The 46,660-nt window shown below is 67.5% G+C and carries 41 protein-coding genes (1 of these 41 only partly in view); 25 read left to right on the top strand and 16 right to left on the bottom strand.

The genetic code is table 11. The features are described 5' to 3' along the window. The 3 genes from AC5P8Z_RS14450 to AC5P8Z_RS14440 all read left to right on the top strand — a co-directional run. The coding region (locus AC5P8Z_RS14450) for a YadA-like family protein (RefSeq protein WP_495229358.1) at window positions 1-4,231 on the top strand (4,231 nt) is incomplete at its 5' end. 61 nt (window positions 4,232-4,292) lie between these two features. After that, complete coding sequence (locus tag AC5P8Z_RS14445; RefSeq protein WP_495229357.1) at window positions 4,293-5,138, top strand: outer membrane protein assembly factor BamE; 846 nt, start codon at window positions 4,293-4,295, stop codon at window positions 5,136-5,138. Window positions 5,139-5,286: 148 nt separating this feature from the next. Further along, a complete protein-coding gene (locus tag AC5P8Z_RS14440) occupies window positions 5,287-5,550 on the top strand; it encodes a DUF6959 family protein (RefSeq protein WP_223224455.1) in 264 nt (87 codons plus the stop codon). A 107-nt stretch (window positions 5,551-5,657) separates the two neighbouring features. Here the strand turns inward: AC5P8Z_RS14440 and AC5P8Z_RS14435 are convergent, their stop codons facing one another. Then, entirely contained in the window at window positions 5,658-6,587 is a 930-nt protein-coding gene (locus AC5P8Z_RS14435; protein ID WP_495229356.1) for a class I SAM-dependent methyltransferase, read from the bottom strand. A gap of 87 nt (window positions 6,588-6,674) precedes the next feature. Between AC5P8Z_RS14435 and AC5P8Z_RS14430 the strand changes: the two genes are divergently transcribed. Next, window positions 6,675-7,055, top strand: a complete 381-nt coding sequence (locus AC5P8Z_RS14430; protein ID WP_295568844.1) for a MerR family transcriptional regulator — start codon at window positions 6,675-6,677, stop codon at window positions 7,053-7,055. Between the two features lie 15 nt (window positions 7,056-7,070). On the opposite strand, the gene AC5P8Z_RS14425 is transcribed toward AC5P8Z_RS14430, so the two are convergent. The 3 genes from AC5P8Z_RS14425 to AC5P8Z_RS14415 all read right to left on the bottom strand — a co-directional run bounded on the left by AC5P8Z_RS14425 (window position 7,071) and on the right by AC5P8Z_RS14415 (window position 11,802). Continuing rightward, window positions 7,071-7,787, bottom strand: a complete 717-nt coding sequence (locus tag AC5P8Z_RS14425; protein ID WP_286068652.1) for an MgtC/SapB family protein — start codon at window positions 7,785-7,787, stop codon at window positions 7,071-7,073. 98 nt (window positions 7,788-7,885) lie between these two features. After that, the gene (locus AC5P8Z_RS14420; protein WP_295568845.1) at window positions 7,886-9,658 is read right to left on the bottom strand and encodes a chloride channel protein; all 1,773 of its coding nucleotides are present in this window, start codon (window positions 9,656-9,658) and stop codon (window positions 7,886-7,888) included. 62 nt (window positions 9,659-9,720) lie between these two features. Continuing rightward, complete coding sequence (locus AC5P8Z_RS14415) at window positions 9,721-11,802, bottom strand: TonB-dependent receptor family protein (RefSeq protein WP_495229355.1); 2,082 nt, start codon at window positions 11,800-11,802, stop codon at window positions 9,721-9,723. Between the two features lie 131 nt (window positions 11,803-11,933). On the opposite strand from AC5P8Z_RS14415, the gene AC5P8Z_RS14410 reads away from it, so the two are divergent. Beyond that, window positions 11,934-12,854, top strand: a complete 921-nt coding sequence (locus AC5P8Z_RS14410) for a M14 family metallopeptidase (RefSeq protein ID WP_286068649.1) — start codon at window positions 11,934-11,936, stop codon at window positions 12,852-12,854. A gap of 38 nt (window positions 12,855-12,892) precedes the next feature. Here the strand turns inward: AC5P8Z_RS14410 and AC5P8Z_RS14405 are convergent, their stop codons facing one another. Then, the gene (locus AC5P8Z_RS14405) at window positions 12,893-13,744 is read right to left on the bottom strand and encodes a LysR family transcriptional regulator (protein ID WP_495229354.1); all 852 of its coding nucleotides are present in this window, start codon (window positions 13,742-13,744) and stop codon (window positions 12,893-12,895) included. Between the two features lie 160 nt (window positions 13,745-13,904). Here AC5P8Z_RS14405 and AC5P8Z_RS14400 point away from each other — a divergent pair, with 160 nt between their 5' ends. The 4 genes from AC5P8Z_RS14400 (at window position 13,905) to betT (ending at window position 17,221) form a co-directional block, all read left to right on the top strand. Then, entirely contained in the window at window positions 13,905-14,258 is a 354-nt protein-coding gene (locus AC5P8Z_RS14400) for an SMR family transporter (protein WP_495229353.1), read from the top strand. Then, on the top strand, window positions 14,258-14,581 hold the full coding sequence (locus tag AC5P8Z_RS14395) for a DMT family transporter (RefSeq protein ID WP_110712584.1): 324 nt from the start codon (window positions 14,258-14,260) through the stop codon (window positions 14,579-14,581). The genes AC5P8Z_RS14400 and AC5P8Z_RS14395 overlap by 1 nt, the downstream gene beginning before the upstream one ends. A 96-nt stretch (window positions 14,582-14,677) precedes the next feature. Next, window positions 14,678-15,058, top strand: coding sequence for a VOC family protein (locus AC5P8Z_RS14390; RefSeq protein WP_312717820.1), 381 nt, complete (start codon window positions 14,678-14,680; stop codon window positions 15,056-15,058). Between the two features lie 183 nt (window positions 15,059-15,241). Then, window positions 15,242-17,221: a choline BCCT transporter BetT gene (betT, locus tag AC5P8Z_RS14385; RefSeq protein WP_286068643.1), complete on the top strand. Its 1,980-nt coding sequence runs from the start codon at window positions 15,242-15,244 to the stop codon at window positions 17,219-17,221. 73 nt (window positions 17,222-17,294) lie between these two features. On the opposite strand, the gene AC5P8Z_RS14380 is transcribed toward betT, so the two are convergent. After that, window positions 17,295-18,272, bottom strand: coding sequence for a zinc-binding dehydrogenase (locus AC5P8Z_RS14380; RefSeq protein ID WP_495229352.1), 978 nt, complete (start codon window positions 18,270-18,272; stop codon window positions 17,295-17,297). A gap of 433 nt (window positions 18,273-18,705) precedes the next feature. On the opposite strand from AC5P8Z_RS14380, the gene AC5P8Z_RS14375 reads away from it, so the two are divergent. The 4 genes from AC5P8Z_RS14375 to AC5P8Z_RS14360 all read left to right on the top strand — a co-directional run bounded on the left by AC5P8Z_RS14375 (window position 18,706) and on the right by AC5P8Z_RS14360 (window position 23,009). Continuing rightward, on the top strand, window positions 18,706-21,069 hold the full coding sequence (locus AC5P8Z_RS14375; RefSeq protein WP_495229351.1) for a ribonucleoside-diphosphate reductase subunit alpha: 2,364 nt from the start codon (window positions 18,706-18,708) through the stop codon (window positions 21,067-21,069). Window positions 21,070-21,177: 108 nt separating this feature from the next. Beyond that, window positions 21,178-22,218, top strand: coding sequence for a ribonucleotide-diphosphate reductase subunit beta (locus tag AC5P8Z_RS14370; RefSeq protein WP_495229350.1), 1,041 nt, complete (start codon window positions 21,178-21,180; stop codon window positions 22,216-22,218). Between the two features lie 10 nt (window positions 22,219-22,228). After that, entirely contained in the window at window positions 22,229-22,711 is a 483-nt protein-coding gene (locus AC5P8Z_RS14365; RefSeq protein WP_286068639.1) for a flavodoxin, read from the top strand. Then, window positions 22,683-23,009 carry a thioredoxin family protein gene (locus tag AC5P8Z_RS14360; protein ID WP_286068638.1) on the top strand — a complete coding sequence of 109 codons (327 nt, stop codon included), beginning with the start codon at window positions 22,683-22,685 and terminating at the stop codon, window positions 23,007-23,009. The genes AC5P8Z_RS14365 and AC5P8Z_RS14360 overlap by 29 nt, the downstream gene beginning before the upstream one ends. A 127-nt stretch (window positions 23,010-23,136) precedes the next feature. Here the strand turns inward: AC5P8Z_RS14360 and AC5P8Z_RS14355 are convergent, their stop codons facing one another. Continuing rightward, a complete protein-coding gene (locus AC5P8Z_RS14355) occupies window positions 23,137-24,468 on the bottom strand; it encodes an Nramp family divalent metal transporter (protein ID WP_286068636.1) in 1,332 nt (443 codons plus the stop codon). 117 nt (window positions 24,469-24,585) lie between these two features. Here AC5P8Z_RS14355 and mntR point away from each other — a divergent pair, with 117 nt between their 5' ends. Then, window positions 24,586-25,050: a manganese-binding transcriptional regulator MntR gene (mntR, locus tag AC5P8Z_RS14350; protein WP_286068635.1), complete on the top strand. Its 465-nt coding sequence runs from the start codon at window positions 24,586-24,588 to the stop codon at window positions 25,048-25,050. A gap of 127 nt (window positions 25,051-25,177) precedes the next feature. On the opposite strand, the gene AC5P8Z_RS14345 is transcribed toward mntR, so the two are convergent. The 3 genes from AC5P8Z_RS14345 to fabR form a co-directional block, all read right to left on the bottom strand. Next, window positions 25,178-25,726, bottom strand: coding sequence for a thioredoxin-like domain-containing protein (locus tag AC5P8Z_RS14345; RefSeq protein ID WP_286068634.1), 549 nt, complete (start codon window positions 25,724-25,726; stop codon window positions 25,178-25,180). Further along, complete coding sequence (locus AC5P8Z_RS14340; protein WP_495229349.1) at window positions 25,716-27,869, bottom strand: TonB-dependent receptor plug domain-containing protein; 2,154 nt, start codon at window positions 27,867-27,869, stop codon at window positions 25,716-25,718. Before AC5P8Z_RS14340 ends, AC5P8Z_RS14345 begins: the two co-directional genes overlap by 11 nt. 275 nt (window positions 27,870-28,144) lie before the next feature. After that, window positions 28,145-28,801, bottom strand: a complete 657-nt coding sequence (fabR, locus tag AC5P8Z_RS14335; RefSeq protein WP_005409961.1) for an HTH-type transcriptional repressor FabR — start codon at window positions 28,799-28,801, stop codon at window positions 28,145-28,147. A 92-nt stretch (window positions 28,802-28,893) separates the two neighbouring features. On the opposite strand from fabR, the gene AC5P8Z_RS14330 reads away from it, so the two are divergent. Both AC5P8Z_RS14330 and AC5P8Z_RS14325 read left to right on the top strand, forming a co-directional pair. Next, a complete protein-coding gene (locus tag AC5P8Z_RS14330) occupies window positions 28,894-29,964 on the top strand; it encodes a ferredoxin reductase (RefSeq protein ID WP_495229348.1) in 1,071 nt (356 codons plus the stop codon). An 11-nt stretch (window positions 29,965-29,975) separates the two neighbouring features. After that, complete coding sequence (locus tag AC5P8Z_RS14325; RefSeq protein ID WP_286068630.1) at window positions 29,976-31,124, top strand: fatty acid desaturase family protein; 1,149 nt, start codon at window positions 29,976-29,978, stop codon at window positions 31,122-31,124. A 5-nt stretch (window positions 31,125-31,129) separates the two neighbouring features. Here AC5P8Z_RS14325 and AC5P8Z_RS14320 read toward each other — a convergent pair whose 3' ends face one another. The 5 genes from AC5P8Z_RS14320 to AC5P8Z_RS14300 all read right to left on the bottom strand — a co-directional run bounded on the left by AC5P8Z_RS14320 (window position 31,130) and on the right by AC5P8Z_RS14300 (window position 35,635). Further along, the gene (locus AC5P8Z_RS14320) at window positions 31,130-31,465 is read right to left on the bottom strand and encodes a tetratricopeptide repeat protein (RefSeq protein WP_286068629.1); all 336 of its coding nucleotides are present in this window, start codon (window positions 31,463-31,465) and stop codon (window positions 31,130-31,132) included. After that, window positions 31,462-32,040, bottom strand: coding sequence for a flavin reductase family protein (locus AC5P8Z_RS14315; protein WP_495229347.1), 579 nt, complete (start codon window positions 32,038-32,040; stop codon window positions 31,462-31,464). Before AC5P8Z_RS14315 ends, AC5P8Z_RS14320 begins: the two co-directional genes overlap by 4 nt. Then, window positions 32,037-32,666, bottom strand: a complete 630-nt coding sequence (locus AC5P8Z_RS14310) for a superoxide dismutase (protein WP_495229346.1) — start codon at window positions 32,664-32,666, stop codon at window positions 32,037-32,039. Before AC5P8Z_RS14310 ends, AC5P8Z_RS14315 begins: the two co-directional genes overlap by 4 nt. 364 nt (window positions 32,667-33,030) lie before the next feature. Continuing rightward, the gene (locus tag AC5P8Z_RS14305; protein ID WP_495229345.1) at window positions 33,031-34,554 is read right to left on the bottom strand and encodes a thioredoxin family protein; all 1,524 of its coding nucleotides are present in this window, start codon (window positions 34,552-34,554) and stop codon (window positions 33,031-33,033) included. 106 nt (window positions 34,555-34,660) lie between these two features. After that, window positions 34,661-35,635, bottom strand: a complete 975-nt coding sequence (locus AC5P8Z_RS14300; protein ID WP_495229344.1) for a LysR family transcriptional regulator — start codon at window positions 35,633-35,635, stop codon at window positions 34,661-34,663. Window positions 35,636-35,673: 38 nt separating this feature from the next. Between AC5P8Z_RS14300 and AC5P8Z_RS14295 the strand changes: the two genes are divergently transcribed. Continuing rightward, entirely contained in the window at window positions 35,674-36,435 is a 762-nt protein-coding gene (locus AC5P8Z_RS14295; RefSeq protein WP_495229343.1) for an SDR family NAD(P)-dependent oxidoreductase, read from the top strand. Window positions 36,436-36,447: 12 nt separating this feature from the next. Here AC5P8Z_RS14295 and AC5P8Z_RS14290 read toward each other — a convergent pair whose 3' ends face one another. After that, complete coding sequence (locus tag AC5P8Z_RS14290; protein WP_495229342.1) at window positions 36,448-36,897, bottom strand: GNAT family N-acetyltransferase; 450 nt, start codon at window positions 36,895-36,897, stop codon at window positions 36,448-36,450. A 66-nt stretch (window positions 36,898-36,963) separates the two neighbouring features. Between AC5P8Z_RS14290 and AC5P8Z_RS14285 the strand changes: the two genes are divergently transcribed. The 8 genes from AC5P8Z_RS14285 to AC5P8Z_RS14250 form a co-directional block, all read left to right on the top strand. After that, the gene (locus AC5P8Z_RS14285) at window positions 36,964-37,899 is read left to right on the top strand and encodes a TIGR03571 family LLM class oxidoreductase (RefSeq protein WP_495229341.1); all 936 of its coding nucleotides are present in this window, start codon (window positions 36,964-36,966) and stop codon (window positions 37,897-37,899) included. A 104-nt stretch (window positions 37,900-38,003) separates the two neighbouring features. After that, on the top strand, window positions 38,004-38,315 hold the full coding sequence (locus tag AC5P8Z_RS14280) for a DUF3817 domain-containing protein (RefSeq protein ID WP_032129991.1): 312 nt from the start codon (window positions 38,004-38,006) through the stop codon (window positions 38,313-38,315). Between the two features lie 153 nt (window positions 38,316-38,468). After that, window positions 38,469-39,665, top strand: coding sequence for an MFS transporter (locus AC5P8Z_RS14275; protein WP_495229340.1), 1,197 nt, complete (start codon window positions 38,469-38,471; stop codon window positions 39,663-39,665). Continuing rightward, entirely contained in the window at window positions 39,662-40,855 is a 1,194-nt protein-coding gene (locus tag AC5P8Z_RS14270; protein ID WP_495229339.1) for an isochorismate synthase, read from the top strand. The genes AC5P8Z_RS14275 and AC5P8Z_RS14270 overlap by 4 nt, the downstream gene beginning before the upstream one ends. Further along, window positions 40,852-42,504: a (2,3-dihydroxybenzoyl)adenylate synthase gene (locus tag AC5P8Z_RS14265; protein ID WP_295568867.1), complete on the top strand. Its 1,653-nt coding sequence runs from the start codon at window positions 40,852-40,854 to the stop codon at window positions 42,502-42,504. The genes AC5P8Z_RS14270 and AC5P8Z_RS14265 overlap by 4 nt, the downstream gene beginning before the upstream one ends. Next, the gene (locus tag AC5P8Z_RS14260; RefSeq protein WP_295568868.1) at window positions 42,504-43,136 is read left to right on the top strand and encodes an isochorismatase family protein; all 633 of its coding nucleotides are present in this window, start codon (window positions 42,504-42,506) and stop codon (window positions 43,134-43,136) included. Before AC5P8Z_RS14265 ends, AC5P8Z_RS14260 begins: the two co-directional genes overlap by 1 nt. Next, window positions 43,136-43,393: a phosphopantetheine-binding protein gene (locus tag AC5P8Z_RS14255; RefSeq protein ID WP_286068615.1), complete on the top strand. Its 258-nt coding sequence runs from the start codon at window positions 43,136-43,138 to the stop codon at window positions 43,391-43,393. Before AC5P8Z_RS14260 ends, AC5P8Z_RS14255 begins: the two co-directional genes overlap by 1 nt. Beyond that, a protein-coding gene (locus AC5P8Z_RS14250) for an amino acid adenylation domain-containing protein (RefSeq protein ID WP_495229338.1) crosses the window boundary here: on the top strand, window positions 43,390-46,660 show its 5' portion. 617 nt of this gene lie beyond the right edge of the window; 3,271 of the gene's 3,888 nt are visible here — the first part of the coding sequence; the start codon lies at window positions 43,390-43,392; its stop codon lies off the right edge, out of view. Before AC5P8Z_RS14255 ends, AC5P8Z_RS14250 begins: the two co-directional genes overlap by 4 nt.

Below are 46,660 nucleotides of genomic sequence, written 5' to 3'. Positions count from 1 at the left end.
CGCAGTCGGCGGAACCGTCAACGGCGCAGTGGGTGCGGTCGGTGGCACGGTCAACAACACCGTCGCTGCGGTGGGCGGCACCGTCGGGACCATCGGTGGTGCAGCTGGTGGTGTGCTCAACGGCGCGACGGGCGCAGTCGGGGGAACTCTCAATGGCGCAGTGGGTGCCGTCGGTGGCACGGGCAACAACACCGTCGCCACGGTGGGTGGCACTGTCGGGACTGTCGGTAGTGTGGTTGGTGGTGCGCTCAACGGTGCGACGGGCGCAGTCAGCGGCGTGAGCGGAGCCGTCGGCACGGTCGGTGGCGCAGTCGGCGGAACGCTCAACGGTGCAGTTGGCGCCGTGGGTGGCACGGTCGGCAACGTAGGGACCGCCGTGGGCGGTACGCTCAACACTGCTGTCGGTGCGGTTGGCGGAACACTCAACGGTGCAGTTGGCGCCGCGGGTGGCGCGGTCGGTGCAGTGGGCGGCACCGTTGGCGGCGCGCTCAATGGCACGGTCGGCAACGTAGGGACCGCCGTGGGCGGTACCCTCAACAACACCGTCGGCACTGTCGGCACGGCGGTGGGCGGCCTGCTCAATGGCGGTACGGGTACCGGCACCGGCCTGGGCAGCCTGCTCGGCAACACCCTTGGCAATGTCGGCAGCGCCGTGGGCAACCTGCTCAACGGCAACCTCAATGGCACCCTTGGCAACCTGGGCACTGCGGTGGGTGGACTGGTCGGCGGCACGCTGGGCGGCCTCGGCCTGACCAAACCGTCGGCCATTCCGCCGACCAGCCCGAAGGCGCCGGCGGCGGCTGATCCGAATGCGGGCCTGATCATCGGCACTGGCGGCCTGGTCGGCAATGTCGGCCAGCTGATCGGGCCGACCACCACCAGCCTGTTTGGTGGCGATGGCTACCTGAGCAACGGCAACCTCAAGCTCAGCAACGCCAATGTGATGCAGACCTATTCGACGGTCAACGTGCTGGGCCTTCCGGTGGTCAATCTGTCGCCGGTCGGCAGCACCCTCAATGGCCTCGGCGGCGCCGCCACCGGCGGCAGCTCGCACCTGACACTGATTGGTGGCGTCACCTCCGACAGCTACATCTACAACATCAACAACGGCAACCCGGGTGGCCTGCTGGGCCTGCTGCTGCCGAAGGATTCGCCCGCCTGGGCGGCCAAGTGCCTGGACATCGCCCTGGCCGACATCTCGTGCTGGGCGGTCAACGCCGCACAGGACTACCAGGTGCTGATGGGTGACGGCGCGTTCGCCAACGGTTCGAAGGAAGTGGTGATCGGCGCCAATGCGCGTCACGAGCTGCCGAAGGTTGACGCCAACGTCGCCTTCCCGGGTGATGGGGTCAACGACCCGAGCAACCCGACCGGTGTGCCGACCGCCGACTACGCTGCGCGCATGGGCCACTCGGTGATCGTCGGTGACAGTGCCGTGGGTACCGCCAACGGCCAGACCCTGCTGGGTGCTGAAGCCACCTCCAACCAGGCCAATTCGGTGGCCCTGGGTTACCGTTCGGCGGCACTGCGTGGCGCACAGGCCAGCTACACCGCGTACGGCCTCACTGCACCGCAGGTCTCGGCCGGTGAAGTCTCGGTGGGCACCGCCGGTGGCGGCGAGCGCCAGATCACCAACGTCGCGGCCGGCAGCGTCAACACCGATGCGGTCAACGTGGCGCAGTTGAAGGGCGCGATCAGCCTGATCAACGGCGTGGCCGATGCTGCGGTGACCTACGACCTGGATGCCGGCGGCAATCCGGATTATCGCCGCGTCACCCTCGGCGCCGGCACAGGCACCACCACCATCGGCAACCTCGCTGCCGGTGCGGTTACCGCAGGCAGCCTGGAAGCGGTCAACGGTGGGCAGCTTGCGGCGACCAACACGGCCATCGCCAGCTTCTTCGGCGGCCGCGCGGCCTTCGATCCGGCCAGCGGCGCCTTCACCGCACCGCTGTTCGAGATCAGCGCGATCTCCACCACCGGTGCCATTGCCAAGGGCCTGTACGAGAACGCCACCGATGCGTTCGCTGCGGTTGATGGCTCGCTGGTCAATCTCAACACGCAGATCACCGACATCCGCAATGGTGGAACCAAGTACCTGCGGGTGAACTCGACCGGTACCGAAGCGTTGGCGACCGGTACCGATTCGATCGCGGTCGGTACCAATGCCCGCGCCACTGCCGCCAACAGCATCGCAGTGGGTGCCGGCAGCCTTGCCGATCGTGCCAACAGTGTGTCCATCGGTGCGGCCGGTGCCGAGCGCCAGGTCACCAACCTGGCCGCCGGCACCGCGGCCACCGATGCGGTCAACGTTGGCCAGCTGCAGGCATCGGAGCAGGGCGCGCTGCGCTATGACCTCAACGGCGATGGCAGCGTCAACTACGCCAGCGCCACGCTGGGCCAGAGCGGCACCGCCACCACCCTGCGCAACCTCGGCCCCGGCCAGGTCAGTGCCACCAGCAGCGAAGCGATCAACGGTGCCCAGCTGTTCGCGGCCAACCAGGCCGTGGCCACCCACCTGGGCGGTGGCGCGGCGGTCGACGCCAGCGGTGTGCTGACGGCGCCGACCTATTCGATCAACAACATCGCCGCCAACGGTACGATCACCAAGGGCAGCTACAACGACGTCGGCACTGCCTTCGACGCGGTCAGCAATTCGCTGGCCAACGTCGCCGACCAGGCCGGTGAGATCGACAAGCTGGCCGTGAAGTACGACGTCGATGGCAGTGGGAACGTGATCAACAGTGTCTCGCTGAAGGGTACCGGCACCGGTGCGGTGAAGGTGACCAACGTCGCCGCCGGCAGCATCCTGGCCGGCAGCAGCGATGCCATCACCGGCGACCAGCTGTTCAGCACGAACAGCACCCTCGCCAACTACTTCGGTGGCAGCACCGCCTACAACGGCACCACCAACCTGTGGACCGCACCGACGTTCAGCATCTCCAGCATCGCCACCGATGGCACCTTCACCAGTGGCGACTACAACAATGTCACCGCTGCATTCACTGCGGTGGACGGCTCGCTGAAGGTCCTCAACCAGCGCATCTCCAACGGCGGTGGCAGTGCCTACCTGGCGGTGAACTCGACCGCGGCGGCGGCGACTGCCGCTGGCGCCGAAGCGGTGGCGGTCGGCCCGCAGGCCAGCGCGGCCGGTGCCAACAGCGTGGCGGTCGGCAACGGCGCCAGCAGCAGTGCCGGCAACAGCGTGGCGCTGGGTGCCGGTTCGGTGGCCAGCGTCGGTGCGCAGGCAGGCTACACCGGCGCCTATGGGCAGACCGGTGCCAGCAACTCGGCAGGTGAGGTGTCGGTGGGCAGCACCGGCAGCGAGCGCAAGATCACCCATGTTGCTGATGGCTCCGACGACCACGATGCGACCAATGTCGGGCAGCTGAAGAACGGCGTGAACTACGCCATCGACCAGTCCAAGTCCTACACCGACCAGAAGATCCAGAACATCACCAATGTGGCCGGCAGCTTCCGCGCCAACAACACCAACAACCTGGCCGATCCGTCGGCAAGTGGTGCCAACTCGGCCGCCGGTGGCGCGGGTTCCGCCGCGGCGGGTGCCAACTCGACCGCGCTGGGCAATGGGTCGCAGGCACAGGCCGACAACTCGGTGGCGCTGGGTGCGGGCTCGGTGGCGAACCGTGCCAATACGGTGTCGGTGGGTGCCAGCGGTGCAGAGCGCCAGGTGGTCAACGTGGCCGATGGCACGCAAGCGACCGATGCGGTCAATGTACGGCAGCTGCAGGCGTCGCAGCAGGGCACCATCCGCTACGACACCACCACCAACGGTGCCACCAACTTCAACAGCGTCACCCTTGGCAGCACCACCAGTGGCCCGACCACGGTGCGCAACGTCGCCGCCGGCACCGCCGGTACCGACGCGGTCAACGTGGACCAGTTGAAGTCGGGCATGGCGCAGACCCTGGATTGGTCGAAGGCCTACACCGACGAGCGCATGGGTGGCTTCGAGCGCGACCTGCGCAAGACCGACAACCGTGCCTCGGCCGGTATCGCTTCGGCGATGGCCACTGCCGCGCTGCCGCAGCCCAGCGAAGCCGGCCGCAGCATGGCCTCGATCGCTGCGGGCAGCTACAACGGTGAATCCGGCGTCGCACTCGGTATCTCCGGCGTCTCCGAGGGAGGCCGCTGGATCTACAAGTTCAGCGGCTCCACCAACAGCCGTGGCGAGGCCGGCGTAGCCGTCGGTGCTGGTATCCAGTGGTGATCCCCGCCGCCGGGCCGAAGGTGCGGCCCGGCATCGCGGAAACGTCTACAGGGGGAACGACATGAAACAGCATCGCATCGCCTGCGCCGGCCAGTTGGCCGCCACGCTGGGCCTGGTTCTGGGGATGGGCCTGCTGGCCGCCTGCCGCAGTCATGCGCCGGCCGCCGAAGGACCCGCCGAAGCCACCGCCGTGCGCTTCCCGGAGGCCTCGAAGGCTTCGCTGAAGGAAGGCATCTATCCCGACGTCGCCGACCTGCGCCGCTTCGCGCCCGGGATGAGCAAGCGCCAGCTGTACACGCTGCTGGGCACGCCGCATTTCAACGAGGGCATGTGGGGCGTGCGCGAGTGGAACTACCTGTTCAACTTCCGCACCGCGCAGGGCGCGGAGTACTTCACCTGCCAGTTCCAGGTGCGTTTCGACAGCAAAGGGATCGCGCAGGCGGGCTATTGGAAGCCGGAATCGTGCGCGGCCGTGCTGGAGCCGCCGCGGCCGCCAGCTCCGCCGCCGCCGCCGCCGCCGGCACCGCTGCCGGAACAACCGCTGCGACTGTCTGCCGATGCACTGTTCGGCTTTGACAGTGCCGTGCTCAGCGCGGAAGGCCAGCATGCGGTGCAGGGAGTGTTGGCGCAGGTGCGCGAGGCCGCGCAGGTGCAGTCGATCCGGGTGACCGGGTACACCGATCGCATCGGCAGCGCCAGTTACAACCAGGCGTTGTCGCAGCGTCGCGCCGAGGCCGTGCGGAATGCCCTGGTGCAGGGCGGGGTGCCCGCCACCGCCATCAGTGCCGAGGGGCGTGGCGCGTCCGAGCCGATCGTGCAGTGCGAGCAACGCAACCGCCGCGAGCTGATCGCCTGCCTGGCACCGAACCGGCGCGTGCAGATCGCCGGGATGGCCCAGTCGCGCTGATGTTCCTGCGCCGGGGAAGCGCCCCGGTAATCCGAGTCCCCCCTGACCGTCGGCAGGACGTGGTTACGTCTCCCCCGTCGACCATGCCTGCCGACGGCTCAGGTTTTCCATGGTGCACGCGATGAATGCCCAATTCCTGCCTCTTTCCATGAAGACGGAAGCCACACTGAGTGTGTACGGCCAGCTCGGCAACCACGCCGTGGTGCGCATTCCCGGGCGGCGCCTGCCGGGGTTGATCCTGCAGGCCGATACCGTGGCCGGGTTCCTGGCGCAGTTGCAGGAGGCCCAGGCCTGCCTGCGGAGCGGTCGCGCGCAGCGCACCGATGCCGAGCTGGATATGCTGATCGATGTGCTGCAGCAGTGGTATGCGCTGATCGAATCGCGCCTGGCCGATGCCGGCGAGGCGTTGTAGCGCCCGACACATTCTCATCCATGCCATGCGTGGATGGCCATCTGGTGCGCGGGAATCCTGTAGATCCACGCCATGCGGGCATGGTTCCGCTCATGCGCGTGCGCGGATCAACCAGCAGGCAGCATCCACGCGTACCTGATCGCCTTCGATGAACGGCGTGAATGCCGACAGCGCCCTGGACAGCAGCTGATCGGCGCGCTCGGCAGGTATCGAGCGCAGCGCCACGCCGACGGGGCCCAGCTGGCCCACATAGGTGGGCAGCGCCCGATGAACGGCGTGAATGCCGACAGCGCCCTGGACAGCAGCTGATCGGCGCGCTCGGCAGGTATCGAGCGCAGCGCCACGCCGACGGGGCCCAGCTGGCCCACATAGGTGGGCAGCGCCTCGCGAGGAAGCGTGCAGGGCAGGTCCACCGCCATCACCTCCACCTCCTTCCAGCCCGCCGCCTGCAGCCGGCGGCGCACACGCTCGCCGTCGGCGAAGGCGAACTGCCCCGGCGCGCCGGGTATCCGGGCTGGCAGATCCAACGCAGGCCCGATCGCGCGCTCGGCGGTGGTCATGAACGGGTTTTCCTCGGCACTGCGCCAGGCGATGAAACGCAGCCCGGCACCGGGCGTGGCGGCGCGGTGCAGGTTGCTGAAGGCGGCTTGGCTGTCCTCGAAGAACATCACCCCCAGCCGTGACTGGATCCAGTCGAAGTGCGCAGAAGGCAGAGGGTGCCGTTGCGCGTCGGCGACGAAGAAGTCGGCATCGAGCCCTGCTGACTCAGCGCGCCCGCGGGCCATTGCCAGCATCGGTGCGGAAATGTCCACGCCCGTGCAATGCGCGGAAGGGCGTGCCGCCGCCGCTGCAAGGAGGCTCGCGCCCGTGCCGCACCCGATGTCGAGCAGTTGCGTAACGGTTTCTGGCAACTCGGCGACCAGCAGGTCGGCCATCGGCTGGAACAGGCCATCGAGGATGGCCTGTTGGGCGACCCAGATCTGGCCGCCGTGGCCATTCCAGAGGGTGTTCTGATCAACGGGGGATGTGCTCGCCATAGCCTTGCCTTGTCAGGAAGTGGCCCATAGGTTGCTGCTTGAAGACGACTTGAGGTCAAGCCCACGCGTGAACTGGATATCGGCGAGGTGGTGAAGCGCAGCGGGGTGCCGGCCTCGACCCTGCGCTACTACGAACAGCTGGGGCTGCTGCAGGCGCTTGGGCGCCGTGGCCTGCGCCGCCAGTACGACGAGCAGGTGCTGGAACGGTTGGCGCTGATAGGGCTTGGCCAGGCGGCGGGGTTGTCGTTGCAACAGATCGGGCTGTCGTTGCCCAGGCAGAGCTGTATCACCCTGGATCGCGAGGCGCTGCTGGCGCAGGCCGAGGTGCTGCAGCGGCAGATCACCCAGCTGCAGCGGGTACGGCGGAATCTGCAGCGGGCTGCGGCATGCCCGCAGGCAGAGGATGCCCGGAAGTGCGCTTCATTCCGCAAACTGATGCGGGCACAGCAGCGCATGGCGGGTGGGTGAGTTGCCGGAACCGCCTCAATCGCGGGTACTGACTTCCCAGGTGGCGTGCAGCACGCCCGGCACGTGCTCCATCCGCGCCAGCACCACATCCAGCTCGTCGGCACTCACGGCGGTGCTGACCAGCACCGCGATCACATCGGTGGGTGCATCGGCATGCTCGACCACCTGCACATCACCCACCGGATACTGCGCTGCTTCCAGCGCATCGACCAACCGCTCGCGAACCCGCGGCACGGCTTCGGCATCCACGCTCAGGCGCACTTCGTAGGTCGCCTCGGTGGCGGTCTCATTGATCGGAATGCGGTTGATCGCATTCACCAGCGGCCGCAGCAGGGTATTGCCGGCGATGATCAGCACCGCCAGCAGCACGCCTTCGGCCAGCATGTCCGCGCCGGTGCAGCTGCCGACCGCCGCCGAGCACCATAGGGTGGCGGCGGTGTTCAGGCCGCGCACGTTCATGCCTTCCTTCATGATCACGCCGGCGCCGAGGAAGCCGACGCCGGAGACCACGTAGGAGATCACCCGAACCGCTTCGGCGCTGCCAGCAATGCGCATGCCCAGGTCCACGAAGGCAGCGGCGCCCACCGCCACCAGCACGTTGGTGCGCAGGCCGGCGGTGCGCTGCCGGTACTGGCGCTCGGCGCCGATCAGCGTGCCCAGTACGAAAGCGGCCAGCAGGCTGACCACGGTGTCGGCGAAGGGGCCGGCCTGGAAGGTTTCAATGAAGCGCATGGCCGGAGTCTATCGCGTCGAAGTGACAGTAGATCCACGCCATGCGTGGATTTCGCGGGTGCGAGAGACGACTTGATCCCCTCCGTCCCTTTTCCGGATCAGTCGGTGTCCTCGACCCGCTCGCCCATCAGCTCGCGCTGGCGTTTGTCCAGTTCTTCGGCGTAGCGCTTGCGCACGAAGGCTTCGGAGACGACGCCCAGCACCTGGCCGTCGGCGCTGACCACCGCCAGTTCGTCGGCCTGGGTCTGGTCGAAACGCTGCATCACGCTGACTACGTCGGAGGATGGTGCCAGCGAGACGTCGCGGTTCTCGGCCAGGTCGCCGATCAGGGTTTCCGGCTTCACGCCATCGCCGTAGACCCGTGGAATCTGCACGATGCCGGCGTAGTGGCCCTCGCTGTCGATCAGGATCACCCGGCTGCCCGAGCCCAGCGGGAAGCGTTGGCGGAAGGTGGCGGCATCGAGATCGGCCGGAGTAGTGGCCACGCCCTTGCGCATCAGCCGGCCGGCGTTGAGGTTCTGCACCCAGCCCACGTCGCGGGCGCTCTTGATGGTCTCGCCACGCAGGTGCATGCGCCAGGTCGAGAACGAATAGCCGAACCACTGCCGCACCAGCGTGCTGGAGACCAGCACCGCGCTCATCACCACGCTTGTCAGCAGGAAGTCGTGGGTGCCTTCCAGCACCAGCATGGCCATGGTCATCGGTGCGCCGACCACGGCAGCGGCCAGTGCGGCCATGCCGGCCAGTGCGGCAGACGTGGCGTCGACCACCGGAACGCCGGTGGCCATGCCCAGCAGCCCGGCGAACAGCGCGCCGACCAGGGTGCCCATGAACAGCGAGGCGAAGAACAGGCCGCCGCGGAAACCGAAGCCCAGCGAAATGCCCGAGGCCAGGCACTTCAGCGTGAGCAGGCCGCCGATCCAGATCAGCGGCAGGTGGGTAGTCAGGTCCAGATGCAGCGCGCCGTGACCGGACGACAGCACCTGCGGGCTGGCCAGTGCCAGGGGAATCAGCAGCAGTCCACCCACCACGGGCCGTCCCCACGCGGGCAGGGGACTGCGCTTGACGGTGCCTTCGATCGAGGCGATCAGCCGCATGATGGCAATGCCGACCATCGCGCAGCAGCAGCCGAGCAGGCCGTAGATGGCGTAGTCGGCGGCGCGCACGTCGATGGTCGAGGCGGCAGGCAGCAGATAGGCCTCGATGCCGGCCTGGTCGGCCACGAAGGCGCCTGCCAGCGCAGCGACCGCCACCGGGGCAAGTGCAGCCGGGGTGTAGGCACCGATGACGATTTCGAACGCATAGAAGGCACCGGCCAGCGGTGCACCGAACGCGGCGGCAATGGCACCGGCAGCACCAGCGCCGACCAGGATGCGCACGTCGTTGCGACGCAGGCGCATCACCCGGCCCAGCTGCGAGCCGCTGCCGGCGCCCATCTGTGTGTATGAGGCCTCCAGCCCGACCGACGCTCCGCAGCCGTTGGACAGCAGGGTCTGGGTCAGCACGATCAGGTTGTCGCGCATCGACATGCGGCCGCCGTGCAGCGCATTGGCTTCCACCGCATCGAGCAGTGGCCGTTTCAGCCGCGTCGCCGCAAGGCTGACCAGGCCGACCAGCAGCCCGCCCAGTGGCAGCACCAGCAGCGCGGTCCATGTCAGCGAGGGCAGGGAGCTCAGCCGCATGCCGTCGTCCAGGCCGTACAACGTGCCCTGCAGCCAGCGCGCGATGCCTGACTGCAGCAGGGTCAGGTAGCCGGCGATCAGGCCAACCAGCAGCGCCAGCGCGATGAACCACAGGTCGCTGCCACGCAGGCGCAGGCGCAGGCCCTGGAAGGCCAGATGCAGGCGCGATGGCGAAACGGGCGAAGACATGGTGGCGGCATGATACGCCGCCACCGTGAGCGCCACCGTCACCGCATCGGGCGGCTACCGGCTCAGAAGCGGTAGCGGCCCTGCAGGTAGAAGGTGCGCGGCGCGGCCACCATGCGGCCAGCGTTGCCATCGACGTTGCGGGTGTACCAGCGCTTGTCGGCCAGGTTGTTCACGCCCAGCGCGATCTCGCTGTCACCCAGCCCCGGCACCTGCCAGGCCACCTGGGCATTCCACAGGCGTACGCCCGGCACGCGGCCCACGCGCGCATCGGCGCTCTCGGCCCAGGTGTTGGCGGCGTCGGAGAACTGGCCGCTCTGGTGGGTGCTGGAGACGTTGAAGGTCCAGCCGGCCAGCGCGTAGCGGGCGCCGATGCTGTCGGTGTCGCGCGAGTAGAACGGCACGTCCAGGCCGCGGTTGTCACCGGACTGCTGGATCGCCTTGGTCCAGGTGTAGTTGGCGTACAGCTCCAGCCCGGCCAGCGCGCTGTCCTCGGCGAAGTGGTACTCAAGTGCGCTCTCCACACCCTTGTGGTCGGTGGCACCAATGTTCTGGAAGGTGGGCGGGGTGATGCCCGGCACCTGCAGGATCTGGTTGTCGAAGCGCATCTTGAACACGGTCACTTCCGCGCGCAGTGCCCCATCCTGCCAGCGTGCGCCCAGCTCGGTGGTCTTCGCCACTTCCGGGTTCAGCGGGTTGCTGGCGCTCTGCGAATTGAGCTGGATGTTCTGCACCGGCCCGAACGAGGTGGTGTAGTTGCCGAACACGGTCAGCTTCGGGGTCAGCAGGTAGGCAACGTTGATCGAGGGCAGCGCCTTGTCGTTGCGGCTGCTGAAGGTGGCCGTGCCACCGGCCTGGCGGCGGTCCATGTCGATCCATTCCATGCGCACGCCCGGAGTGATGCGCCACTGGCCGATGGCGATGCGGTCGTCGATGTAGAAGGAGTGCGCATCGGTGACGTTGTCGAAGCGGGTGATGGCACTGGCCGCGCCGGTCCGGCGGGCGACGGTGTAGCTGCGGTCGTTGCCGCGCTCGCGCAGGAAGCGGTAGCCGGCGGTGATGTCATGCACCGTGCTGCCCCAGTGCAGGCGCTGGGTATAGCGCGGCTCGATGCCAAGCACGCGGTAGTCGCGCGGCTGCACGGTCAACTGGGTATTGGCGGCGTTGATCAGCGAGCTGGCACGGGTGCTCTCGTTGTAATAGGCCAGCACCTCGAACTCACTGTTGGCCGACAGGGTGTTGGTGTAGCCCAGGTCGATGCCGGTGCGATGGCCCTTCCAGAAATCGGTCGGCCGGGTGTTCTGGAACGGATCGGCCTCGTACGGGGCACGGGTCAGGCCGCCCGGCGTCAGCGAGCGCACGTCGTAGTAGGACAGCTTGGCGCGCAGCTCCTGCTGCTCGTCGATGGCGTAGGCGAACTTCAGTGCGAGATCGTTGAAGCGGTCATCGCTGCCCTGGCGCCAGCCGCGGCCATCCTGGCCGGAGTAGAGCAGGGCGGCGCCCAGACCGTTGTCGCCGGTACCGCCGAGGAAGGCGTTGTACTGGGTGCTGTCACCGCCGCCATGGTCGTAGGCGGTGTAGCGCACGCCAGCTTCGCCGTGCAGGCCGGCCCCGGTGGGAATGGCGCGGGTGCTGAAGTTGATGATGCCGCCCACGTTCTGCGGCCCGTAGCGCACCGCACCGCCGCCGCGCACCACGTCGATCGATTCGATGTTGGACAGACTGGTCGGCGCGAACGACAGCTGCGGCTGGCCATACGGCGCGACCGCCAGCGGGACGCCATCGAGCAGTACCGTCGAGCGCGGCGAGTAGCGACCGGTGAGGCCGCGCACGCCGATGTTCAGCGACACCGAACTGCCTGCGGTGCCGGAGTTGTCGGTGACCTGCACACCCGGAACACGGCGCATGGCATCGCCGATGCTGGCCGCGCCGCTGGCCTCGATGCGCTGGCGGTCGACCACCGTGCGTGCGCCGGCGAAGCTCTTGACGCTGTCATGCAGGCCGGTACCCAGCCAGCTGCCGGAGACCTGGATGCTGCCCAGCGTGGTAGCGCTGTCCTGGGCGAAGGCGGTGGCGGCCGGGAGCAGGCACAGGGTGAGGGCGGCGGCCAGCGGCAGGCGGGCCGGGTGCAGGGCGCGGGAGGGCATCGGTGCGGGCTGTGGAAGGTGGTAAATGAGAATTATTGCTGATTCCATTCGCCAATGGAATGCGCCGGCGGTTCACGCTGTTCCCCCGGTGGTAGAGTGGGCGATTGCTTCCTGACTCGCTGAGATCCGCCATGTCCCAAGCCGCCTTCTACCCCGTCGGAACCCCTGGCCAGCCGTGGGGGGCGGCGGAACGGGAGGTGTGGCGTGGCCGCCAGCAGCGCCTGCGTCACTACGACGAAGAGGTGCTGCCGCGCATCGAGGCGCTGGCCTCGCGCTTCGACAAGGTGGCCTATGGCCAGCTCGACTACGCCGGCGAGACCTACACCCTGTTCGCCCTGCGCAGCCGCGACTGGAACCCGGCGTTGCCGGCCGCGCTGGTCACCGGCGGTGTGCACGGCTACGAAACCAGCGGCGTGATGGGCGCGCTGGAGTTCCTTGAGAAGCACGCCGCCGACTACGCCGGCAAGGCCAACCTGCTGGTGGCGCCGTGCGTGAACCCGTGGGGCTTCGAGCGCATCAACCGCTGGAATTTCGATGCGATCGATCCGAACCGCAATTTCCGCGTCGATGGCCCGGCACGCGAATCGACCGCTGTCATCGAGCTGATCGCGCCGTACAAAGGCCAGTTCGTGCTGCATATCGACCTGCACGAAACCACCGACAGCGACGAGAGCGAGTTCCGCCCGGCGCTGGCCGCGCGTGACGGCAAGCCGTTCGAACCGGGGCTGATTCCCGATGGCTTCTACCTGGTGGACGACAGCGAGAACCCGCAGCCGGCCTTCCAGCAGGCAGTGATCGCTGCCGTGGAGAAGGTGACTCACATTGCGCCGGCCGACGACAAGGGCGAGATCATCGGTTCGCCGGTGGTGGCCCACGGCGTGATCGAGTACCCGCTGGTGAAGCTGGGCCTGTGTGCCGGCATCACCGGTGCGACCTACACCACCACCACCGAGGTCTACCCGGACAGCCCGCGCGCGACACCGCAGCAGTGCAACGACGCCCAGGTGGCAGCGGTGTGCGCGTCGCTGGATTACGCGCTGGCCCATCGTTGATCGGATAACCGGCTGCCCATCCACGCATGGTGGGCGTGTCACCCCAACGCGTCGGCCCACCACAGCGCCGCCGGCCCCGGCGGCGCATCGCGGCGCCACAGCAGGTCGCTGTGGATGCGACGTGGCCACCCTGGCAGGGTCAGTTCCACCAGCTGCCCGCGGTCGTAGCGCTGTACCAGCCCACGTGGCAGCTCGGCCCAGCCGATGCCGTCCTCGGCCATCTCCATCACCATCAGGTAATCGGTGGCGGTCCACGCCAGCCCGGTAGCCGCCCGCGCAGGGTCGACCTCCGCGCTCAACCGCACCTGCCGGTGCCGCGCTAGCTGGGAAGCGGCGCGACGGCCGGCGTCGGCCAGCGGATGGTCGCGCGCCACATACACCGACAGCTCGCTGTGATGGGCCAACGGCCGTGCCACAAGTGCATCCGGATAGCTTTCCTGGCGCGGGAGCAAACCCAGCGCGGCACGGCCGCTGCCGACCAGCTCCAGCACGTCCTCGCCTTCGGCATCCAGCCATTCCAGTTCGATCTCCGGGAATGCTTCGGCAAAGCGCTGCAACGCACGCTGGTCCGGATCGAGCTGATACACGTCGGAGAACACCACGGTCAGCCGCGCTTCGACCGGGGCGGCCAGCCGTACGCTCAGCTGCTGCAGGCGGGTATCGGCGGCGAGGATTTCCTGGGCATGACCGAGGACCTGGCGTCCGGCTTCGGTCAGCTGCGGGTAGCGGCCGCTGCGGTCGAAGAGGCTGACGCCGAGGTCGGCCTCCAGATGGGCGATGGCGGTGCTGACCGTCGATTGGGTCTTGCGCAGGCGTCGGGCCGCCGCCGAGAACGAGCCCAGCGCCGCGGCTTCCACGAAGGCCTGCAGGGATTCAGGGGAATAGGGCATCTATCCATCGCTCCTATCGATGGTTTCTATTTTGAATCGACCGTAAAAGGCGATGATACTGGCCGCCGTCGCCCCTGTCTGGGGGGTGTTCCGGCTCATCCGCGCCTGGCGTGGATCTACTGAGGGCGGGGCGCTGTCCCCATCCCGCAAGGAGTTTCACATGTCCCGTACTGTTCCCGCCCGTGGCACGCTGGTCGCCTGGGCCTGCCTGACCGTGGCGATCGTCGCCGAAGTGGTCGGCACCTCGTTCATGGCCCATGCCGCCCGCGATGGTGGCTGGACGGGTTACCTGATCATGGCCGGCGCGCTGGCGCTGTCCTACTTCTTCCTGGCGCAGTCGGTGCGCCGCATCGCGGTCGGTGTCGCCTATGCGGTATGGGAAGGCCTTGGCCTGACCCTGCTGACCGTGGTCGGTCTCAGCGTGTTCGGCGAGAGCCTGTCGCTGCAGCAGCTGGCCGGCCTGGTGCTGGCGGTGGTCGGCATCGTCTGCGTCACGCTCGGGGAGGCGCACTGATGAATACCCTCGCCCTGTTTTTCGTGATCTGCTCGGCTCTCATCGACGTTGCCGCCAACATGATGGTGGCCAAGTCGGAAGGCTTCCGCCGCTGGCGCTGGGGTGTCGGCGCGATTGTCATGGTCTGGATCGCCTTTGCCCTGTTGGGCCAGGCGGTGCGCTACATGGACCTGGCCACCGCCTATGCGATGTGGGGTGCGATCGGCGTGATCGGTACCGCCACCTGCGGCCGCCTGCTGTTCGGCAACCGCCTGCGCCCGATCGGCTGGGTCGGTATCGGTCTGGTCACTGTGGCGGTGCTGCTGCTCAGCACCGCCAAGTAGCAGCACGCCCGGTCGCGAGCGGGGCGGCGAGGGTGCAGCGATTTGCGAAGTCGCCCTTGCTCATCGACACTGCGGTTTTCCACACGGAGTGCCCGCATGTTCAGCCACATCACCGTAGGAACGAACGACATGGAGGCCGCCCATCGCTTCTACGACGCCCTGTTCGCCGCGATGGACGCGCGTGCGGGCGTATTCGACGAGAAGGGACGGCTGCTGTACTTCAAGGATGGGCGGATGTTCGGTGTAACCGCGCCGATCGATGGGCAGCCAGCGTGCCATGCCAACGGTGGCACCATCGGTTTCAGTCTGGGCAGTGCAGAGGCCGTGCGTGCCTGGCAGGAAGCTGGGGTGGCTCACGGTGGTACCGCAATCGAAGATCCGCCCGGCGTCCGCAACATGTCCGGCCGGCAGGTGTTCCTGGCCTATCTGCGCGACCCGGATGGCAACAAGCTGTGTGCGGTGCATGTGATGTCGTGATCGGACAGGATGCGCGCGGCCGCACCGCAACCCGCGCAGGCAAGGTTGCGCTCCGGCGCGCGCGTGATACCACGGAATGAGCGGACGGTCTTGCGACGGCAGGCCGCAACTTCATGCTCTGTCCACTGCGGTTCAGCCAGAATCGGCCGGCTAACCCTTTGATCTACCGGAGAACGCCGCCCCATGGAAGTACTGGAGCCGCAACAATCCCCGGTGCGCACCCTTCGGCCTGTGTTCGCCTTCGCGGCGATCGTTGTCGTGGCGTTCGCGCTGTTCGTCAGCCTGTTCCCGCTGGGGGCAGGTCGCCTCCTGCTGAAGGCGCAGGACTGGGCCGCACTCAACGTCGGCTGGTACTACCTGCTGGCGATGACCCTGTACCTGGTGTTCGTGGTCGGCGTGGCGCTGTCCAAGTACGGTGGCATCAAGCTGGGTGCCGACCATGACGAGCCGGAGTTCAGTTACCTCTCGTGGGCCGGCATGCTGTTTGCCGCCGGCATCAGCATCACCCTGTTCTTCTTCTGCGTCTCCGAACCGCTCACCCATTACCTGCAGCCGCCACAGGGCGATGCGGCCGCCGGCGAGGCCGGCGCGCGGCAGGCCATGCAGCTGCTGTTCCTGCACTGGGGCCTGCACGGCTGGGGCGTGTTCGCACTCGCTGCGATGGCAATGGCTTACTTCGCCTACCGCCACAACCTGCCGCTGGCGCTGCGCTCGGCGCTGTATCCGTTGATCGGCAAGCGCATCAACGGACCGATCGGCTACACCGTGGACGCGCTGGGCATCGTCGCCACCGTGTTCGGCATCGGTGCCGACATGGGCTTCGGCGTACTGCACCTCAATGCCGGCCTGGCGCACCTGTTCAACATCCCGCATTCCAACCTGGTGCAGATCATCCTGGTGGTGGCGATGATGGGCGCGGCAGTGGCCGTGGCCGTCTCCGGCGTGGAGAAGGGCGTGCGCTGGATGGCCAACATCAACATGCTGCTGGCGATCGCGCTGGTGCTGTTCATGCTGTTTGCCGGGCCGACGCAGTACCTGTTCAGCACCTTGATGCAGAACCTGGGCGACTACCTGGGCAGCGTGGTCGGCAAGAGTTTCGATGTGTATGCCTACGGCGGCCGCCCCGAATGGCTGGGCGGCTGGACGGTGTTCTACTGGGCCTGGTGGATCGGCTGGGCACCGTTCGTTGGCCTGTTCATCGCGCGCATCTCGCGTGGCCGCACCATCCGCGAATTCGTGTTCGGCGTGCTGCTGATCCCGCTGGGCTTCACCCTGGCCTGGCTGTCGATCTTCGGCAACAGCGCGCTGGACCAGGTGCTGCACCACGGTCAGCAACAGCTGGCGCAGCTGGCGGTGGACGACCCGCCCACCGTGCTGTACGCGCTGCTGGACGGCTACCCCTGGAGCCGCGCGGTGATCGCGGTGACGGTGCTGGTCAGCTTCATCTTCTTCGTGACTTCCGCTGACTCGGGCGCGGTGGTGCTGTCCACCCTGTCATCGCATGGTGGATCGCCCGAGGACGACGGCCCGCGCTGGCTGCGCGTGTTCTGGGGCACGGTGATCGCGGTGCTGACCGCGGGCCTGTTGCTGGCCGGCAGTATCGACGCATTGAAATCCGCGGTGGTGCTGGCATCACTGCCGTTCTCGGCAATCCTGCTGCTCATGATGTGGGGCCTCACCCGCGCCTTCAGTGACGAATCGCACCGCAAGCGCGCGCTGCAGTACAGACCGTCGCCGCTGATCGGCGACGACCGCCACCACCAGGGCTGGCGCCAGCGCCTGAGCCAGGCGATGCATTTCCCGGTGCGCGACCAGGTCTACCGCTTCATGGACGACACGGTGAAGCCGGCGATGGAGGCGGTGGCCGAGCAGCTGCGCGGTCAGGGCTGGGACGTGGCCACGCGCTTCGAGGCCGGCGACATGGAGCTGACGGTGAACCATGGCGAGCAGCAGGACTTCCTGTACCGGGTGATCCTGAGCGGTTACCTGACCCCGTCGTTCGCCGCGCAGCAGCTGCGCAACCAGCGCTACTACCGCGCTGAAGTGCACCTGTTCGAAGGCAGCCAGGACTACGATCTGGTGGGGTACAGCCGCAAGCAGATCATCAACGACATCATCAGCCAGTACGAACGGCACCTGCAGTTCCTGCACCTGAGCCGTTGATGCGGTGGGTGCGGACCGTGGGTCCGCACCTCCGTGTAGAGCCGAGCCCACGCTCGGCTCCACCCTTTGGCGATCAGACCCGCAGCAGCACCTTGCCGCCACGCCCCGACTGCGCGCTGGCGGTCGCGGCGGCCTTGATGTCGTCCAGCGAGAAGATGCCGTCCACCGGCAGCGTCAGTTCGCCGCTGGCCGCGCGCTGCTGCAGTTCGCCCACCAGGCGGCGCTTGTCTTCCACCGCCATCGCCTGGCTGACCTTGCTGCCCCAGAAGCCCTTCACCGTGGCTTCCTTGTAGATCAGGCCGCCTGCAGGAATGCGCATCGGCTCGCCGCTCATCACCCCGAACGACACCAGCGTGCCGTGCAGGCCGAGCAGGTCGACCAGGTCGGCGCTGGCTTCACCGCCGATGGAATCGACGGCGGCTGCTGCCTGCGCTTCACCGGTGGCTGCACGCACTCGATCCTTCCAGCCGTCCTGCGAGGTGTCAAACACATGCTCGATGCCCAGCGCCTGCAGCTGCGCCACCGCCTTGCCATTGCGCACCAGGTTGGCCACGTTGACGCCGCGCGCGCTGGCCAGCATCGCCAGCGATTTGCCCACCGCACCGTTGGCGGTGTTCTGCACGATCCACTGGCCGGCGTCCACTTTCAGGAATTCCAGCAGCATCAGCGCGCTCAGCGGCATCGCGATCAGCTGCGCGGCCATTTCGTCGGGGATCGCCTCCGGCATCGGAATCACCATGCGTGCCGGTGCGATGAACGCCTCGGCCCAGGTGCCGTGTACCGAAGCTGCGGCGACGCGCTGGCCGATCTGCAGGCCGTCGACAGCTTCTCCAAGAGCATCGATCACCCCCAGCGCTTCACTGCCCGCGATTGCCGGCAGCGTCGGCTTGTAGCCGTACAGGCCGCGCACGGTCAGCAGATCGTGGTTGTGGATCGAGCTCAATAGGGTGCGGATACGCACTTCGCCGGGGCCGGGTTCGGGCAGAGGTGTTTCGCCGACGGCCAGGACAGTGGCCGGATCGCCGAAGGAGGAATAAAGGGCAGCGCGCATGGTCGGTGTTCCGGGGAAAGTGGGTGTCGTACCGAACTGGGGGCGCGCGTGATGTCGACAAGGCGCTGCAGGTGCAACACGGCATCCTGCGACTGATCGTCGCGACAGGTGCTGATTACTGCATCTTGTGTTGACGGTTCGAGATATCCCCACTATGTTGTGGCCGTCACTCCCGGTCAGCCGCCGCCGCCGGACATGCAGCAAACGTCCCGCGGCCCGCCCCTGAAGGCTTGCCGCGTCGACGCGGCCGCCATCGCGCGGACCCAGATCGTCCCCACGGCCCGGATACCGGCCGCAGGCGCAGGCAATGGCCGACGACCTGGTGTTCCCGCGCCATGGCATCCCACCCCGACCGCCCCGTGCGCCGGTATCGCGTGCAGGGCCGCCACGGCATTGACCGCCAACGCGCGTGCGAGCCTGGAGTTCCACCACCATGACTGAGAGTACCTTCCGCGTGGCCGATCTGGCCGGCGCCGGCGACGCCTTGCGCGCCGGTGGCGAGCGTGTGCCGACCTGGATCACCAAGGAGGCCGGCAACCGCCGCCTGCCGTTCGACGCCGAGCGCCTGCAACGCAGCATCGATACCGTGCATGCCGAGTTCCCGCAGCTGGATGTGAGCGACTACCGCCGCGTGGTGCAGGCGATGGTCGAGCGCAAGCCCGGCCTCAGTGCCGATGATCTGGTCGACCTGCTGATCCGCGAGGCCGAGTCGCGCGTGGACCTGGTCGCGCCGGAGTGGGAACAGTTTGCCGCGCGCATCTACCTGCGGCGCTTGTACAAGCGCGCCAGCCGCAACCGCTTCTACGATGTCAGCCTGAAGTACGGTTCGTATGTCGGCCTGCAGGAGAGCCTGGCTGACCGCGGCATCTACAGCAACGACATCCTGCGTTGTTACTCCAAGGAGGAGCTGCAGCAGGCCGGCGAGATGATCGACCCGGAGCGTGATCGCCTGTTCGCGTACAACGGCCTGTACCTGCTGGCCACGCGCTACCTGGCCAGCGATCGCAGCCGCGAGGTCTACGAACTGCCGCAGGAGCGCTGGCTGACCATTGCGCTGTACCTGATGCAGGAGGAAAAGCCGCGCGAACGGCGCATGCAGCTGGTCGGCGAGGCGTACTGGGCGCTGTCCAACCTGTACATGACGGTGGCCACACCGACCCTGGCCAATGCCGGCAAGGTGGGCGGGCAGTTGTCCAGCTGCTTCATCGACACGGTGGATGACAGCCTGCAGGGCATCTATGACTCCAACACCGATATCGCCCGTGTGTCCAAGCATGGCGGCGGCGTGGGTGCCTACCTGGGCTATGTGCGCAGCAGCGGTGCGCCGATCCGTGGCGTGCCCAATTCGTCCGGTGGCGTGGTGCCGTGGATCAAGCAGCTCAACAACACCGCCGTATCGGTCGACCAGCTCGGCCAGCGCAAGGGCGCGGTGGCGGTGTACCTGGATATCTGGCATCGCGACATCGAAGCCTTCATGGACCTGCGCCTCAACAACGGCGACCAGCGCCTGCGCGCGCACGATGTGTTCACCTCGGTCTGCGTGCCTGACCTGTTCATGGAAGCGGTCGAACGCCGCGCCGACTGGTACCTGTTCGATCCGCACGAAGTGAAGAGCGCCAAGGGCTGGTACCTGCAGGACTTCTACGATGAGACGCGCGGCGCGGGCAGCTTCCGCGACCGCTACGCCGAACTGGTGGCCGATGAGCGCATCAGCCGCCGAACGGTGAAGGCCATCGATCTGTTCAAGCGGATCATGCTCAGCCAGCTGGAGACCGGCAACCCGTTCCTGTTCTACCGCGACGAGGTCAACCGCAGGAATCCGAACAAGCACGCGGGCATGATCTATTCCAGCAACCTGTGCACCGAGATCCTGCAGAACATGAGTCCGACGCGGATGATCCAGGAGATCGTCAGCGGCGACCAGATCGTCACCACCCGTCGCGCCGGTGACTTCGTAGTCTGCAACCTGTCCTCGATCAACCTCGGCCGGGCGATCAGCGCACCGGATGACCTGCTGGCCACCGATGTGCTGGAGCGCCTGATTCCGATCCAGGTGCGCATGCTCGACAATGTGATCGACCTCAACGCGTTGCCGGTGCCGCAGGCCACCATCACCAACCGCAAGTACCGCGCCATCGGCCTGGGGACGTTCGGCTGGCACCACCTGCTGGCACAGCAGGCGATCCAGTGGGAATCGCCGGACGCCGAGGCGCTGGCCGACCGCCTGTATGAGCGCATCAATTTCCTGACGATCCAGGCCAGCGCGCAACTGGCGAAGGAGAAGGGCAGTTACCCGATGTTCGCGGGCAGCGACTGGCACAACGGGCGCTACTTCCGTGACCGCGACTACACTGGCGCCGCATGGGACAGCTTGGCCCACGAGGTCGCCACGCACGGCCTGCGCAACGGCTGGTTGCTGGCCGTCGCGCCGAACATGAGTACCGCGCAGATTGCCGGTTCCACCGCATCGATCGACCCGATCTACAGCGCGTTCTACTACGAGGAAAAGAAGGACTTCCGGCGGCCGGTGGCGGCGCCGGGCCTGTCGCTGGAAACCTGGCCGTACTACGAGAAGGGGGCGTACAAGGTCGACCAGTTTGCCAGCGTGCGCCAGAACGCACGCCGCCAGCGCCATGTCGACCAGTCGATCAGCTTCAACCTGTACGTGCCCAGCACGATCCGTGCCAGCACGCTGTTGGAGCTGCACCTGACAGCCTGGCGCGAAGGTCTGAAGACCACCTACTACGTGCGCTCCAACGACATCGACATCAGCGAATGCGAGTGGTGCGCCAGCTGATTGCTGCGTCCCTTGCAGAGCCGAGCCCACGCTCGGCTCAGACGCGAAGAGCAGCCGAACATGGACTCGGCTCTACATCCGCAACGCGCAATACGAAGGCAAACGACCATGGTAACCCCCCTCGACCGCATCAAGATCCTGGAACCGCGCCACCCCAACCGCAGTACCGGCATCATCAACGGCCGTACCAGCGGCATCCTCAACTGGAACGACATCCCGTACCCGTCGTTCTATCGGGCCTACAAGGAGCTGTCGACCAACTTCTGGATCCCCGACGAGGTGGACATGAAGCTGGATGCGCGCCAGTACGGCGAGCTGTCCGGGCGCGAGAAGAATGCCTATGACTCGATCATCGGCCTGCTCGCCACACTGGACTCTCCGCAGACCCGCTTCATCTACAACGTGGCCGAGTACATCACCGACCCGGCGGCGCACGCCAACGCGGCGATCATCGGCCAGCAGGAGGTGATCCACAACGAGAGCTACAGTTACGTGCTGGCCTCGATCACCGACCTGCCGAACCAGAACCGGATCTTCGAGATCGCCCGCACGCACCCGACCATCATCAAGCGCAACGCGCCGATCATGGGGGCGTATGACGATTTCATGCGCGAGAAGACCGCCGAGACGCTGCTGAAGTCACTGATCCAGTCGTCGATCCTGGAGGGCATCAACTTCTATTCCGGGTTTGCCTACTTCTACAACATGGTGCGGCAGAACCGCATGACCGGCACCGGCAAGATCATCAGCTTCATCAACCGTGACGAGCTGGCCCATACCAAGTTCATCAGCGAGCTGATCCGCGCCATCATCGGCGAGAACCCGGCGCTGCAGACCGATGAACTGACCGCGTACGTGCACCAGGCGTTCGAGCATGCGATCGAACTGGAGACGCAGTGGTCCTCGGAAGTGCTGGACGGCATCGAGGGCATCGATGTCGAAGAGATGACGCGCTACGTGAAGTACCGGGCCAACAAGATGGCCGGCATGCTGGGCATCGAGCGCCTGTACAGCGACACCACCGACAACGTGATGCCGTGGATCAAGGCCTACGCCGACAACTTCACCGAGACCAAGACCGACTTCTTCGAGATGCGCAATGCAAGTTACAAGAAGACCAACGTCGACAACGGCTTCGACGACCTCTGAGCCGGGCGCGATGCTGCGCATCCTGCTGGTGGTGGCCTCGCTGAGCGGCAACACCCGCGAGCTGGGCCGCCAGATCGCCGAACGCTGTCGTGCCGCCGGCCACGCGGTGCACTGGCACGAGGCCGACGACCTGCGCCAGGCGCCGCCATTGGCCGCCGACGAGGCCGACCTGGTGCTGCTGGGCTGCTGGACCGACAACGCCGGACGTACGCCTGCGGAGATGAAGGCATGGGTGGCCGGCATCGCCGAACGGGGCGAACGGCCGCGGCAGCTGGCCGTGTTCGGCACCGGTGAAACGCAATGGGGGCAGGAGTACTTCTGCGGCGCCGTGCATCGGCTGATCCGCTACTTCCGCAGCGACTACCCGCCATTGGAGATCGAACAGATGCCGCATGGCGTTCGCCATGCCGAGGCCATCAGTGCCTGGACCGATGCGGTCCTGGCCCACTACTGGAGCAACACCGATGGAGATCATCGACGCCACCACGCCTGAGCAGTTCCACCAGTTGCTGGCCGAACACCCGCGGGTGCTGGTGGATTTCCACAAGGACCAGTGCCCCGGATGCCGGATGCTGGAGATGTCATTGCATCGCGTGGCCAACAGCGTGGCGGGGCAGGGCACGACCCTGCTGCGCGTACAGCTGGAAGTGCTGGGTGAGGCGTTCTTCAGGGAGCTGGGGCTGCGGCAGACGCCGACGCTGTCCCTGTTCCGTGATGGTGATGAACGCACACGCCTGGCCGGGTTCCAGTCGCCGCAGCAGATCGAGGCCGCGATCGCGTTGCATCTGTAGAGCCGAGCCCATGCCCGGCTGCCGTTTGCGCGATGAAATGCATCCACGCATGGCGTGGATCTACTGGCCCTGATGACCGGGGCAGAGCCCTTGCCTGCGGCAAGGGATCCGAGCCCAGTGTTCCGAATTACGCGCCGGCGAAGGTATCCACCAGCAGCTTCACGTTCAACACCACGATCACCAGCGCGATCACCCAGGCGATCGCGCCCAGCCAGCGCGGCGCCACCAGCGCACCCATCGTCACCTTGTCGGTCACGATCCGCACCAGCGGGATGATCGCGAACGGCAGCTGCATCGACAGCACGACCTGGCTCAGCACCAGCAGCTTCACCGCGCCCTGGTCGCCGAACAGCAGGATCACCACCACCACCGGAATGATCGCCAGTGCGCGTGTGATCAACCGCCGCAGCCACGGCGGCAGGCGCAGGTGCAGGAAGCCTTCCATCACGATCTGGCCGGCCAGCGTGGCGGTCACTGTCGAATTCAGGCCCGAGGCAAGCAGGGCGACGGCAAACAGTGTTGCGGCCGCGCCCACACCCAGCATCGGTGCCAGCAGCTGGTGCGCCTGCTCGATGTCTTCCACATCGAAACGTCCATTGGCATGGAACACGGCTGCGGCCAGGATCAGGATGCTGGCGTTGATGAACAGTGCCAGGGTCAGCGCGAGGGTGCTGTCGGTCACTGCCCAGCGCAGGGCGCTGCTACGGCCCTCATCCGTGCGCGGGTAGGCGCGGGTCTGCACGATGGACGAATGCAGGTAGAGATTGTGCGGCATCACCGTGGCACCAATGATGCCGATGGCGATGTACAGCGCGTGCGGATCGGTTACCACCTGCGCGCGCGGGATGAAGCCGCCGAGCACTGCCATCACCGGCGGCGCCGCCATGGCGATCTGCACCACGAAGCAGCCGAAGATCACCATCAGCAGCGCGATCACGAAGGCTTCCAGTGCGCGGAAGCCGCGGTTCATCAGCAGCAGCACCAGTAGCGTGTCCAGCGCGGTGATCACCGCACCCCACAGCAGTGGCAGATCAAACAGCAGCTTCAGCGCGATCGCGGTGCCGATCACTTCGGCCAGGTCGCAGGCAATGATCGCCGCCTCGCACAGCGCCCACAGTGCCAGGTTCACCGGCTTCGGGTAGCGCGCGCGGCAGGCCTGGGCCAGGTCCATGCCGGTGGCGATGCCCAGCCGCGCCGACAGCGCCTGCAGGATCACCGCCATCAGGTTGGAAATGAGGATGACCGACAGCAGCAGGTAGCCGAAGCGCGATCCGCCGGCGAGGTCGGTGGCCCAGTTGCCCGGGTCCATGTAGCCCACCGAGATCATGTAGCCCGGGCCGAGGAAGGCCAGCAGGCGGAACCACCAGTGGCCCTTGTCGGGCACAGCGACCGAGGCGTTGAGCGCGCCCAGGCTGGCCGGGGTGGGGGCCGAAGGGTCGCGGGGCGCCAGGGTGTTCATGGGTCCGAATATAGCTCCTGCTATAGTAATTAGCAATGTGAAACAATCGTCTTTATCGCGTTACTGGTCCAGAATTCAGTTTCAAACCCAAAGTAGACCGGAAGGACAGGCGCAGGCGTGGGCAATACCGACGATTCGACATCGCTGAAAGGCACCCCCTTGATCGAGGCCGAGCGCCAGGTCGAGAGCTTCCGGCAAGTGCGCGAGGCGCACCGGATGGAGCTGGTGGAGGACTATGTCGAGCTGATCTCGGACCTGCTGACCGACGGCGGCGAGGCCCGCCAGGTCGATATCGCGACCCGCCTGGGCGTGGCTCAGCCTACGGTGGCAAAGATGCTGCGGCGGTTGGCCCGCGATGGTTGGGTGGTGCAGCGGCCGTACCGCGGCGTGTTCCTGACCCCGGAAGGCGAGGCGCTGGCCCATGCCAGCCGCCAGCGCCACCAGACCGTGGAGCGTTTCCTGCTGGCGCTGGGCGTGGACGCAGATACCGCGCGGCGTGATGCCGAGGGCATCGAGCACCATGTCAGCGAGCAGACGCTGGCTCTCTTCGAGGCATTCGTGCGCAAGGCCGAGGGCGGTTGAGCGGCGCGCTAGTGCCGGGGCATACCCGGCGGGAATCCGAGTGGCGGCGGAATCAGGTGTTCTGTAGAGCCGAGCCATGCTCGGCTGCCGTTCGCGCGGTGCGCAATGAGTCGAGCATGGCTCGACTCTACAATCCGGGCGGGCAGTGGGCCTGTTCCTGCGCGCAGGCCCGTTTCGTCCATTCCTTGAGCACCGGCTGCAGACCGTCGTAGCGACGTCCATGCCAGCCATTGGCCAGCACCGTGCCGTCGGCATCGATCAGCACCAGGTTGGGTGGTGCCAATCCGGCCAATGCCTGCAGTGCCGGCATGCGCGCGGCGCGGCGCGGGTCCAGTACCGGCCAAGGCATCTCCTGCGCGTGCATGTAGCGCCGCAGCGCGCTCTTGCTCTCATCCAGGCTGACGTACACCACTTCGGTATCGGCGCCGGCCCCGCGCAACGCGTCGCGCACACTGCGCAGCGTGGGTACGAAGGCATGGCACGGCGCACACCAGTCGGCGCCGAAGTACAGCGCCACCAGCTTCGGCGGCGGCGACCATTGCATGGGCCGCAGCGACCGCTGTTCCGGCCTCATCAACGAGGCCGAGACCTGCGCGTGCAGGTCCGTGGCCATTGCCGGTGGGCCCAGCAGCAGGGCACCCACCAGCAATAGCGTCCGCATCTGCTCAGAACGCATAGCGCAGGTTGACGTACCACGAACGCGCGAAACGCGGGCCGTAGACATAGTCGCTGTCGCGCAGCGCACCCACTTCCAGATCCTTCTGGCGCTGGTCGAACACGTTCTTGACGCCGGCGGCCACCGACACTTCCTGCTGCGCCTGCGCACCGAGGTGGTGGTGCCAGCGTGCGCCCAGATCAGTGACCAGGAACGCACGCGTGCGATGCAGCTCGCCCAGCCGGTTGTTCAGCACCGACATCGGCCCGGTGTGGCGTAACGCCACGAAGGTTTCCCACGGCTCGGCGGGCATCCAGCTGAGCTGCGCCAGGCCAGTCCAGCGCGGGGTCTTCAGGTAGTTGCGGCTTTCGATGAGGGTGTCGCCACCGTCGCCGGTGTCGTCGAAGATGCGCTGCGGTTCGCGGAAGCGCGAGCGGTACCACGAAGCACCGGCCGTCAGGCGCCACTGCGGCGACGGCTGCCAGCCGAGATTGGTTTCCGCGCCCAGTACGTTGGAGCCGGAAGCGTTGTAGCGCAGTTGGCTCAGTTGGCCATCGTCACCGCGCTGGATCTCGCCCAGTGCGAAGGTGTCGCGGATGCGTGCATAGGAGGCGGTGGCATCCCAGCTCCACACCGGATTGGCCGGGTCCGATCGCCAGTCGAAGCCGAACAGGGTGGTCAACGCCCGCTCTTCCTTGAGGCCGTCGGTGTTGCGCACGCGCACCTGTTCACCCCCCAGCGTATCGACATGCACGTCTTCGACGAAGATCTCCGGGGCACGGAAGCCGGTGGCGATGCCGGCCCGCCATTTGAAGTTCGGCGTGGCCTGCCAGGCCAGCGCGATGCGTGGCGAGAATACCGCGTTGTCCAGCTCGGAGCTCTTGTCCACGCGTGCACCCAGCACCAGGTCGACGTTGTCGCGCAGGCTCCACTCGTCCTGGATGAAGGCGCCCAGGTTGTGGAAGGCTGCATCTTCCAGCACCGCCAGGCGCTGCCCGTCACCGGTGCGGTTGTCGTCGCGCAGCGCCTCGTGCTTGTACTGCACACCAAGGGCCAGCGCGTGCGCACCCAATCGCCAGTTCAACTGACTGTCGATGTAGTGCAGCGGGTTGTGGGTGCGGCCGTACTGGCGCCACGAACGCGAGGCCGCGCTGCCAGCCACGTTGTGGTCCAGCTGCGACGGGTCGTATCCGGGCGCTGAAGGATCGGTGACGACGTCGCCCAGGCCGCCGTAGAAGCTGTCGCGGTCGATGTCGGCGAAGGCGTAGGCCAGGCGGAAATCGACGTCGGCATTGATTTCCTGGTCCCACGACACGCTGCCGCGGCGGTATTTCGTATCCAGCGACTCGGCGATGTTGGCCAGGTATTCGGGCTGATCCAGTCGGTTGCCGCCGCGGCGGGTTTCATCGGTCACCTGCAGGTCCAGGCGCAGCCGCGTGCCCGGCGTGGGCGCATACCAGGCCTGCAGCCCGCCTACCTTGAGGTTCTTGCGGGTGATTTCGGTGTAGCCGTCACCGTTGTAGTCGATGCCACTGTTCCAGTTCCGCTGGACAATCACTGAAAGCCCGGCGTCGGCGTCCTTGGCCACCAGGTCCAGCCGCACGTCGGCGTTCTTCTGCGGCGTGCCCTCCAGCACGTCCACGCCGGCCTGCACGTGGCCGCCGCTACGTGCAGGCAGCGGCGGGATAAGGTTGATCACCCCGGCCACCGCACCTGGGCCATACAGCGCCGAGCCGCCGCCCTTGACCACTTCGATGTGGTCGACGAACCCGGCCGGAATCTGCTCCAGGCCATAGACGCTGCCCAGCGTGGACAGCAGCGGGATGCCGTCGAACAACAGCTGGTTGTAGGCGCCGGGCAGGCCCAGCAACTGCACTTCGCTGGTGTTGCAGTTCTGGCAGTTGCTCTCCACGCGCAGGCCGTTGATCAGCTCGGCGGCGCGCGAGAAGTCGGTGGCCGAGCGCAGCGCGATGTCTTCCTTGCGCAGGACTTCGGTGCGGATCGGCACGTCCGACAGCAGGCGTTCGCTCCGGGTGGCGGTGCTGACCTTGACCTGCACGCGGTCCAGTTCGGTCGGTTGCGGAGGGGCGGCCAGTGCAGGCAGCGGCAGGGTGAGCGCGATGGCGGTTGCCAGTGGCACGCGGCGAAGAAGGGAAACGGGCATGGGGGGCGTCCTCCTTGGAGAGGGAAGGCGGGGGTGACTTGGCGGGCGCATATGAAAGCAATGGCTTATCAAGATAGCAAGAGCTATATCACGAAGCTGCGGCAATTCCGGGTGGGGCGTTGGCCGGCCAAGATCATGCTAGTGTTATAACATTACATTAGACCGCCACAACCCTGCCGGTGGTCATGCGCGGAGGATGGAATTGCCGTGCGGGAAGGGGAGACAGGATCAGAGCCCTTTCCTCTGGAAAGGGATCCGACCCCCGGGGCCGATCGTCAGCCGCGACGGAACGCGGCGGGGGTACGGGCGCCGACGATGATCATGCGGATCATCGTGGAAATCTGTTCGACCAGTTCAGGATCCTTCTCCGGCGGCAGGTCCATGGCGGTGGCGCCCATCGCGAACACCAGCCGGGTGATGGCCTTGGCCACCAGTTCCGGTGCGTGCAGCACCGCGCCATCCAGGGCGGCCAGGCGCACCAGGTCGTGCTGCAGCTCTTCTTCGAAGTAGTGCAGCTCGCGCTCGACCGCGTGCTTGAAGTCGTCCGAGCCGACCGCGCCTTCGCGCAGCAGCACGTGCAGCAGCTTGTCGTCGGCGCGCAGCTGCTCCATGAAGGTCTCCACCGAGACCCGCACCACGCTGGTAGCGGTGGAGGTGGCGCGCTGGCGGGCTTCGCCGATGATCGTGCGCAGCGAGCGGCCGGCCGCGTCGATCAGCGCCACAGCCAGTTCGTCCATGTCGCGGAACTGCCGGTAGAAGCTGTTCGGCGCGATGCCGGCCTCACGTGCGACTTCGCGCAGGCTGAGCGTGGACAGGCTGCGGTGCGGCCCGATCAGCTTCAGGGCGGCCGCCAACAGATCCTCGCGGCTCACCGTACGGCGGGCCGGGCTGTTGGCATCTTCGGGCGTCGACAAGGCGGTGGCGGCGGCCATGGGGGTTCCGGTGGGGCGAGGCTGAATCATACCCAATCCGGTTCAATATACACATGTATACACAGGTGTATGTGCGCCCGTATAGTTCACTTATGAGCGCTGTCGTCCGTCCGTCCCTGTTCTCTCCGTACCGCTGGGTCTCGCCGTCGCTGTTCGATTTCTGGGCGGGCCAGCTCAATCCCCTGTGGACCCTGCGCGAGCCGGTGGCCCGCCTGGTCCGGCGCGAGCCGGCCGGCGAGGGCGCGGCGACCCTGGTCCTGCGCACCAACCGGCACTGGGCCGGCATGCGTGCCGGACAGCACGTCACCCTTGGCGTGGAGATTGAAGGACGCCTGTGGCAGCGCAGCTACAGCCCCACCGCACTGGGCCGGCGCGAGCTGGCCATTACCGTCAAGGCGGTCGACGGCGGCCGGGTCAGCCAGCATCTTGTCCACCATGCGCGGCCGGGCGAACTGTTCCGCCTCGATGCCGCCTTCGGCGAGTTCCATATGCCGGCCGCAGCGCCGGTGCTGCTGCTGGCGGCCGGCAGTGGCATCACGCCGATGCGTGGCCTGTTGCGCGAAGCCTGCCAGCGCCCGCTGGCAGCGCCGGTGGACCTGTTCTATTGGGAACGCACGGCTGCCCATCTGCAGTTCCGTGATGAACTGCAGGCACTGGCTGCTGCGCAGCCGAATCTGCGCGTGCACCTGCTGACTACGCGCGAGGGCGTGGCGCCGGCCGCGCGCATCGATACCCACGATCTGCAGGTGGCCGGCGATGACACGCCGCTGGCGCAGCGCCATGTGCTGGCCTGCGGCCCGGATGGGTTCGTTGCCGCCGCCCGCACACGCCTGGCGCACCAAGTGGCCGGCTTCCAGGCCGAAGCCTTTACACCGCCTGCGCCGCTGTGTGATGCCCGCAGTGAGGGCGAAGTGTCGCTGACCCTGGCCCGCAGTGGCCGCCAGCTGAGCGTGCCACGTGGCCGCTCGCTGCTGGAAAGCCTGGAAGCGCACGGCATCAAGCCCAAGCACGGTTGCCGCATGGGCATCTGCAACACCTGCACCTGTGATCGCGTCAGTGGCGCCACCCGCCACCTGCGCACCGGCGACCTGCAGTCCGAATCGGCACAGCCGGTGCGGATCTGCGTGAGCGCACCGACCACCGACCTGACCCTGGATCTCTGAGGACGCCTGCCATGACCCGCGCTACCGACCGTGCCCTGAGTACTGCCGAGATGCATGCCTTCGGCGAGGAACTCGACGCGATCCGCGACCGTGTGATCGGCAGCCTTGGCGCCTCCGATACCCGTTACATCCGCCGCGTGGCCGCCGCCGTGCGCTGGTTCGGCGTGGGTGGCCGTGGCCTGCTGTTCCTGGCGGCGTTCTCGCCGCTGTTCTGGATGCCGCTGCTGTGGCCGGCCGCCATCACCGGCACGCTGCTGCTGGCGCTGTCGAAGATCCTGGAGAACATGGAACTGGGCCACAACGTGATGCACGGCCAGTTCGACTGGACCGGCGACCCCAAGCTCAATGGCAACACCTACGAGTGGGACATCGTGGCCACCGCCGACAACTGGCGCAAAACCCACAATTTTCGCCACCACACCTACACCAACGTGCGCGGCATGGACGATGACATCGGCTACGGCCTGCTGCGCATCTTCCCGGAACAGCGCTGGAAGCCGTTCTACCTGCTGCAGCCGATCATCGCGCCGATCTTCGCGCTGCTGTTCCAGTGGGGCGTGGCCGCGCAGGACCTGCGCCTGGGCCGTTGGCTGAAGGGCCGCATCAGCGCCCGTGCGATGTGGCTGCAGACCCGCCCCGTGGCGCGCAAGATGGCCCGCCAGGTGCTGAAGGACTACGTGTTCTTCCCGCTGCTGGCCGGCCCGTTCTTCCTTACCGTGATGCTGGGCAACATGGTGGCCAATGGGCTGCGCAACATCTGGACCTACGTGATCATCTTCTGCGGCCACTTCACCGCCGAATCGGAAACGTTCCCGAAGGAGTGCCTGCGCAATGAATCGCGTGGCCACTGGTACCTGCGCCAGCTGCGCGGTTCGTCCAACATCAGCGGCGGCTTCCTGATCAACGTGCTGTCGGGCAACCTCAGCCACCAGATCGAGCACCACTTCTACCCGGACCTGCCGGCCAACCGGTATGCGGCCATTGCCAAGGAAGTGAAGGACATCTGCCGCCGTTACGGCCAGCACTACAACAACGGTTCGCTGCCGCGCCAGTTCGGCCAGGTGGTCTGGCGCATCCTGCGCCACGCGTTCCCGAGCAAGCCGCGCCGCCTGCCGATGTCGGACATCATGTCCGCACCGGCATCGGCCAACGCGGGCTGATCGACTCAGCCCGCCTTCGCCAGGTCCGCGTGCTCGCGGTCCAGGCGTCGCAGGAACACCTGCATCTCCTTGCGCGCCTGCTGGTCGCCCTTGCTACCGGCCACGCTCAAACCGCGCTGCCATGCTTCGCGCGCCGCCTGCGGCTGGCCACTGGCCAGCCAGGCTTTGCCCAGCAGCTTCCAGGCGGCCGAGTACTGTGGATCAAGCACCACGCAACGGCCCAGATGGGTCGCTGCGCGGACTGGGTTGCCGGCGTCCAGCCAGCCCTTGCCCAGGCCGAAGCGCAGCAGTGCGCCGTCCCTGCCCTTGGCAAGCATGCGTTCCAGGGCTTCGATGTTCATCCGCGCACCTCCACCAGCAGTTCGGTGGGGCCGGGCTGGAAGCGGCCGCGATGGAACAGCAGCGGCGCGCCGCCGTTCTCGTGCACCTCGATGATGCGTCCGGCCAGCAGCAGGTGATCGCCCACTGGCCACATCGCGTGGCGGGTACAGGTGAGATGGGCGACCGCACCGGCGATGCGGGGTGGGGTGCTCTGGTCATCATCCATCAATGCCAGGCCGTCGAAGCGGTTGCGCACCTGTGGATCGGCGAAGCGCCGGGCCAGCGCTTCCTGGTTGGCTGCCAGCACGCTGATTGCAAAGCGGGTGGCGCGCTGGAAGGTGGACAGGCTCTGCGCGTGCAACGCCAGGTTCCACAGCACCAGTGGCGGCTGCAATGACACAGGCACGAACGAATTGATGGTCAGGCCGATGGGATTGCCCTGCGCATCGCGCGCGCAGACGATGGCCACGCCGGTGGGGAAGTGACCGAGCAGCCGCCGCAGTGCACGCGGCGGCATCTCGACCGACGGCACCGGGGCCGGGGCGGGGAACACCCCCGCCCACGGCCCGGCGTACGGCAATGTCTCGCCGCTCATGAGGCCCGGGCCTGGCGGTAGCGCCGGCCGACCTCGGCCCAGTTGATGATGTTGAAGAATGCACCGATGTAGTCCGGGCGGCGGTTCTGGTAGTGCAGGTAGTAGGCGTGTTCCCAGACATCCAGTGCGAGGATCGGGGTGTTGCCGGACAGGCCAACGGTTGCACCCATCAGCGGGCTGTCCTGGTTGGCGCTGCTTTCCACTTTCAGTCGGCCATCGCGATCGCTGGTCAGCCAGGCCCAGCCGCTGCCGAACCGGGTCTGCGCGGCCTTGGTGAAGGCGTCCTTGAAGGCATCGAAACCGCCGAGGTCGCGGTCGATGGCCGCTGCCAGTTCATCATCGGGTACGCCACCGCTGGCGCTGAGCACGGTCCAGAACAGGCTGTGGTTGGCGTGGCCGCCGCCGTTGTTGCGGATCGCGCTGCGCTGCGGCCCGGGCACGGCATCAAGGTTGGCAATCAGCGCCTCGACCGGTTGTACGGCCAGGCCAGCCTGCTCGAGGGCCGCATTGAGGTTGTTGACGTAGGTCTGGTGGTGCTTGCTGTGGTGGATCTCCATCGTGCGCGCATCGAAATGCGGCTCGAGGGCGTGGTAGGCGTAGGAGAGGGGGGGAAGCGAGTACGACATCGAAGCAATCTCCGTGGGGAAGGCCAGAGAGGCTGGCAGTGGGGAGATCGTTATCGCACCTCAACATTGGTTGAGGTCAAGGGTCATGGATGGAAGGCGTGCGATCCCGGCGCTTTGACTGTTCAGCGAGGGCGCGGGCGGATGTGCGTAGCCGGGACACGCCGTGAACCCATCCATGGGGGCTCGATGGCGCCATCCATGGCGCCAACGGTCCCGGCTACGCACACCCACCCACGCTGGATAGGTCCCTGCGCCGGCGCGGAGACGGAGTCAAAGGCAAGAGCAGGAGCAAAAGCAAAAGCAAAAGCAAAAGCGGAATGGTAGTGCCGGCCAGCGGCCGTCACTACCAGAACCCGAGCCTTCATCAACTCAACCAATCCTTGCAGGCACCATCCACCTGGTCACCGCAGGCCTGCTGCATCCGCTGCTGCAACCGCGCCAGCGTTTCCGCGCCCTGGTGCTTTCCACTCCACGTCTTCAGCTGCCCGGCCAGGCGCTCGAAGCGCTGGCGGGTGCGCTGGTGGTAGCCCGACGGCTGCGCCTCCAGTTCGGCGATCAGCGAGGCGGTGGCCTGCTCGATGCGTGGTGCATCGTCCGGTGCCAGCTTCAGCAGGCCTTCCACATACAGCACGCCCCACTGCACGCGGGTGGCCGGGCCCTGCGCGCCATCGTAGGCACGCTTCAACCACTCCAGCGCACCGGCGGTGTCGCCGCGCTGCTCGGCCAGTTCAGCCAATTCGGGCATGTAGTAGTACGGCTGCTCGCTGCGCTTCAGCTCCGCCAGCAACAGCGACTCGGCGCCCGCGTCGTCACCGACCTGCCGCAGTGCATGGACCGCGCTGCTGATCGTGGCCTGGCGCGCATGCGCATCGGTGGCAGCGGCATCGGCAGCAGCCACGCGCTGCTTCACCCGATCGACCAGTGCGACGGGCAATGCGCCCTCCGGCTGCTGCTGGCGGCCAAGCGATACTTCGGTCAGCGCACGCGACAATGCGTCGTCGGCGCGGTCGCCGCGCTCTGCATCTGCGCGCTCCAGCGCGACCAGCAGTTGCTGTCCCAGCGTGTTGCTGGTCGCCGGCCCAGCACTGGCCTGCTTGACCAGCTGCGCGCCTGCATAGCCCAGCAACTCACGGTTGCGGCGCACTTCGGCGGGCTGCGCCAGCACGGCCTGCAGCAGCTCGCGCACCTCGGTGGGTGAGCTGGCAGGCTTGTCGGCTGTGGCCAATGCCAGCAGCGCGAAGCGGCGCTGCTGGGCGGCATCCGGTGCCGACCTGGACAGCTGGCGCAACACATCCTGGCTCTTGCGATCGCCGGCCAGGCGGTTGGCGTCGACTTCCCAGCCGTAGTCACACAGCACCTGCCAGTCTTCGGCGGCCAGTCTGTCCGGCGTGGCCAGGGCGGTCGCCAGGGTGGCGGCGATTGCGCTGCGGCGCCCGGCGGCGACGGTCAGCGCTCGGGTCAATTCGGCAGCGTCGTTGCCACCGGCCGCGCGGGTCAGTTCATTGCGCTGTGGGTCCAGCACGATCAGGGTCGGATAGCCGCGTACCCCGAAGCGCTCGCCCCAGGCCTGCGCACCTTCCTCGTCGCCATCCAGGTAAACCGGCACGAACTTGCCGGTCAGCGCGATGAAGGCCGGGTCCTTGAACAGGCCCGCCTTGAGCTGGTTGCACGGCGGGCACCAGACGGCGCCCCAGTACAGCAGCACCGGCTTGCCGCTGTCGGCGGCTTCGGCGAAGGCATCATCGACGTCGCCCTGGCGCCAGGCGATGGCCTTGGCAGGTGCAGCTTCGGCAGCCTTCGCCGCAGCCAGAGGCGCCTGGGCCGGGGAACAGGCGCTCAGCGCGGTGGCCAGCAGCAACAGGGGGAGGGCAGCGCGCATCGGCAGCATCTCGAAGAGGCAGGGTAAGCCGGCATTGTAGGAAGACCGGCCCCCATCGCTGATTCAGTTTGCTCATGAGCGGGATGAAGCGCGGCATGTGCGCCCCGCGCGGCGCTCAGTCCAGGCGCTCCATCTCTGCCGCCAGCAATCCGGCCAACCAGGTCATGAAGGCTTCGACCCGGCGTGGCAGGTGGCGGCGCTGCGCATAGACCAGATTGACCGGCATCGGTTCTGCCACGCAGTCGGGCAGCACCTCCACCAGGCTGCCGGTGCGCAGCGCTTCGCGGGCGCCCAGTTCCGGCACCTGGATGATGCCCAGCCCAGCCAGCGCCGCGGCACTGTAGCCATCGGCGCTGTTGACGGTCAGCGCGCCGCGCATCGGCCAGCTCTGGTAGTGCAGGCCGTCGAAGTACTCGAAACCGGGCGAGCGCTGGCCCAGCGTGCCGACGTAGTGAACAAGGTCGTGGTGGTCGAGGTCCGCAAGGACCTGCGGCACTCCGCGCGCAGCCAGGTAGCCGGGGCTGGCCACGTTGACGATGCGCATCTGCCCGAGCGGACGGGCGACCAGGCTGCTGTCGTCCAGCGTTCCCACCCGCAGCACGCAGTCGAATCCTTCGCGTACCAGGTCGACGCGGCGGTCGGTCGCGCTCAGTTCCACTTCCAGGCCAGGATGCAGGGCGAGGAAGGCCGGCAGCTGCGGAATCACCACGTTGCGGGCCATGCCACCGGGCATGTCCACCCGCAGCCGGCCGCTCAGTTCGCTGGGCTGGTGGCGGAACAGGTTCTGCAGCGCGTCCATGTCGTCCAGCAGGTCGTGTGCGCGCTGCTGCAGCTGGGTGCCGTCGGCGGTGAGGTGGACACGGCGGGTGGTCCGGTGCAGCAGCTGCGTGCCCAGCTCGCCCTCCAGGCGCGCAATGGCCTGCGACACGCTGGCCTTGGGCAGGCCCAGGTTGTCTGCCGCGCGGGTGAACGAGCCCAGCTCGGCAACACGCAGGAAGACACGCAGGGTGTCGAGGCGATCCATGGATTGTTCGCTTGGATTGAACAGTAAAATCAGCATCGCGCGATTCATGCGCGGCGGCAATCCCAATAGTCTGGCCGCACCTTCTCCTTTCCAGGTGCGTGGCCATGACTGCTTCCTCTCGTGTCGTCCTCATCACTGGCGGCAGCCGCGGCCTCGGCCGCAATGCCGCCCTCGCGCTGGCCGCCGACGGCGCCGATATCGTGATCACTTACCGCGCCCAGGCCGAGGCGGCCGCCGAGGTGGTGCAGCAGGTGCAGGCGCTGGGCCGTCGCGCGCAGGCGCTGCCGCTGGACGTGGCCGACAGCGCGGCCTTTCCGGAATTTGCCCAGCGCTTGCGCGACGCGCTGCAGGCGTGGGGTGCCGACACGCTGCAGGGCCTGATGAACAATGCCGGCGAAGGCCTGTACGCACTCATTGCCGACACCACGGAGGCGCAGTTCGATCACGCCGTGGCCGTGCATCTGAAGGGGCCGTACTTCCTGACCCAGGCCCTGCTGCCGCTGGTTGCCGACGGTGGCCGTATCCTCAATGTGTCCAGCGGGCTGGCGCGCTTCTCGCTGCCAGGCAGTTCGGCCTACGCGATGATGAAAGGTGGCATTGAAGTGTTCACCCGTTACCTGGCCAGGGAGCTGGGGGCACGTGGCATCAGCGCCAACACGCTGGCACCGGGCGCCATCGAGACCGACTTCGGCGGTGGTCGCGTGCGTGACGATGCGCAGGTCAATGCGATGGTGTCGTCGATCACCGCGCTGGGTCGTGCCGGCCGGCCCGATGACATCGGCCCGGTGGTGGTGGCGCTGCTGTCGCCGTCCACGGGCTGGGTCAATGGCCAGCGCGTGGAAGCCTCCGGTGGAATGTTTGTCTGATCGCCGCCGCCGCTAGGGCGCGGCGTAGCGGAGGGGCTGGTACAGCAGGCCGTTGAACTCGCCGACCTCGCCGTCCAGTACGAAGCCGTAGCGCTGGTAGGTGGCTACGGCATTCAATGACGCGCGCACGCTCATCGTCGGCGTGCGCAACTGCGGCAGCACGGCCTGGAACAGGGCATGGCCGATGCCCTGGCCCTGGCAGCCAGGATCGACGAACAGCATGGCCAGGTGCCGCCCTTCCTTCAGTTCGACCACGCCGACGATGCGGTTTTCGTGCTCGGCCACCAGGATGTGGTTGTCACCCAGCAGGCGCGCGCCGAAGGCATCTGCCGCAGCCACACTGCCGAAGGTGGCAACGCCGGTTGCACTGAGCGAGGGTGACACCGCCGCGTTGAAGGCGGCCAGGCACACCGCGCTGATAGCGGGCAGGTCATCGGCGTGGGCAGGGCGGATCCTCGGCATGCAGTGTTCTTCCGGTGGTGGGCGGCGCGTCATCGTTGCCCCATGCCTGCACGCTAAGCTGCGCGCATGAGTGATTTCAATCCTGCTTACGCTGCCTTGTTTCCGCAACGGGGCCTTAGCCTGGGCCTGATGACGCCGGTGGCAGCGCACGGGCTGGCCGACCTGGGTGAAGCGAGGCGCATTGCGCGGCTGGCCGATGACCTCGGCTTTGCCGCGCTGTGGACGCGCGACGTGCCGTTGATGGTGCCGCAGGGACCAGATGCGACAGCCAGCGCGCTGGATGACCCGTTCCTGTGGCTGGGCATGCTGGCTGCCGCAACCGACCGCATCGCCGTTGGCAGTGCCGCCATTGTGCTTCCATTGCGGCAGCCGCTGCAGGTGGCGAAGTCGGCGTTGAGCCTGGACCGGATCAGCGACGGGCGCTTTGTGCTGGGCCTGGGGTCGGGCGATCGGCCGGAAGAGTTCGCGGCATTCGGCGAAGACCTGGAGGGCAGGGCGGCGACGTTCCGTGAGCGTTGGTCGCTGTTGCGTGCCGCGCTGTCCCCCGATGCGGAGAAACGGGCTTCGGTGCGGCAGGCCACGGGTGGCTTCGATGTACTGCCAGCGCCCACCACGCGCATTCCGATGCTGGTGGTGGGTACCGCGCGACAGAGCCTTCAGTGGATCGCGCGCGAGGCCGAAGGCTGGGCCACCTATCACCGCGAAGAGACCGCGCAGGAGGGACGCATCGGCCTGTGGCAACAGGCGCAGGCGCAGCAGGGGGGACCGGTCAAGCCGTTCGTGCAGTCGATGCTGCTGGATCTGCAGGCCGATCCGCAGGCGCCCCCCGAGCCGTTGCCGCTGGGGCTGAAGGTTGGCCGCGATGGCCTGCGCGACTACCTGCTGCGCGTACATGGGCAAGGGGTGGCGCACGTGATGTTCAACCTGGTCGACAACGGGCGGCCGATGGGCGCGGTGCTGCGCGAGATTGGAGAGCACGTTCTGCCGGATGTGCTTCGGTAGATGTTTACCTTGGTGGACACAACGTTCCTGTTCCGGTGTGCATCTGCGTATCATTCGCATTTGACATCCCGACGCCGGAGCCCTGCGTGACCCAACGTTCCCCCATGCACCCGACCGGACGCCTGTTCGCGGCGGTCGCTTTCATCGAGGCCGTGACCTGGGCCGGCCTGCTCATCGGCATGTGGATGAAATACGGCCCCATGGCCAACGTGGCGTTGGTGAAGCTGTTCGGGCCTCTGCACGGCGTGGCCTTCCTGGTATACGTGGCGGTCACTCTGTTCGCAGCGGTGCGCCTGCGCTGGCCGTGGTGGGCCAGCGCCCTGGCCCTGCTGGCGGCTATCCCGCCGCTGGTGACGCTGCCGCTGGAATGGTGGTTCAAGCGTCGCGGTCTGCTCGGCCTGCGTGCAATGCGCTGAACCCACTGTTGCACGCCCATTCAAGAGAATGGGTATCAAATGCAAATACGAGCCGTTATCATTTGAGGGTGGCATCCGGTCCTGAACGGGACGGATGCCGGGCAGGGCGCGCAGACGCGTCCGCTCATCCTTTCCTGTTACGGCTGGTGTTCCATGCACGCACGTCCCGTCGTTCCCGGTTTGCCGGCGCTGGTGTTGGCTGCCCTGATCGGCACCATGGCGATGATGTCCTTCGTCGCGGTGATCGGCCCGGTGGTCCGCATGCTCGGCCTGTCCGAATGGCATGCGGGCCTGTCGGTCACTGCCGCAGGCGTGTTGTGGATGCTGGCCGCGCGCCCGTGGGGCCAGCTCAGCGACCGCATCGGCCGGAAGCGCGTGCTGATGCTGGCGATGGGTGCCTACACCGTGGTCTACATCGCGCTGGCCGTGTTCATCGACGTTGCCCTGCAGGCGGTGCCGCCGGTGCTGGTATCGGTGCTGGTGCTGGTGGGGGCGCGTGGCCTGATCGGCCTGTTCTACGCCGCCGTGCCGCCCACGGCTGCGGCGCTGATTGCCGACAAGGCGCCGACTGGACAGCGCGCCAGTTTCCTTGCGCGGCTGGGCAGCGCAAATGCGCTGGGCATGGTGCTGGGCCCGGCGGCCGCGGGCTGGCTGGCCTATACGAATCTCTCGCTGGCGCTGTATGTCGCCGCACTGCTGCCGCTGCTGGCGCTGGCATTGCTTGCGTGGCGGCTACCGGCGACGCCACCGGTGGTGGGCACCAACGCGCAGCGTCGCGCGCCGATGAGCCGCCTCGACCGGCGCCTGCGCCTGCCGCAGCTGGCCGCCTTCATCGCGATGGTCTCGGTGACCATCGCGCAGGTCACGGTGGGCTTTTTCGCGATTGATCGGCTGGGGCTCGATGCGGCGGCCGGCGCTCGCATGGCTGGCATCGCGCTGACTGCGGTTGGCGTCGGCCTGATCCTGGCGCAGACGCTGGTGATGAAGCTGGACGTGCATCCACGCCGCTGGATCGTTCTCGGTGCACTGATTTCCGGCATCGGTTTCGCATCGGTGGCGGGCGTGCAGCAGGCCTGGCAGTTGGCGGCGGCCTACGCACTGGCCGCCTTCGGCATGGGTTTCGTGTTTCCGTCGTTCCAGGCGCTGGCCGCCGATGCTGTGGAAGCGCATGAGCAGGGCGCCGCCGCTGGCACCGTTGCTGCCGCGCAGGGGCTGGGCATGGTGGCCGGGCCGATGCTCGGCACGCTGTTGTATCGCGGCGGGCCCAGCCTGCCTTACCTGCTGGTGGGTGCGCTGCTGCTGTTGCTGTGCGCGCTGGCCGCAGCGCATCGGATGAAGGAGACCCCATGAACGATTCCCTGATGCAGGGGGCGTGCCCGGAGGCTGCGCCATCGACGCTGGAGAGCGTGGACGAAGCCTCGCTGTTCCTGCTGCAGCACGCCGGGCAGCATGTGCACGCACGTGGTTGCCGCGCGGCGTTGCCCGCAGGCGCACTGGCGACGTTGGCCGGGCGTGTCGCCGCGTTCTTCGCGCAGCAGCGCGGCGGCCCCGGCCTGCTGGTCGGGGCGGTGCCGTTCGAACCGCGCGCCGATGATGCGCTGTACCAGCCCGAGCGGCTGCTGCCTGCACTGCCGCTGCAACCGCAGGCAGCGCCCCCGCTGGAAGGTGACCCACAGGCCGAGCCCGCGCCCCAGGACTATGCCGCCGCAGTGGCCACGGCGGTGCAGGCGCTGCGCGCGCCCGGGCACGACCTGCGCAAGGTGGTGCTGGCGCGCAGCCTGCTGGCACGCACGCGCCAGGTGTTGTCTCCGGAACGGTTGTTGGCACGTCTTGGCGCCGATCCCTCGGTGGCCACCTATGCAGTGCCGCTTCCGGTGGAGCCCGGCCAGGCACCGGCCTGGCTGGTCGGTGCCACGCCGGAGCTGCTGCTGCGCAAGCGCGGCGCCGAACTGCTGTCGCACCCGCTGGCGGGCTCCGCCCGGCGCAGCGCCGATGCCGCAGAGGACGAGCATGCCGCGCAGGCGCTGCTGGCCTCCACCAAGGACCATGACGAGCATCGCCACGTGGTAGAGGCCATCGTCGATGGCCTGTCGCTGTACTGCAGCCACATCGATGCACAGTCGCGCCCGGTGCTGCATGCCACTGCAAGCATGTGGCACCTCGGTACCCGCATCCACGCGACCCTGAAGGATCCGCAGACCCCTGCGGCCGAACTGCTGGCCCAGCTGCATCCCACACCGGCGGTCTGCGGGACGCCGAGAATGGCGGCACTGCAGCGCATCCGCGAGCTTGAGCCGGTGCCGCGTGGCTTCTACGCCGGCGCCGTGGGGTGGCTGGATGCGCAGGGCGACGGCGACTGGTATGTGGCGATCCGTTGTGCGCGGATGCAGGGCACCCAGTTGCGCCTGTATGCCGGTGCCGGCATCGTCGCCGACTCGCTACCCGAAGCCGAGGTGGCCGAAACCGCAGCGAAGTTCGCTGCCCTGTTGAATGCGCTGGGCGTCCACTCGTCCGCGCCTGCGATCGAGCCTGCCGCATGAACACGTCCCACGCTTCTTCCCGCCTGCCCCTGCAGCAGGTGTGGCCCGATGAACTGGCTGCGCGCTATCGCGAAGCAGGCCACTGGCGCGGCGAGACCTTCCCGGTGTTCCTGCGCGAACGCGCGGAACGCTACGCCGACGACATCGCGGTGGTCGCCGGCGATGTGCGCCTGAGCTATGCGCAGCTCTGGCATGAGGCCGGACGCATCGGCGCGGGCCTGCTGGCACTCGGCCTGGAGCCGGGCGAGCGGGTGCTGGTGCAGCTGGGCAACAGCGCAGGGTTCATCACTACGGTCTGCGGCCTGTTCCGCGCTGGGCTGGTGCCGGTGTACGCGCTGCCTGCGCACCGCATCACCGAACTGGTGCATTTCGCCAACAAGGCCGAGGCCAGTGCCTATATCACCACCGACCTGCATGACGGCTTCGATCACCTTACGTTGGCGCGGGCGCTGCAGGCTGAAGTGCCCGCGATACGCAAGGTGGTGATCGATGGCGATGCACAGGAGTTCACCGCGCTGGAGACGCTGCAGGGCGACCGCGGCCAGTTGCCGGCCGATCCGGACCCGCAGTCGGTGGCGTTCCTGCAGATATCCGGTGGCAGCACCGGGCTGTCCAAGCTGATTCCACGCACGCACGACGACTACATCTACTCGTTCCGTGCCAGCAACGCGATCTGCGGCATCGACCGCGACAGCGTCTATCTGGTCGCGTTGCCGGCCGCGCACAACTTCCCGATGAGCTCGCCGGGCTTCTTCGGTGCGCTGTACGCCGGTGCCCGCGTGGTACTCAGCCCCGGTCCCGGCCCGGACGCAGCCTTCCCGCTGATCGCGCGGGAGCGGGTGACCTGCTGTGGCCTGGTGCCGCCGCTGGCGTTGCTTTGGGCGCAGGCGGCTGCAACCAGCAAGCACGATCTGTCCAGCCTGCAGGTACTGCAGGTGGGTGGGGCCAAGCTGGTGCCGGAAGCCGCGCGGCGCGTGATCGACGGCCTGGGCTGCACCCTGCAGCAGGTATTCGGCATGGCCGAGGGCCTGGTGAACTACACCCGGCTGGACGATCCGGAAGACCTGATCGTGGCCTGCCAGGGGCGACCGATCAGTCCGGATGATGAGGTGCGCGTGGTCGATGACCATGACCAGCCGGTGGCGGAGGGCGAGGTCGGGCACCTGCTGACGCGTGGCCCGTACACCATCCGTGGCTACCACAACGATGCGGCGGCCAACGCGCGCTCGTTCACCGATGACGGCTTCTATCGTACCGGCGACCGCGTGCAGCAGCTGCCCGGTGGCTACCTGGTGGTACAGGGCCGGGCGGGGGACCACATCAACCGCGCCGGCGAAAAGATCTCCGCCGAAGAGATCGAGGACCACCTGCTGGCGCACCCCGGCGTGTTCGATGCCGCCGTGGTCTCCATTCCCGATGAATACCTGGGCGAGCGCAGCTGTGCCTTCGTGATCCCGCAGGGCGAACCGTTCAAGGCACCCGCCCTGAAGGCCTGGATGCGCACGCGTGGCCTGGCCGCGTTCAAGGTGCCCGACCAGGTCGTGTTCGTCGACAGTTTCGATACCACTGCGGTCGGCAAGATCAGCCGCCGCGAACTGCGCGCGCAGCTGCGCGCGCGTCATCTGCAACAGACAGGAGGAACGCGCTGATGGCGCTGCCCCGTATCACCGACTATCCCTTGCCGACCGCCGCCGAACTCCCGCAGGCGCGTGGACCGTGGCGCCCGCACCGCGATCGTGTCGCGCTGCTGGTGCACGACATGCAGCGCTACTTCCTGGCCGCATTCGACGCCGGTAATGCACCACTGCGCCCGGCCGTGGACAACATCGCACGCCTGCTGGCGCATTGCCGCGCGCACAGCATTCCGGTGTTCTACACCGCCCAGCACGGCGACCAGGACCGCCGCGACCGTGGCCTGCAGGCCGACCTGTGGGGGCCGGGCATGCGCTGCAGTGCCGACCACGAACCGATCATCGAGGCGCTGGCACCGCAGCCAGGCGAGCACGTGCTGGTGAAGCATCGCTACAGCGCATTCCAGCGCAGCAACCTGGAAACGCTGATGCGGGTGCGTGGGCGCGACCAGCTGCTGGTGACCGGCGTGTACGCCCATATCGGCTGCACCGCGACCGTGGTCGAGGCGTTCCAGCGTGATATCGAGGCCTTCATCGCCGCCGATGCGGTGGCGGACTTCTCGCGCGCCGATCACGATCAGGCGCTGCACTGGATCGCGCGCACCAGCGGGGTGCCGATGACCACCGACCAGCTGCTGGAGGTGCTGTGATGGCCGCCACGGGTGAGGTGCTGGATCTGGAGCGGATGCGAGCCGACGTGGCGCGCGTTCTGGAATGTTCGCCGGCCGAGATCGGTGACGACGACAACCTGATCGACCTGGACCTGGATTCGATGCGCATGCTCGGCCTGGTCCTGGCCTGGGGCAACACCGGCCTTCCGCTGGAGTTCTCGCAGCTGGCCGAGCACACCACGCTGCGCCAGTGGTGGGGCGTTGTGCAGGCGCTACAGGCCGCGCAGAGCGCATGAACGCCGTCGCGCTGGCCATGCCGGTGGCGCTGACCGAGGCCCAGTCCGGACTGTGGTTCGCACAGCGGCTGGCGCCGGACAATCCGTCATTCAATACCGCACATGCGGTGTGGATCGACGGCCCGTTGGACGTGGCGGGGTTCGTTGCGGCGGCAGACCAGGCGGCGGTCGAAGCCGAGGCCTTCGCGCTGCGCTTTGCCGAGGGTGCCGATGGCCAGCCCGTGCAGTGGCATGAGCCGGCGCACGTGCCACGACTTTCGGTACGTGATGTTTCCGCCGAGGCGGATCCCGCAGCTGCGGCGCGCAGCCTGATGCTGGCCGACCGGCTGAGCCCGGTGGATCCCACCCGCGACCGGATCAGCCAGCAGCTGCTGCTTGATCTGGGCGAGCAGCGCTGGGTCTGGTACCTGCGTGTGCACCATCTGGCCGCCGATGGCTACGGCATGGCGCTGTTCACTGATCGTGTGTGCGCGTTGTATGCCGGTCGTACAGGTGAGCCGCTGCCAGGGCTGGCGGGCGTGCTGGCCGATGACGTCGCCTACCGGGCCGATCCGCGCCGTGCAGCAACTGGGCAGTGGTGGCGCGAACAGATGCAGGGCGCACCGGCTGGCGCTGGCGTGGCGGGAACGCTGGAGTCAAGCAACGACGCGCTGCGCTGGGTGCAGCCGCTTGATGCGGCGTTCCGCGAGCGCCTGCTGCAGGTATCGACAGGCTGGCTGCAACCCTGGCCGGATGTGCTGGCTGCGCTGTCGGCCGAGTACCTGCGGCGGATGAGTGCCGCCGATGAAGTGGTGCTGGGCGTGCCCTACATGGGGCGGCTCGGCAATGCGTCGGCGCGGGTGCCGGCGATGGTCATGAATGTGTTGCCGCTGCGCGTGGCGGCCGGCGAGGGCAGCGTCGAGGCCTTTGCCCGGGGCCTGGGTCGCCAGCTCAGCCAGGGGCGCAAGCATGGCCGTTACCGAGGCGAGCAACTGCGCCGGGATCTGGGCCTGGTGGGCGCGCAGCAGCGCCTGCACGGTCCGATGGTGAATGTGCAGCCGTTCTACAGGCCACTGGCCCTGCCAGGCTTACAGGCGACCCTGGAGGTGCTGTGCACCGGGCCTGTGGATGACCTGACGCTGGGCTTCCGTGGTGATGGCCAGAGCCTGCTGGATCTGGAGATCGAGGCCAACCCCGCGCGGTACAGTCGCGGGGATGTGCAGGCGCATGCGGCGCGGCTGCTGCATTTCGTGTCGGCGGCACTGCAGGCTGAAGACATCGCGGCCGTGCCGTTGGCCACCGCCGAAGAAGCGCAGCAGGTGGTGCATGGTTTCAATGCCACCGCGCATGCGCTGCCACCGACCACGTTGGTCGAGCTGCTGCGGCAGGGCATGGACCGTGATCCGCACGCACCCGCGCTGGTCTCCGGTGTTTCCACGCTGGACTACGCGACATTGGAAGCGCGCAGCTTCGCGCTGGCAGCACAGCTGCGCGCGATGGGCGTCCGCCCGGGCAGCGTGGTGGCGGTGGCATTGCCGCGCTCGCTGGAGCTGGTGATGGCGCTGGTCGCGGTGCTGCGTGCCGGAGCCGCCTATCTGCCGTTGGACCTTGCTCATCCCGACGATCGCCTGGCGCGTATTCTGGCCTCGGCACAGCCGGTGTGCGTACTGGCAGCGGCGGACGTCTCGGCGCGTGTGGCCGATGTGCCGGTGCTTGCGCCGGAGCAGTGGACTGCGCTGAGTTTTGCCGCGCCGTGGGCCGATCCTGCACCTGACGATGCGGCCTACGTGATCTACACCTCCGGCTCGACCGGGGAACCCAAGGGCGTGGTCATCGAACACCGCGCCATCGTCAACCGCCTGCTGTGGATGCGCGAGCACTATGGATTCAAGGCAGACGACTGCGTGCTGCAGAAGACCCCGGCCACCTTCGATGTGTCGGTCTGGGAGTTCTTCCTGCCGCTGCTGTGCGGGGCCACGCTGGTGGTCGCCGGACCGGACGCGCATCGTGACCCCACCGAACTGGCGCGGCTGATCCGCGAGCATGGCATCACCACGGTGCATTTCGTGCCGTCGATGCTTGATGCCTTCCTCGCTGCACCGGCCTCTGAAGGCCTGCAGCTGCGACGGGTCTTCACCAGTGGCGAGGCGCTGGATGCAGCGTTGCGTGATCGCTTCCATGCGCGCATGCACGCCGACCTGCACAACCTGTATGGCCCGACCGAAGCGGCAGTGGATGTGAGCTACTGGCCCGCCCCGGCCCAGGATCGCTCGCGACCGGTACCGATCGGCTTCCCGGTCTGGAACACCCGCCTGTACGTGCTGGACGCCCGGATGCAGCCGCTGCCGGTGGGCGTGGCAGGCGATCTCTACCTCGGTGGCGTGCAGCTGGCGCGTGGCTATCTGGGCCGCGACGACCTGACCGCGGAGCGTTTCCTTGCCGACCCGTTCCTGCCTGGCGAGCGCATCTATCGCACCGGTGACGTGGCGCGCTGGCGTGGCGATGGCGCGGTCGAATACCTGGGCCGCAGCGACCATCAGGTGAAGCTTCGCGGCCTGCGCATCGAACTGGGCGAGATCGAGGCGGCACTGCGCGAACTGCCCGGCATGGAGCGGGTGGAAGTGCTGCTGCGCCAGGACGCGCCCGGCGATGCCCGGCTGGTCGCCTATGTGCCAACCGCGCGTGCCGATGCTGTGTTGCTGCGAAGCCACCTGGCCACGCGCGTACCGGACTATATGGTGCCCTCGGCGTTTGTCGGTGTGGACCACTGGCCGGTGACGGCCAACGGCAAGCTCGACCGCAACGCGCTGCCGAAGCCGCCGCAGCAGGTGCTGGCAGGGATGGCCGCGCGCACACCGCTGGAGCGGGAGCTGGCGGGCCTGTTCGCTCAGGCCCTGGGCCTCGCCGAGCCGGTGGCGGTCGACGCCGACTTCTTCAGCCTAGGCGGCGATTCGCTGTCTGCGGTGCACCTGCTGCTGGCCATTGAGCAGCGCTGGCGCTGCGATCTCGGCCTGGGGGCGCTGTTCGCACAACCCACGGTGGCTGCGCTTGCGGTACGCATTGCTGAGCCGCCTGCGCTCGCTGATCACGCATTGGGCCCGGTGATCGCATTGGCTGCGCCCGAGGCCGACACCGTGCCGCTGTTCGTGCTGCACCCGGCCGGTGGCATTGCCTGGAACTACCGTGCCCTGGCCCGGGCATTGCAGCCGGCGCGTGCGGTCTATGGCCTGCAGTCGCCGGCACTCGATCCGAAGCAGCCGTTGCCGCCCAGTATCGAGGCAATGGCCA

The sequence above is a fragment of the Stenotrophomonas sp. YJH_SMC_17 genome (assembly GCF_059371655.1).
Note: the sequence above shows the minus strand (reverse complement) of the source record. Positions and strands in the feature narration are given on the sequence as shown.

Excerpts from the sequence above, each read along its gene's own strand:
- AC5P8Z_RS14310 (WP_495229346.1), bottom strand. The coding sequence starts at position 32,666 with ATGTCGTACTCGCTTCCCCCCCTCTCCTACGCCTACCACGCCCTCGAG.
- AC5P8Z_RS14260 (WP_295568868.1), top strand. The coding sequence starts at position 42,504 with ATGGCGCTGCCCCGTATCACCGACTATCCCTTGCCGACCGCCGCCGAA.
- AC5P8Z_RS14325 (WP_286068630.1), top strand. The coding sequence starts at position 29,976 with ATGACCCGCGCTACCGACCGTGCCCTGAGTACTGCCGAGATGCATGCC.
- AC5P8Z_RS14400 (WP_495229353.1), top strand. The coding sequence starts at position 13,905 with ATGTCCCGTACTGTTCCCGCCCGTGGCACGCTGGTCGCCTGGGCCTGC.
- AC5P8Z_RS14280 (WP_032129991.1), top strand. The coding sequence starts at position 38,004 with ATGCACCCGACCGGACGCCTGTTCGCGGCGGTCGCTTTCATCGAGGCC.
- AC5P8Z_RS14355 (WP_286068636.1), bottom strand. The coding sequence starts at position 24,468 with ATGAACACCCTGGCGCCCCGCGACCCTTCGGCCCCCACCCCGGCCAGC.
- AC5P8Z_RS14415 (WP_495229355.1), bottom strand. The coding sequence starts at position 11,802 with ATGCCCTCCCGCGCCCTGCACCCGGCCCGCCTGCCGCTGGCCGCCGCC.
- betT (WP_286068643.1), top strand. The coding sequence starts at position 15,242 with ATGGAAGTACTGGAGCCGCAACAATCCCCGGTGCGCACCCTTCGGCCT.
- AC5P8Z_RS14435 (WP_495229356.1), bottom strand. The coding sequence starts at position 6,587 with ATGGCGAGCACATCCCCCGTTGATCAGAACACCCTCTGGAATGGCCAC.
- AC5P8Z_RS14365 (WP_286068639.1), top strand. The coding sequence starts at position 22,229 with ATGCTGCGCATCCTGCTGGTGGTGGCCTCGCTGAGCGGCAACACCCGC.
- AC5P8Z_RS14270 (WP_495229339.1), top strand. The coding sequence starts at position 39,662 with ATGAACGATTCCCTGATGCAGGGGGCGTGCCCGGAGGCTGCGCCATCG.
- AC5P8Z_RS14445 (WP_495229357.1), top strand. The coding sequence starts at position 4,293 with ATGAAACAGCATCGCATCGCCTGCGCCGGCCAGTTGGCCGCCACGCTG.
- AC5P8Z_RS14390 (WP_312717820.1), top strand. The coding sequence starts at position 14,678 with ATGTTCAGCCACATCACCGTAGGAACGAACGACATGGAGGCCGCCCAT.
- AC5P8Z_RS14405 (WP_495229354.1), bottom strand. The coding sequence starts at position 13,744 with ATGCCCTATTCCCCTGAATCCCTGCAGGCCTTCGTGGAAGCCGCGGCG.
- AC5P8Z_RS14340 (WP_495229349.1), bottom strand. The coding sequence starts at position 27,869 with ATGCCCGTTTCCCTTCTTCGCCGCGTGCCACTGGCAACCGCCATCGCG.
- AC5P8Z_RS14380 (WP_495229352.1), bottom strand. The coding sequence starts at position 18,272 with ATGCGCGCTGCCCTTTATTCCTCCTTCGGCGATCCGGCCACTGTCCTG.
- AC5P8Z_RS14425 (WP_286068652.1), bottom strand. The coding sequence starts at position 7,787 with ATGCGCTTCATTGAAACCTTCCAGGCCGGCCCCTTCGCCGACACCGTG.
- AC5P8Z_RS14440 (WP_223224455.1), top strand. The coding sequence starts at position 5,287 with ATGAAGACGGAAGCCACACTGAGTGTGTACGGCCAGCTCGGCAACCAC.
- AC5P8Z_RS14320 (WP_286068629.1), bottom strand. The coding sequence starts at position 31,465 with ATGAACATCGAAGCCCTGGAACGCATGCTTGCCAAGGGCAGGGACGGC.
- AC5P8Z_RS14375 (WP_495229351.1), top strand. The coding sequence starts at position 18,706 with ATGACTGAGAGTACCTTCCGCGTGGCCGATCTGGCCGGCGCCGGCGAC.
- AC5P8Z_RS14330 (WP_495229348.1), top strand. The coding sequence starts at position 28,894 with ATGAGCGCTGTCGTCCGTCCGTCCCTGTTCTCTCCGTACCGCTGGGTC.
- fabR (WP_005409961.1), bottom strand. The coding sequence starts at position 28,801 with ATGGCCGCCGCCACCGCCTTGTCGACGCCCGAAGATGCCAACAGCCCG.
- AC5P8Z_RS14395 (WP_110712584.1), top strand. The coding sequence starts at position 14,258 with ATGAATACCCTCGCCCTGTTTTTCGTGATCTGCTCGGCTCTCATCGAC.
- AC5P8Z_RS14360 (WP_286068638.1), top strand. The coding sequence starts at position 22,683 with ATGGAGATCATCGACGCCACCACGCCTGAGCAGTTCCACCAGTTGCTG.
- AC5P8Z_RS14290 (WP_495229342.1), bottom strand. The coding sequence starts at position 36,897 with ATGCCGAGGATCCGCCCTGCCCACGCCGATGACCTGCCCGCTATCAGC.
- AC5P8Z_RS14255 (WP_286068615.1), top strand. The coding sequence starts at position 43,136 with ATGGCCGCCACGGGTGAGGTGCTGGATCTGGAGCGGATGCGAGCCGAC.
- AC5P8Z_RS14295 (WP_495229343.1), top strand. The coding sequence starts at position 35,674 with ATGACTGCTTCCTCTCGTGTCGTCCTCATCACTGGCGGCAGCCGCGGC.
- AC5P8Z_RS14345 (WP_286068634.1), bottom strand. The coding sequence starts at position 25,726 with ATGCGTTCTGAGCAGATGCGGACGCTATTGCTGGTGGGTGCCCTGCTG.
- AC5P8Z_RS14315 (WP_495229347.1), bottom strand. The coding sequence starts at position 32,040 with ATGAGCGGCGAGACATTGCCGTACGCCGGGCCGTGGGCGGGGGTGTTC.
- AC5P8Z_RS14275 (WP_495229340.1), top strand. The coding sequence starts at position 38,469 with ATGCACGCACGTCCCGTCGTTCCCGGTTTGCCGGCGCTGGTGTTGGCT.
- AC5P8Z_RS14410 (WP_286068649.1), top strand. The coding sequence starts at position 11,934 with ATGTCCCAAGCCGCCTTCTACCCCGTCGGAACCCCTGGCCAGCCGTGG.
- AC5P8Z_RS14265 (WP_295568867.1), top strand. The coding sequence starts at position 40,852 with ATGAACACGTCCCACGCTTCTTCCCGCCTGCCCCTGCAGCAGGTGTGG.
- AC5P8Z_RS14370 (WP_495229350.1), top strand. The coding sequence starts at position 21,178 with ATGGTAACCCCCCTCGACCGCATCAAGATCCTGGAACCGCGCCACCCC.
- AC5P8Z_RS14305 (WP_495229345.1), bottom strand. The coding sequence starts at position 34,554 with ATGCTGCCGATGCGCGCTGCCCTCCCCCTGTTGCTGCTGGCCACCGCG.
- AC5P8Z_RS14420 (WP_295568845.1), bottom strand. The coding sequence starts at position 9,658 with ATGTCTTCGCCCGTTTCGCCATCGCGCCTGCATCTGGCCTTCCAGGGC.
- AC5P8Z_RS14285 (WP_495229341.1), top strand. The coding sequence starts at position 36,964 with ATGAGTGATTTCAATCCTGCTTACGCTGCCTTGTTTCCGCAACGGGGC.